Genomic DNA, 56596 nt, shown 5'->3' with positions numbered 1-56596 from the left:
ACCCATGGCCGGCTCGCCGATGAATTTCGGCACGCGGTCGAGCATGTCGTCGGTCCGCAAGACGCCTTCGAGACGATCTCGATCGGTCCCGAGGATGACATGGAGCAGCGCCGCGTCGATATCGTCGAGGCCGTCGCTCGCGCCGAACGGGGTGACGGGGTGATCATCCTCACCGACATGTTCGGCGGCACCCCTTCCAATCTCGCCATCTCGGTGATGGATGGCACCCATGTCGACGTGCTCGCGGGGGTCAATTTGCCAATGCTGATCAAGCTGGCGAGCGTGCGGGAGGAAAAGCCGCTCGCCGAGGCGCTGGTCGCCGCCCAGGAGGCCGGCCGCAAATACATCAATGTCGCGAGCCGCGTGCTCAGCGGAAAATGATGACGCGGCGCTTCCACGACACCGACCCGCGCGGGGCGCCGCAGGCCGGGACCGTGCCGGACACTCCGGCCGCCGAGGTCGCGCCGTCTTGCGCCAAGGACGCCGAAGGGCCGCCGCCGCGGATCCTGACGATCGTCAACCGGCGCGGCCTGCACGCCCGCGCCTCCGCCCGCTTCGTCCAGACAGCCGAGGCCTTCGACGCCGAGTTGACGATCTCGCGCGACGGCTTGATCGTGGGCGGTCAGTCGATCATGGGACTGATGATGCTGGCCGCCAGCCAGGGAACCGTTATCGAGGTGGCCGCGCGGGGCCCGGAAGCCGAAGCCGCGCTCGATGCGATCGAAGCGCTGGTCGCCGACCGTTTCGGCGAGTCCGCCTGAGCGGCGTCGCATGGTTCAATCGGCGGGACCGGGGGTCTCCGTCGGTCCGGGGCCATCGCTTGCTTCGGGCGTGTCCCGCGCCGCGGCGTCAGCGGGAAGTCGCGGTGAACCGTCGGACGCTCCGGTTTCGGAGCGGCTCGCGCCAGGTATCTGTTGCGCCCGAGGCGATGTTTGCGGCGTCGCCTCCGGCGGTGCCGCCCCGGCGTCCGCGCCACGGCCTCCAGACGGCGCGTCCGAGACGATCAACCGCCACAGATCGTCGGTCGCCTTGCGCGCCCGCTCCATCGGCAACACCATCCTGCCCTCGCTGACAGCCGCCGTCAGATCATCTCGCAGGCCGGCGGCGAGCCGGTCGCCCCCGGCGGCGGCGATCGACGCCCAGCCATAGGCGCGCATCAGGTTGCGCGGCATCGTCGCGCCTTCGTAATAGGCAAAGGCCAGGCGACGGATCGTCGGCCAATCACGCGCCTCGAAGGCACCGATTTCGATCTGGCGCTGGGATTCCCCGATCTTGGTCCGCCGCCAGCGCTGCAAGGCCTCGTCCTCCGCCGCCGCAAGTTCCTCGGGGCTCAGCCGGCGGCGGAGCGCATCAAGACTGCCGTCAGCGACGGACAATTTGTCGGCCTTGGCCAACAGCAGCGCGGCATAGGCACCGCGCAACTGATCCTGGGCGATCGCGACGCCGGGATCGAGCGCCAGCGCGCGGGCGAGAAGGCCGATCGCCGCCCGGTTGTCGGAGCGCGCCGTGGGAAGCACAAGGGTCACGCCGCGGGCGATATCCTGCGGAACGCCCCGACCCTCGACGAGGGCTTCGGCGGCCGGCAGAACCGCTTCGATCGGGCCGTCCGGGGCGAGCGCGATCGTCGTCGGATCGACAAGGGCGACCCTCCGCGACCGTCCCGCCACGACCGTCGGATTGAGCGCCAGAATATCCTCCGCGCCGACGGTTCCACGCGTCAGGCGGGCCAGATCGAGGGGCGACGCCGGATCAAGCGAGACCTCCAGCCGATCCGGCTGGATCAGAAACGACTGGATCGTCGCCGACCAACTACGCGCCATCTCCTGAAGACGCGGGCTCCGCCCCCCCGGGAGCTCGGAAAACAGCGCCGTGACACCAATCCCGGCCATCATCGACGCCGTGCCGCGTGCCTGTTCGGCCGTCATGCCCTGCTGCCCGCCCAAGACCTCGTAAAGCGCCGAAGCGAGACCGGCATCGGCGAATGCGATCCGCGCCGAGCGCAGCCGGCCGGCGAATTTCGGGGTAGCGTCCGCATCGATGCCGTCGAAACCCTCGATCGGTGCGAGAATGTGAAAGCCTTCGAGTTCAGCGGTGATCTCCAGCGTGCCGGCGCCGTCGATTCCGAGCGACGCGCTCAGGTCGTAATCAGCCGCCGCCGCATCCATCCGACCGGTCACCGCCACGTCGCCCGTCACGGTCTCCCGATCCAGTTTGCGCAGGATAGCCCGTGTCGTCGGATCGAGCGGCAGGGCCCGCGTGTCGACGGCGACGTTCTCATACACGGCCTCGTCGACGGACACGCGGAGCTGGCCGATGCTCGCCTGGAACGCGGCGCGGCGAATCTCAAGGTCGGTCACCACCAGCGAGCGCGTCACCGGATCGTAACGGCGCGTCCCGTAGGTGATCTCGGCGACACTGCGGCCCGCATGGACGACGAGGTCGAACAGATAGGGAGAGTAGGGAAGCGCAAAGGCCATGAGCCCGTCCGGCCATTTGGCGTCCGCCGTTGCCGCCGGTCGCTTCGCCGGAACGATCTGGGCAGGGACGGTCTGGGCACCGGCAGTCGCGACGCTCGCGCCCCCTATGGCCGCCGTCACCGCAGCCAGCACAGCCGTCCTCACTCGCATGCGGCCGTCCTCCCCGACGATATCCCAGCGGGCCAAGCTACCGCGAAACGCCACGGGGTCAAAACGCCGCAACCCATCAAGACATAAGCAAATGTTTATATCCTCTTGCCGCAGTCTTCCCTACCTGCTATGGCGTCGCCAGAAACGCCGAAATTCCGTTTTCGGCACGATATCCTTTTCCAGCACGAATGGACGCAACATGGCTGACGCCAACGACTACGTCGTCAAGGATCTCTCGCTCGCGGACTGGGGCCGCAAGGAGATCGACATCGCCGAAACGGAAATGCCGGGCCTGATGGCCTGCCGCGAGGAATTCGGCGCCGACAAGCCGCTCAAGGGCGCGCGGATCACCGGATCGCTGCACATGACGATCCAGACGGCAGTGCTCATCGAAACGCTGCAGGCGCTTGGCGCCGAGGTGCGCTGGGCGTCCTGCAACATCTTCTCGACCCAGGACCAGGCCGCCGCGGCGATCGCCGCCACCGGCACACCGGTCTATGCGGTGAAAGGCGAAAGCCTCGAGGACTACTGGACCTTTACCGACAAGATCTTCCAGTGGCCGGACGGTGAGCCCACCAACATGATCCTAGACGATGGCGGCGACGCCACGATGTACATTCTCACCGGCGCGCGCGCCGAGGCCGGCGAGGACGTTCTGTCCGATCCCGGCAACGAGGAAGAGGAGATCCTCTTCGCGCAGATCAAGAAGCGCATGGCCGAGACGCCCGGCTTCTTCGCCCGCCAGCGCGACGCGATCAAAGGCGTCACCGAGGAGACGACAACAGGCGTCAACCGGCTCTACCAGTTGCAGAAGAAGGGGCTGCTGCCGTTCCCGGCGATCAACGTCAATGACAGCGTCACCAAGTCGAAATTCGACAACAAATATGGCTGCAAGGAATCCCTGGTCGACGGCATCCGCCGCGCAACCGACGTGATGATGGCCGGCAAGGTCGCCCTGGTCTGCGGCTATGGCGATGTCGGCAAGGGCTCGGCGGCCTCACTCGTCGGCGCCGGCGCCCGGGTGAAGGTCACCGAGGTCGATCCGATCTGCGCCCTGCAGGCGGCAATGGACGGCTTCGAAGTCGTGACGCTCGAGGACGCGGCGCCGACCGCCGACATCGTCATCACCACGACCGGCAACAAGGATGTCGTGCGCATCGACGACATGCGCGCCATGAAGGACATGGCGATCGTCGGCAATATCGGCCATTTCGACAACGAGATTCAGATCGACGCGCTGCGCAATCTGAAATGGACGAACATCAAGCCGCAGGTCGACATGATCACCTTCCCGGATGGCAAGCGGATACTGCTTCTGTCCGAGGGCCGGCTGCTCAATCTCGGCAATGCCACCGGCCATCCGAGCTTCGTCATGTCGGCGTCCTTCACCAATCAGACGCTGGCGCAGATCGAACTCTTCACCAAGGGTGAACAGTACAAGAACGAAGTCTATGTGCTGCCGAAGCATTTGGACGAGAAAGTTGCACGACTGCATCTCGACAAGCTCGGCGCAAGGTTGAGCGTCCTCTCCGAGGAACAGGCTGCCTATATCGGCGTGACGCCACAAGGGCCCTACAAACCCGAGCATTACCGTTACTGACACCGCCGCGTCGTCAGGCCGCCCAGAACAGCCGCCGGGACGCAAGCCGTCCCGGCGGCTTTTTTCTTTTGGCCGACCCGCTTTGTTGTGGATTGCGTAAGATTTTACACGAGCTACCATGAACGAATCGCGGGGTCCGGGGGCGGATGGCCGACGCGATCGCGTTTCCTTGAGTCATGTCTCGAAAAGCGGCGGCAACATACGGGGGCAGACAAGATGTTCGAGGGTTTCGGATCCGGGCGCGGCGGCGCTTTCCGGATGAGAATGGATTCCGATCCCATCAGACTGGCGGCGAATGACAGAGGACCGCGTGACGGCGCCATCGTCGCGGCGGCCGGCCTGGCTGTGGGGATCATCCTGACGCCGGCGGTGACCCGCGCCCAATCCTACACAATCGCCGGCGGCGTCGACGCCATGCTAAGTCCGGTCGACGTCCTCTATCTCGCGCTTCTCGCCATGCTGCTGGGTGCCGCCATGTTGAGCGCGGTCTTCCTCATCCGCCAGCGCGCGATGATCGCCGCCGAAAATGACGGTCTGCGCGCGAGCCTGGCCGAAAGCCGCGCAGAGGCCGACGCGCGAACAGCGCTGCTGACCGCCGGCGCGGAACGGCTTGTCGTCTATGCCGGAGCAGGCGAACCGGAAGTCTTCGGCACCCTTCCTGAAACCTGCGGAGCGCCGCCGGAGGAAAGGCGCTTCCTCGCCTTCTGCGACTGGATGCCACGCCAGGACGCCGAGACGCTTGCCGCGGCGATCGGCCGGCTGCGCGGCGACGGCGAATCGTTCTGGCTCGAAATCGACCTGCGGCGCGGCCGCATGATCGAGGCGACGGGCAGCACCCTGGGGGGCCTCGCGGTCGTCCGTTTCGTCCTCTTGGAAGGCGTGCGCGAACGCCTTCACGAGCTAGATGACGCCCAGCGCCGCTCGCTCGCGACGATCGAGACCATGCAGAATCTCTTCGACGCCGCGCCGCTGCCGATCTGGCTGCGCGATCGGAACGGCCGTCTGACCTGGATCAACGAGGCCTATGCGGGGGCGGTCGACGCGGCGTCGGTCGCCGACGGACTCGACCGCCAGATCGAGTTTCTCAGCGAGCAGGATCGCAGGGCGATCGCCGCGCGTCTCGGCGAGGATCGGATCTTCTCCGGCAAGCTGTCGACGGTGGTCGAGGCCGACCGGCGAAACTTTGCCGTCGTCGAGGCGTCGGGTCCGCTCGGCTCGGCCGGAATCGCCATCGACGTGTCGGAGACCGAACAGGTCCGCATGGAACTGCGTCAGACCATCGACAGCCAGTCCGAGACGCTGGACCAGTTGACGACGGCGGTCGCGCGGTTCGACGAGAAAACCCGCCTGACCTATTACAACGCGGCGCTGCAACGGCTGTTCGACCTCACCAACGCCTATCTGGAGTCCGAGCCCGATCATCTTTCGCTGCTCGACAATCTGAGGACACGCGGCATTCTGCCGACGGAAAAGCTGTTCCGCAGCGAAATCCAGGACCAGGATCTCGCCGCCTATCGGGCGACCGAGCCGACCGAGACATTGTGGCATCTGGCGGACGGCCGCACCCTCCGGGTCATCGCGACGCCGCAACCACGCGGCGGGGCCACATGGGTATTCGAGGACATCACCGAAAAGCTGGAACTGGAAAGCCAGGTCAAGTCGACCGTCCAGCTGCAGCGCGAGACCATCGACTATCTGAGCGAGGCGGTCGCCGTGTTCGGCAGCGACGGCCGGCTACGCCTGTCGAATCCGGCCTTCGCCGAGATGTTCGGATTCGATCCGGACTATCTCCTGTCGCGGCCCCGCATCCACACCTTGCCGGATCTTGCGACGGTGACGATCCCGGCGGACGGCGCCAGCGCGCAAGGCGCGGGCTGGCCTTTGTTCAGCCAGGCGGTCACCGCCTTCGACGAGGCGGGCCGCGATACGGAGACCGGCGAGCTGACGCTGTCGTCGGGCCGTACCATCGCCTACGGCATCGTGCCGCTGCCGAACGGCCAGACCATGCTGACCTTCTCCGACATTTCCGATGCCCGCGAGGCCGAGCGGATGCTGCGCGAGAAAAACGAGGCGCTGGAACAGGCCAACCAGATCAAGAACGATTTCGTCCAGCATGTGAACTACGAGCTGCGCTCGCCGCTCACCAACATCATCGGCTTCTCGGCGCTGCTGCGCTCGCGCGACACCGGCCCGCTCAACGAGCGCCAAAGCGAATATCTCGGCTACATCTCGACCTCGACGTCGTCGCTCCTGACGATCGTCAACGACATTCTGGATCTCGCGACGGTCGATGCCGGCATCATGGAACTCGATTTGTCCGAGGACGGCATCGCCGCCACCGTCGAACATGCGGTGGACGGTGTGCGCGAGCGCCTCACGGACGCCGGGGTCACGCTCGACGTCGATCTCAGCCAGGCCGGCGGGACATTTCTCGCCGATGGCCATCGCCTCACCCAGATCCTGTTCAACCTTTTGTCCAACGCGGCGAATTTCGCTCCGGCCGGCTCGGCCGTCGGCCTGACGGCACGACGCGGCGCCGGCACGATATCCTTCGGGGTGACCGACCACGGCCCCGGCATCGCGCCCGACCGGATCGACCGGATGTTCGAGCGCTTCGAGGCCAGCCCGGCCGGGGCGCGGCAGTCGGGCGCCGGCCTCGGGCTGTCGATCGTCAAGAGCTTCGTCGAACTGCACCACGGCACGACGCACATCGATTCAGGCCCCGACCGCGGCACCACCGTCACCTGTACGTTCCCGCTCGATCCGACATCGCCCGGCGAGATCACCGCCGATCAGAGGCCGTTCGAGGACGCGGCCGAATGACCGCCCTAAATGCCCCGCGCATGATCGACGACACGCACCCCGCGCCCCCGCCGCTCGCGGCGGTCGCCGACCTGACGCTCGCCGACGAAGCGGCGACGCGGCGGCTCGGCGCCGATCTGGCGCTGGCGCTTAACCCCGGTGACGTCGTCGCCCTCTGTGGTGATCTGGGCGCCGGCAAGTCCACCCTGGCGCGAGCGGCGATCCGCACGCTGGCCGACGATCCCGGCCTCGAAGTGCCGTCGCCGACCTATACGCTGGTGCAGACCTACGCGACGACGCCGCCGGTCGCCCATTTCGATCTCTACCGCCTCGCCGGCGACAATGAGCTCGACGAGCTCGGCTTCGAGGACAGCGCCCGCGATGGCATTGCTCTCGTCGAATGGCCGCAAAACGCGCCGAGCGCCCTTGCGGCGGCCACGGTCGTCGTCGAACTCGCCATGGCGCCGGGCAGCGGACGCATCGCCGCCATCAGCGCGAGCGAGATCGCCGGCGCCCGCATTCGCCGCAGCCTGGCGATCCGCGATTTCCTCGCCGCCGCGGGCCTTGCCGAGGCGCCCCGCCGCCGCTTCACCGGCGACGCCTCGACCCGCCGCTACGAGACCGTCGAGAGCAATGGCGAGACGCTCGTCCTGATGGACGCGCCGCGTCAGCCGGACGGGCCACCGGTCCAGAGCGGCCTCCCCTACAGCCGCATCGCCCATCTGGCCGAGGATGTCGCCCCCTTCGTCGCCGTCGCGCAAAGCCTTGTCGCGGCCGGTTTCGCCGCCCCGGCGATCCGCAAGGCAGATCTCGACAACGGCTTCTTACTGATCGACCATCTGGGCGCGGACACGCTGCTCGACACGGCCGGCCGGCCGGTGCCCGAGCGCTACCAAGCCGCGATCGCCTGTCTCGCCGAACTGCACGCGACACCATGGCCGAGCGAGATGCCGGTCGCGGACGGGATCGTCCACACGGTGCCGGCCTTCGATCGCGGTGCGATGCGGATCGAGGTCGATCTGATCGTCGACTGGTATCTGCCCCGCGCCAAGGGCCGCCCCGCCACGGACAACGAGCGGGCGGACTTCGCCGCCGCCTGGAACGCGCTGTTCGAGGCTCTGGCCGCCGCCGAGACAAGCCTGACCTTGCGCGACTTCCACTCGCCCAACATCATCTGGCGGCCCGAGCAGTCCGGCCGCCAGCGCATCGGGCTGATCGATTTCCAGGACGCCGTCATCGGCCCCTCGGCCTACGACGTCGCCTCGCTCGCCCAGGACGCGCGCGTCGACATTCCGGCGGAACTCGAAGCCCGGCTGGTCGCCCATTATATCGCGCTGCGCCAGGCCGAGGGCGGCTTCGACGCCGACAGCTTCCAGCGCGCCTACGCCATCATGGCGGCGCAGCGGGCCTCGAAAATCCTCGGCATTTTCGTCCGCCTTATGGAACGGGACGCCAAGCCGCAATATCTGCGTCACATACCGCGCATAAAGGCCTATCTGCGGCGCACGCTCGGCCATCCCGCGCTCGCCGCGCTCCGCGCCCTCTACCAGGACTGGGGCGTCCTCGACGAGGACACCGCGCCCCAGGCCCTCAGACCCTCGGATACACGATCATGATCGAAAAACCCGCCGCATCCTTCAAGCCGACCACCGCCATGGTGCTGGCCGCCGGGCTCGGCAAACGGATGCGCCCGATCACCTCGACCATCCCGACGCCGCTGGTGGAAATTCGCGGGAAGGCGCTGATCGACTACGGCCTCGACGCGCTGGCCCGCAACGGCGTGAAAAAGGTCGTCGTCAACGTCCATTACCTGCCCGACCTGATGCGCGCGCATCTGCGCAAGCGCAAGGACATGGAGATCGTCATCTCCGACGAGCGGGCGGAACTGCTGGATTCGGGCGGCGGCATCGTCAAGGCGCTGCCCGAGCTCGGCACCGAGCCGTTCTACGTGATCAATTCCGACACTTTCTGGATCGACGGCTACCGCGACAATCTCGATCTTCTGGCAAGCCTGTGGGACCCCGCCCGCATGGACGTCTCGCTGCTGATCGCCGACATGCGCCAGGCGACCGGCTATGACGGGCCGGGCGATTTCGTCATGGACGCCGAGGGGCGGCTCACCCGCGTCGAGGAGCGCGACATGTCGCCCTTCATCTATGCCGGCGCGGCGATCCTCAAGCCGGAGGTGTTTTCCGGCATGCGGGAAGAAAAATTCTCGCTCAACCGCATTTTCGACGACGCCATCGACGCCGACCGCCTTTACGGCGTGCGCCTCGGCGGCCTGTGGATCACCGTCGGCACCCCCGCGGCGATCCCACTGGCGGAGGCGGCGTTCGTGGCGAGCGCGGCGGCGTAGGGGGCGTCCTGAGCGGCCATAGGCTGGCTCTGCAAATGTACCGAGCGGTTATTTGGCGGGCGAGAAGAGGCAACGCCGCCTGAACCGGCGGCGAGATCTTGCCGCCGAGCGTTTATCAAAGCGTCACTGCCGCGCCATCGGCCCGTGGATCGCTGGCGCCCTCGACGACGCCGGAAGGATGCCGGACCAGCGCGCCGGCGTGGCCGGCCGTATCGGAGAACGGTTCGATCATTTCGACGACATGGCCGCTTGCCGCCAGCGTGGCGACGAGGTCGGGCGCAAAACGATCCTCCAGCTTCAGCGACGTCGTGGCGTCACCCCAGGTGCGGCCGAGCAGCCAGCGCGGCGCGGTGATAGCAGCCTGAAGGCCCTGGCCAAACATCGCGTATCGGGAAAATATCGCCGCCTGGGTCTGCGGCTGACCTTCGCCGCCCATCGTGCCATAGGCAATGACGCGGCCGTCCTCGAGCTGGGCGAGCGCCGGGTTGAGCGTGTGGAACGGTCGGCGCAACGGCCCCAGCTGATTGGGGCCGGGGGCCAGGGAAAAGCCCGCGCCACGGTTCTGGAAGAATACGCCGGTGTCAGGACAGGTCAGGCCCGAGCCGAACTCCCAGTAGACGCTCTGGATGAAGCTCACGACCATTCCGTCGCGGTCGGCGGCGCCCATCCAGATCGTATCGCCGGGCTTGGGTTGCTGCGGCCAGGCCAATGCCGTCTGCCGATCGATCCTGGCGAACAGGGAGTCGAGCGTGGCGTCGGAGAGCCAGTCGGCGGCGGGCGGATCCATGAAGTCGGGGTCACCCAAGCCCGCATTGCGTAGAATGAAGGCCTGCTTGGTCGCCTCGATCAGCCCGTGCAGATGGTCGAAGCCTTCGGCCATCTCGACCTTCAGCCGGTCGAACAAGGCCAGAATCATCAGCGAGGAAACGCCTTGCGTCGGCGGCGGCATGTTGAAGACGGTTCCGACCGATAATTCGACCGACAGGGGCTCGACGATCTCGGCCTGAAAACGCTCGAAATCCGACAGCCGTAACGGCGATCCGGACGCTTCCAGGAACGCCGCGTGGGTCTTGGCGATACTGCCGCGATAATAGGAATCCAGCCCGTCCCGGGCGAGGGTCTCGAAGGTGTTCGCAAGCGCCAGCTGTTTCAGGACGTCGTTTTCGCGCGGCGGTGTGCCGTTCGGCATGAAGATGTCGGCGAAACCGGACACATCCTTCAGCCCGTCCATCTTGGCTTCGGTACAGGCAGCCTGACTGCCGGTCATGACCATGCCGTTGCGGGCATGGGCGATCGCGTCGGCCAGAAGGCCGTCAAGGGAAAGCCGCCGGCCGCCGTCCACCATCTCCAGCGCCTTGGCCCAGCCGGAAATCGTCCCCGGCACAGTCAGCGCGGCGTGCGCGCCGCGTGTCGGCATCTCGCTGTGACCGTGGCTGGCATACCAGTTCGGAGTCGCCAGTTCCGCCGCCCTGCCGCAGGCCGAGATGCCGACGGGCGGCTTGCCGGGCTTCTGGATGATCCAGAAGCCGTCGCCGCCGATCGAATTCATGTGAGGATAGACGACCGCGATGGTGGCGGCGGCGGCCACCATCGCCTCGATCGCGGTGCCGCCTTTGGCAAGGATATCGCGGCCGGCGAGGGCGGCGGCGGCGTGGGGCGCGGTGACGCAGCCATTGAGGCCCTTGGCGCTGTGAAGCATGTCGTTCTCACCAACCGATCGCGGCCGGCAGCCACAGCGCCGTCGCGGGAAACAGAAACACCAGAAACAGCCCGAACAGCTGGATACCAATGAATGGCACGACGCCGCGATAGATCTCGCCGGTCTTCAGTTCCGGCGGCGCGACGCCCTTCAGAAAAAACAGGGCCCAGCCGAAGGGCGGCGTCAAGAACGATGTCTGGAGATTGACAGCGACGAGGATCGCGATCCACGCCAGATCGACGCCGGAGGCGGCAAGGACCGGGAGGAACAGCGGCAGCGCGATGTAGGAAATCTCGATCCATTCCAGAAAGAAGCCGAGGATGAACAGAAGCAGCATCAGGAACAGTATCTGACCGTTGAGCCCGCCGGGGACGAAGGCGAAGGCGTCCTGCACCAGCCGCTCGCCGCCGAGCCCCCGGAAGGCGAGCGAGAACACCTGCGCGAAGATCAGAATGAAGAACACCATCGCGCTGGTCTTGAAGGCACCGCGAACCACCTCGGTCATCACGCCGAGGTTGAGCCGGCCCGAAAACAGGGCCAGAAGGATGCTGCCGACGGCGCCCATCGCGGCGGCCTCCGTCGGCGCCGCCACGCCGCCGATGATCGAGCCGAGAACGAGGAAGATCAGGACCAGCGGCGGCACCACGACCTTGAGCAGCTTGCCCGCCAGATCCTTGCCCGACACCGCCTGACGCTCGGCAAGCGGAATCGCCGGCACCTTGTGCGGCAGCACGATGCCGAGGCCGATCACATAGACGACGAAGAGCCCCGCCAGGATCAGGCCTGGGATCAGCGCGGCCGCGAACAGGGTGCCGACCGATTCGCCCATGATGTCGGCCAGGAGGATGAGGACGAGGCTCGGCGGGATGATCTGCCCGAGCGTGCCGGAGGCGCAGATGACACCGGCGGCGACGCCCTTGTCGTAGCCGCGCGCGATCAGCGGCCGGAGCGCAATCAGCCCCATGGTGACCACGGTGGCTCCGACGACGCCCGACGCCGCGCCCATCAGGACGCCAACGAGGATGATCGCGAGCGCCATGCCGCCGCGCAATCCTCCCATCGCGAGGCCAATGACCTCCAGAAGATCCTCGGCGATCTTCGATCGCTCCAGCATGATCCCCATGAAGATGAACAAGGGCAGCGCCAGCAGTGTGTAGTTGGTGACAACGCCGAAGATGCGGGCGGGCAGGAGCCCGAACAGCAGCGAGCCAAAGCCGAGATAGCCGAACACGAAACCGCAGACGGCGAGACAGATCGGCACCGGCAAGCCGCCGAGCAGCAACAGGAAGAACGCGCCGATCATCGTCAGCGCGAGGATTTCGTTCACTGGCATGGATCAGCTTTCGGAGGTGGGGCGGCGCGAGTTTGCGAAGTCGGGGTTGAGGAGGCCGGCGCCCAACACGATAAGGTTCGACAGGGCCTGCAAGGCCAAGAGTAGAAAGGCCGCCGGAATGGAGGCTTTCAGCACCCAGCGGAGCGGCAGGCCACCCGGGTCCGCCGAGCCTTCGCCGAGCGAATAGCTTTGCAGGACGAAGCCGATCGACAGGGTGGCGACGGCCACCGAAGTCAGGAAGAGCAGCAGCGACGCGATCGTGTCGACGACGCGCTTGGTGCGCGGCGAGTAACCGCCATAGAGAACGTCGACGCGCACTTCCTCGCCCTGGTTCAGACCGTAGGACATGCCGAAGAGCGCGCCGACCGCCAAAAGGTGCCATTCCGCTTCCTGCAGCGCCACGGACCCATAGGAAAACAGGTATCGGGCAAGGACGTTGAAGCCGATCAGCAGAACCATGACGAGGCCGGTCCATGCCGCCGCCTCACCGACGACGCGGACGAGGCGATCGGCCCCGTCCGCGAAACCTATCAACGACCTCATGCCTTGTAGAGTACCGGCAGCAGAGGCTCGTCTGCGGTTGTTGCCCAACCACCGTACTGGTCCTTGAAGGCCATGTAGGCGTCATGGATCTTTCTGGTCTTCGGATCGGCCGCCGCGCCTTCTTTCAGAACCTCTTGCGTCACCTCGCGCAGTTTGGCGACGACGTCGTCCGGAAGCGGCTTGGCGATCACGTCGAAATTGTCGACGAGATCCTTCATCGCCTCGGCGTTGGTGGCGTCGCACCAGGCGTTGCTCTCGACATTGCAGGCGAAGGCCGCAGTCTTGACGATCTCCTGAAGATCCGCCGGTAGGCTGTCCCAGGCGGCCTTGCCGATCAGAAGCTCGGTGACGTTGTTCGGCTCGTGCCAGCCGGTCGTATAGTAGTATTTCGCCGCCTTCTGCAGCCCCAACCGGCGGTCCTGGTAGGGGCCGACGAATTCCGCCGCGTCGATAACGCCGCGCTCGAGCGCGGGAAAGATTTCACCGCCCGGCAGCAGCTGAACGTTGACGCCGAGCTTGGCATAGACTTTTCCGGCGAGGCCCGGAATGCGCATCTTGAGCCCGGAAAAATCCTCGACCGAATTGATCTCCTTGCTGAACCAGCCGGTCATCTGAACCCCGGTATTGCCCATCGGAAAGGCAAGCATTCCGAGCGGCTCGTAAAGCTCGTGCCACAAATCGATACCGCCGCCGTGGTAGAGCCAGGCGTTGGTGCCCTTGACGTCCATGCCGAAGGGGACGGTGGTGAAATACTGCGCGGCCGGCAGCTTGCCCGCCCAGAAATAGGCGTTCGCGGCATTCATCTCGACGATGCCGTTCTGCACCGCATCGAAGCCTTCGAGCGCCGGGATCAGCTCGCCCGCCGCAAAATGCTGGATGGTCAACCGACCGTCGGACATCGCCGCGACTTTCTTGCAGAAATCGGTGGGGCTTCCCGGGCCTTCCACGTAGTAGGGCGAGCCGGGGCCGTAAGCGTTCGTCATCTTCCAACTGAAGGTCTCCTGCGCCCGGGCGATGCCCGGGGCAGCGAGAGTGCCGGCGGCTGCCGCAAGCCCGGTCCCTGCCAGGAAATCACGTCTTTTCATGAGAAACTCCATTCGCTTTGGTGTGGAGGGTTCGCACCCGATCGCGGCGCTTGAGTCACCAAAAGCAGGAGTCGTGCCATTTGCCGATTCGGCGGCTTGGCAAGCATTGGGAAGTCCGGTCAATCCTTAGTAGCGGCTCGATTCCCTATAATTTTGCACAATTTTTGTTCGTCTATAATGCTTGCGTGCTTATTAATCAGACATGCCGCCTCCTCACCCCCTCACGAATCATCCCCATCCCCGCTAGTCTGCCGCGATGAACGCGCGCATCCTTTCGATCCCGCCGGGCCGGCCCTTCCTGACCACGCTGGCCGAGGCGCTGCTTTCCGGCCGGCTGGTGCCGTCGTTCCGCCATGACGGCGATCCCCTGGGGCTGGCGGACGTCACCATCTACGTTCCCACCCGCCGCGCGGCGCGGGCGCTGGCGTCCGAATTCGCGACGATCGGCGCGCGGGGGTCAGCAGGAGACGCGGCGGGTTCGCCGGAGGGGATCAGCGCGGGGGCGCGGGTTGGGGCCGGCGGCAGCGCCATCCTGCCGGTCATCCGGCCGATCGGCGAGGGCGACGACACCGGACTGTTTTCGCCCGCCGGGCCGAGCCTGGAGCCGGCGATGGGGGCGCTGGAACGCCGGCTCCATCTCGCCCGCCTCGCCCGGCATTGGCGCGCCATGACCGACCGGGGCGCCTTTCAGGCGCTGATCGGCGAAGACGCGGTGCTGCCCGCCTCGGCCGCCGACGCGCTGTGGCTGGCGGGCGATCTCGGCGCGCTTCTCGACGAGGTCGAGACCGAGGGCCCCTCGCTCTCCCTACTGGCGACGCTCGCGCCCGACGCCCTCGCCGACTGGTGGCGGCTGACGCTGACCTTCCTGTCGATCGTCACCGAGGCCTGGCCGAAGGCGCTGGCCGCCACCGGCCAGGTCAGCGAGGCGGCGACGAAGAACGCCTGGCTTCGCGCCGAAGCCGAGCGGCTGCGCGGCGGCGGGGCGCGCGGCCCGGTGATTCTCGCCGGCTCCACCGCCACCGCGCCGGCAACGCTCGACCTGATGCACGCCATCGCGCATCTGCCGGATGGCGCGCTGGTGCTGCCCGGCCTCGACCGGCATCTGGAGCCGGAGACCTTCGCGGCGATCTCGCGCGCCGCCTCGGTCGCCGCGCCGGGCCATCCGCAATACGGGCTGAAGACTATCCTGACGCGCTTTTCGTTGGCGCCGGAGAGCGTCGATCATCTCGGGGACGGGCTCGATCCTTCGCTTGCGGCGCGCGAAGCCTTTCTCGCCGACGCGCTGCGCCCGGCCGAGACCACCGATGTGTGGAGCGGCGCGGCGGCACGGCACGGCCCCGAGGCGCTGGCCGGCCTCGCCTTGATCGAGGCGGACGATGCCCGCGAGGAGGCGCTGGCGCTCGCCGTCGCCATGCGCGACGCCCTCGCCGACCCGAAGGCGACGGCGGCGCTGATCACCCCCGACCGCAATCTTGCCCGCCGCGTTGTCGCCGAGCTGTCGCGCTTCGGCATCGCGGCGAATGATTCCGCCGGCAGCCCGCTCGCCGCGACGGCGCCCGGGACGCTGCTCGCGACGGCGATCTCCGTCGCGCTGTCGCCGGGCGATCCGATCGCCCTCGTCTCGCTGCTCAAGCATCCGCTCACCCGGCTCGGCCTCGGCGGCGGCGAGGCGCGGCGCGCGGCGCGGGCGATCGAGATGATCGCGCTGCGCGGCTCGGTCGGGGTGGCCGACGGGGCGCGACTCGGCGCGATCATGCGCGAGCGGCGGGCCGCGGTCGAGGAAGACAGCCATGTGGCGCGGCCGGTGAAAAATCTGCCCGAGGCGGAACGCGATCTGGCGCAGACGATGGCCGATCATCTGGAACGCGCGCTCGAACCGCTGACGGCGCTGCGCGGCGGCGAGGAGCGCGAGATCGCCGCCTATGCGGTGGCGCTGACCCGATGTCTGGAAGCGCTCGCCGCCGACGGGGACGGCGACGCCTCCGAGCTCTATGCGGAAGAGGCCGGCCGCGCGCTGACCGATTTCCTCGCCGATCTGGTGCAGGCGCCACAGACCGGCTTCGGCTTCGCGCCGGGCGAGTTCGGCGACGTCATGGCGGCGTTGATCGCCGGTCAGACGGTGCAACCGCGCGGCGGGCTTTCCGCCAGGGCCTTCGTCTGGGGCACGCTGGAAGCGCGGCTGCAGAGCGTCGACACGGCGCTGCTCGGCGGCCTCAACGAGGGCAACTGGCCGGCGGGGGCAAAAAGCGGCGCCTTCCTGTCGCGGCTGATGCGCCGAGAGATCGAATTGGACCCGCCAGAACGGCGCATCGGCCTCGCCGCCCATGATTTCTGGATGGCGTTGGGGGCGAAGCGCGTCGTCCTGTCGCGATCCCGGCGCTCCGGCGGCGCCCCGGCAATCGCCTCGCGCTGGCTGCAGCGCATCCTGACGCTCGCGGGAGACGAGGGCGCCGCGCGGCTGCGGGACGCGGGCGCGCCGTTCCTCGCCCATGCGCGCAAGCTCGACGTGGCGGCGCCGGTGCCGCGCGCGAGCCGTCCGGAGCCGAGGCCGCCGCTCGCCGACCGCCCGACGCGCTATTCGGTCACCGATGTCGAAACGCTGATCCGCGACCCTTACGCGATCCACGCGCGCAAGATCCTCAAACTGGAGCCGCTGCCCGATCTGATGCGCGACCCGCACGCGGCCGAGCGCGGCAGCCTTTATCACGAGATTCTCGCCCGCTTCGTCATCGACGGCAACGATCCCGAGGCCGAGGACGCGGTGGCGCGGCTGCTGGCGATCGCCCGCGTGCGCTTCGACGCCGAGGCGCTGCCGGCCGACATCGATGCGGTGTGGTGGCCGCGAATGCAGACGTTGGCGGAGAACTACATCGCCTGGGAGCGCGAGCGCGCCGACCGCGTCGTGTCCCGCCACGCGGAGGCCGGCGGGCGCTTCGACTTCACCGATCTGTCGACGCGGCTGACCGGTTTCGCCGACCGTATCGATCGCCTCACCGACGGCTCGATCGAGATTCTGGATTTCAAGACCGGAGCCAATCCGTCCGTGTCCCAGGCGCGCGCCCTGCTCGCCCCGCAATTGCCGCTGGAAGGCGCGATGGCCAAGCTCGGTGCCTTCGCGGACGCCGGAAAGGCATCGCGGATTTCCGATCTCGTCTATGTCCGCCTGCGCGAACGGGCGCTCAGCGAGGACCGGCTCGCCACCGATGGCGGGCGCAATGGCGAGCCGGTCGACCCGGACGCGCTTTCGGACGAGGCGCTGGCGAAGTTCCGCGCGTTGGTCGCCGCCTTCCGCGACGAGGCCAAGCCCTTCACGTCGCGGACGCGGCCGTTCCTCGCGGGCGACTTTTCCGGCTCCTACGACCATCTGGCGCGGGCGCAGGAATGGTCGATCGGGGCGGACGAGACCGGCGAGGGACCCGCATGAGCCAGTTTGTCGGCATTGCCGAGACCAGCCGGCTGCAGCAGATCGCTGCCGATCCGAGCCGCTCGGTCTTCGTGTCGGCCAATGCCGGTTCGGGCAAGACCCACGTTTTGACCGAGCGGGTGGTGCGGCTGTTGCTCGCAGGCGCGGAGCCGTCGAAGATCTTATGCCTCACCTACACCAAGGCGGCGGCCGCCGAGATGTCGACACGGGTGTTCGGCCGGCTGGCCAAGTGGGCGACGGCTGAGGACGCCGCGCTGCATGCGGAACTGGCCAAGCTCGACGGCACACCGCCGTCAGACGCCCGGCTTCGTGCTGCCCGCCGCTTGTTCGCAGAGGCCCTGGAGACGCCGGGTGGGCTGAAGATTCAAACCATTCACGCCTTTTGCGAATCGATCCTGCATCAGTTCCCGCTGGAAGCGAATGTTCCCGGCCATTTCGAGGTGCTCGACGATTCCGGCAGCGAGGCGCTGCTTGGCGAGGCCCGCCGTCGGCTGATTACCGGCGCCAGCCGGACCGAGGGCGACGCCGATGAGGCGCTCCCGCTCGCCGAGGCCTTCGCCACCGCTTTGTCGCTGGCCGGCGAATGGGGCCTCGATCAGCTGATCGGCGAGATCGTCCGCAAGCGCGACGCGATCCGCCGGCACATCGACGCGGCCGGCGGCCTCGACGGCGCCCTCGCCCTGTTGCGGTCGGGGCTCGGACTTGCGACGGACGAGGACGAAGCGGCGATCCTGGCCGACGCATGGCCGGCTCCGGGCTTCGACGAAACGTTTTGCCGCGAAGTCCTGACGGTCACCGAAACCAGTCCGAAAGCCACCGACAAGAAGCTGGTCGATCGGCTGAATGCGCTGCTCGATCCCGGCACCGATGCGGCGCGCTTCGAGGCACTGCGCACGCTTTGCCTCAAGAAGGACGGCGGGCCCTACAAGCCGGGAAGCGTCGCGACGAAATGGGTCACCGATTTCTTCGAGGATTTCGCCGACCGCCTTCAGCAGCTCGCGGACCATGTCCTCTCCATGGAAGACCGGCTCGCCTCGGTTCGGCTGTTCCGGGCGAGCGCGGCGGCGCTGGTTATCGCCGACGAATTCCAGCGCGACTACGCCATCCTCAAGCGCCGGCGCGGCAAGCTGGATTTCGAGGATCTGATCGTCCGGACCGCCGATCTCCTGACCCGTGCCGAGGCCTCGGCCTGGGTCCACTACAAGCTCGACCAGGGCATTGACCATGTGCTGATCGACGAGGCACAGGACACCAGCCCGCGCCAGTGGCAGGTGATGCGTCAGCTGGTCGACGAGTTCTTCGCCGGCGAAGGCAGCCGCGAGGTCGTGCGGACGGTCTTTGCCGTCGGCGACGAGAAGCAGTCGATCTATTCCTTCCAGGGTGCCTCGCCGCGCATGTTCGCCGAGGAGCAGCGGACGGTGGAAGCACGGGCGGTCGCGGCAACCGCGCGCTTCGAGACGGTGCGGCTGACCCAATCCTTCCGGACGGCGAGCGACGTGTTGACCGCCGTCGACAAGGTGTTCGCCGACGCGGACAATCGGCAGGGACTGTCTTCCGACGACCTTCCTCCGACGCACCAGACAGCGCGCGACGACGGACCGGGGCTGGTCGAGATCTGGCCGGTCTATCAGGCCGAAAAGCGCGAGGAGCCACGCGATTGGCTGAAGCCGGTCGACGAGGAGCCGGAAAATTCGCCGGCCAACCGGCTGGCGCGGCGGATCGCCGGGCAGATCGGCGAATGGCTCGGCGACCCGATCGTCCACAAGGGCAAGCGGCGGGCGCTGACGGCGGGCGACATCATCATTCTGGTGCGCAAGCGCTCCGGCTTCGTCGAGGCAATGGCGAAAGCCCTGCGGGATGGCGGCATTCCCGTCGCCGGGGCCGACCGGCTGGTGATCACCGACCATATCGCCGTCAAGGATCTGATGGCGCTCGGCCGCGCGGTGGTCAATTTCGATGACGATCTGTCGCTCGCCGAAGTGCTCAAGAGCCCGTTCTTCGAGTTTTCCGACGACGAATTGATGGCGCTCGCGCTGTCGCGGGAGCCGCGCGAGCCCTTGTCGCTCGGGCTGCGGCGCCTGTGCGGCGAGACCGGCACGGCGCGCCTGCCGGACCTCGTGCCGAAGGAAACGGCGGCCGCCTTCATGGCCAAGGCGCGAGCGGCGCTGGCGCAGCTGGAGGAATTGCGCGACCGCGCCGGCTTCGAGACGGTCTTTGCCTTCTATGCGCGCCTTCTCGGTCCCGAGGGCGGACGGGCGCGACTGACCGCGCGGCTCGGCGCCGACGCGGGCGAGGTCATCGACGCGTTTCTCGACCTCACGCTGGCCTCGGAGGAGGCGGGCGAAACCGGCCTCGACGCGTTTCTCGCGACCCTTGCCGCCGACCCGCCGCAGATCAAGCGCGAGATGGAGCAGGGCCGCGGCGAGGTCCGGATCATGACGACCCACGCCTCCAAGGGTCTGGAAGCGCCGGTAATCTTCCTGGTCGATCCGGGCTCGGCGCCGTTCTCGCACGCTCACGGGGCGCGGCTGATGGAATGGCCGGGCATGGCGGGGCTTTATCCCGGCCAAGCGCCGGGATTTTTATGGCGCGCCGCGAAGGAGCTCGAAAACGATGCGATCGCCACGCTGAAGGATGCGGAAAAGCTTCGCGCCGAGGAGGAATACCGGCGGCTCCTCTATGTCGGCATGACGCGGGCGGCGGACCGTCTCGTGGTTTGCGGCGTCGCCGGCGTGCGCGGTCCGAACGAGCACTCCTGGCTGCAGCGGGTCCAGGCGGCGCTTCGGGAGGAGTGCGAGGAAGTCATGGACGCCGAAGGCGCGGTCTCCGCCTGGCGTTTCGGCTCGCGCGGCGCCGGCGACAAGCTGACGGTCGCGAGCGCCGACCGGGAGGCAGCGCGGCGGCAGATCGACCTTGCACCGCTGCCGCCGGAAATCCTGCCGCCACGTCCGCTCTCGCCCTCCTCGGCCGGCGATGCGGCAGAGCTGGTTTCCGACGAACTGGCGGCCGGCGAAATGCCCGCCTTCGTCTCGCCGGTTCTGGGCGAGGGGGCCGGCCGTGCGGGGGAGCCGTCCTTGGCGATCCGTCGCGGCCTTATCGTCCACAAGCTCTTGCAGGTGCTGCCCGACATCGCGCCCGACCAACGCGAGGCCGCGGCCCGCCGCTATGTGATACTCGGCGCCCCCGAGATGAGCCCGCGCGATCACGATCAGCTGATCGGCTCGGCGCTTGGCGTGATGGCGGAGCCGGAATTCGCCCCGATCTTCGCGGCCGGCAGCCGGGCCGAAATCTCGGTCGCGGGCGACATCTCCCTCGGTGGCCGAACCTATCGCGTCAACGGCACCATCGACCGGCTGGCGGTGACGGACACCAAAGTCCTGATCGTCGACTACAAAACCAATCGCCCGCCGCCCCGGACTTTGGACGCCGTCGCGCCGGCCTATATCCTGCAGCTGGCGCTTTATCGCGAACTACTGAAACCGCTCTATCCGGCCCATGCGATCGAGGCCGCGCTCGTGTTCACCGAGGCGCCGCTGCTTATCGTGCTCGCGCCGAACCTCATGGACGCGGTCATCGCGCGGCGCAGCGCCGTCGCCACGACCGCGACTGACCGTCAAGAGGATGCACCGCCGGCTTGATTTGGCGGACCACCCCTTCTACCTGTGTCTCGAACAAGGATTTTGGGAGCCGCCTGATGGCCACGACGAAGATCGACACCAACAATTTCAAGACCGACGTTCTGGAGAGCGACAAGCCCGTCGTCGTCGACTTCTGGGCGGAGTGGTGCGGCCCCTGCAAGATGATCGCGCCGAGCCTCGAGGAAATCTCCAACGAGATGGACAATGTCCGGATCGCCAAGGTCAATATCGACGAGAACCCGGACATCGCGGCGCAGTTCGGTGTCCGCTCGATCCCGACCCTGATGCTGTTCAAGAACGGCGAACCGGCCTCCGTGCAGGTCGGCGCCCAGTCGAAGTCGAAGCTCGTCGACTGGATCAAGGCCTCCGCCTGAGCGCCCCGAGCCTCGCGCGTTTCACGTGAATCAGCAAAAAGCCCGGGCGGATCGTCCGGGCTTTTTGATTCACATGAAACAATCCGACCGAGTCCGCGGCGGCGTCAGGCTTTTGCGTATTCCGCTTCGCTGACATGCTCCAGCCAGTCGACGGCGACGCCATCCTTCGCCTCCTGCATGGCGATGTGGGTCATTATCGTTTCCGGCCCGGCGCCATGCCAGTGCTTCTCGCCGGGCGGAATCCAGATCACGTCGCCCGCGCCGATCGTCTGGATCGGTTCGCCGAATGTTTGGAACCGGCCCGTTCCCGCGGTGACATAAAGGGTCTGCCCCAGCGGGTGGGTGTGCCACGCCGTGCGCGCGCCCGGTTCGAACATCACCACGACCGCCCGCAGACGCGCCGGCTCCGGTGCCTCGATGATCGGGTCCTGCCAGACCGTGCCGGTAAAATAGCTGGCCGGCACCCGCCGGGTCGGGACAGTCCCGCGACGCTTGATCTCCATTGCCTTCTCCCTGCCTTTTCCACGATCGACCGAGCCGCCGCGTCATCCGGGGCGACCATGCTTCCAGGGCGGTGCCCGTGGGGCGCCGACAGGTCGCAGTCCCTCAGCGCGGCGCCAGACCGCTCTGCGCCAGCACGTCCCCGACCAGATAGAGCGAGCCGCAGATCAGGAAGCGCGGCGCTCGATCGCTGTCCCATGCCGAGGAAACCAAGCGGATGGCTTCCTCCACGGACGCGCAGGGTTCGGCATCGAGCCCTGCCTCGATCGCCGCCTCGGCCAGCTCGTTCGGGTCGATGCCCGCGTGGGATGCCTCGACCGGAACCGTGAACACATGCCTGGCGATCCCCGCGAAGGACGCGAAAAAGCCCATCGGGTCCTTGGTGTTGATCATTCCGGCAATGAGGAACAACGGCCGTGAAACCCGTTCCTCCATGTCGGCAAGGGTCTCGGCGATCGCCGCCCCCGCGCCGGGATTGTGGCCGCCGTCGAGCCACAGTTCGGAGCCGGGAAAGGCGGCGCGATAGAGCGGACCCGAGCCGATCTGCTGCATGCGGCCCGGCCATTCCACATTCGCCAGGCCCTTCTCGATGGCCTGATCGCAGGGTCCGAAGCCGGCATGACGGAGCGTCGCGATCGCCGTCGCGGCGTTGATCAGCTGATGACGGCCCGGCAGCCGCGGCATCGGCAGGTCGAGAAGCCCCGTATCGTCCTGATAGACCAGCCGGCCATGCTCCTCATAGGCAAAGAAGTCCTGGCCGTAGACCAGCAGCGGCGCGTTGGCCCGGTCGGCCATGGCGGTGAGCACGTCCAGCGCCACCGTCTCGCTCTGCTGGCCGACGATGACCGGCACGCCCGGCTTGATGATGCCGCCTTTTTCCGCCGCGATCAGCTCCACCCGATCGCCGAGATAGGACTGGTGGTCGAGCGAGATCGAGGTGATCACGGTCGCGGCGGGCTTTTCAAGGACATTGGTCGCATCGAAACGTCCGCCGAGGCCGACCTCGATCAGCGCCACATCGGCCGGCTGCTCGGAAAACAGCAGGAAGGTGACGGCCGTCAGAATCTCGAAGACGGTGATCATTTTCCCGCCATTGGCGGCGGCCGCCCTCATCACGGCATCGGCCAGCAACCGATCGTCGACCAGTGCGCCAGGCCGGCCGGAGCGGCCGATCCGATAGCGCTCATGCCAGTTGACCAGATGCGGGGAGGTGTGGACGTGGGCCGCCCGGCTGTCGGCTTCCAGTATCGCCCGGCAAAAGGCCGTGACCGAGCCCTTGCCGTTCGTGCCCGCAATGTGGATCTGCGGCGGCAGACGGTGTTGCGGGTCGCCGAGATCGGCGAGCAGCCGGCTAATCCGGTCGAGCGACAGGTCAAACCCCTTCGGATGCTTCAGCATCAGGGATTCGATCTCTGTGGTGGCCAGCGAGGTCGTTGTCATGGACGAGAATTACGCGAGAGCATGAGCGGATGCAAAACCGATTCAGGCCGCCGGCTGCGGCTCGGACGGCGTGATCGCGGTCGCGGGCGCCGGTTCAGGCTCATCCTCGGTGCGGGCGGCTATATCCACGGGCGTCTTGGTCAACAGCTTGGTCAAATTCGCGATCGTCGCCTTCAGCTCGTGCCGGTGGACGACCATGTCGACCATGCCGTGGGCCATGAGATATTCGGCGCGTTGGAACCCTTCGGGCAGCTTTTCGCGGATCGTCTGCTCGATGACCCGGGCGCCGGCAAAGCCGATCACCGCGCCCGGCTCGGCGATATGGACGTCGCCCAGCATCGCATAGGAGGCCGACACGCCGCCGGCCGTCGGGTTGGTGAGGACGACGATATAGGGAAGCCCGGCCTCCTTCAGCATCTCCACCGCGACGGTGGTGCGCGGCAACTGCATCAGCGACAGGATGCCCTCCTGCATCCGGGCGCCACCGGACGCGGCGAAAAGCACGAGCGGCCGGTTTTCGGCAATGGCGGTCTCGAAGCCCTTGATGATCGCCTCGCCCGCCGCCATCCCCAGCGAGCCGCCCATGAAGGCGAAATCCTGGACAATCGCCATGATCGGCAAGCCGTCGATCGAACCGCGCGCCGCGATCACGGCGTCATCCATCTCGGCCTTCGCCTTGTACTCCTTGAGGCGATCCACATAGCGCTTGGAGTCGCGGAATTTCAGCGGATCGACCGCCACTTTCGGCAGTTCGATCGTCTCGTAGGCGCCGTCGTCGAAAAACGCCTTCAGCCTGTCCCGGCCGCGAATCCGCATGTGGAAGTCGGAGGATGGGATCACCCATTGATTGGCCTCCAGATCCTTGTGGAAGACCATCTCGCCGGTCTCCGGACACTTGATCCAAAGGTTTTCCGGCACCTCGCGATTGGCGAGGAGGCTGGAGATCTTGGGGCGGACGTAGTTGGTGATCCAGTTCACGGCGCGGCTGTTCCGATTGACAAGGGTTGTTTGCAGATGGTCGCGCGGTCAGGCATCCGCAAGACGGGCGGCGCGAACGCCGCCAGCGAGATCGCGCACCAGATCGGTGACCGCCGTCACCGTGCCGGCTCCCGGACGGCCGTCGGTCAGCGACGCTTCTATGGCGTTGATCAGCGCCGAACCGACGACGACGCCGTCGGCCGCACGGCCGATCTCGCGCGCCTGTTCGGCGCTGCGCACGCCAAAGCCGACGCAGACCGGCAGGTTCGTGTGGCCCTTGATGCGTCCGACCGCGGCGGCGACCTTGCCCGCGTCGGGCGCGGCCGAGCCGGTGATGCCGGTGATCGACACGTAATAGACGAAGCCGGAGGTGTTCTTCAGAACCGCCGGCAGGCGCTTGTCGTCGGTCGTCGGCGTCGCGAGGCGAATGAAGTTGAGCCCCTTGTCCAGGGCCGGCAGGCAAAGTTCGTCGTCCATTTCGGGCGGCAGATCGACGACGATCAGACCATCGACCCCGGCGGCCAGCGCATCCCGGACGAAGCGCTCGACGCCGTAGACGTAGATCGGATTGAAATAGCCCATCAGGATCAGCGGCGTCGTCGTGTCGCTTTCGCGAAAAGCGCCGACCATCGCCAGGGTCTTCTTGAGGCTTGCGCCGGCCTCCAGGGCGCGCAAGCCCGCCTTCTGGATAGCCGGACCATCGGCCATTGGATCGGAAAACGGCATGCCGAGCTCGATGATATCCGCACCGGCACCAGGCAGCGCTCTGACAATATCGAGCGCCGTGTCGTGGTCCGGATCGCCCGCCATGACGAAGGTGACAAGGGCGGGACGGTTCTCTTCGGACAGCGCCCGGAACCGGTCTTCAATGCGTGTGGTCATGTCAGGCTTTCGTCACTTCGGCGATCCACTCGGCGGTCGCCGCATCCACATGGTCGACGGCAAAACCGACGATCGCGGGCGTCTCGTACGGATGATGTTTGCGGATCGCCTCGCAGCAGGTATCGAACAAATCGGCACGGGTCTTGATCGTCAACGGCCATTCGTCGTGCCGCTCCTTCTTGCCCTGCCACAAATAGCGGCTGTCCACCTCCTTGCCGATATGGCAACAGGCAGCATAGCGGCCGTCGAGCAGCCCATGGGACAGTTCGCGCGCACCCTCGAGCGTCGGGCAGGTCACGTGGATTTCGACGATGTCGGTCATGGCACCCTCGGCTGGTCCATAGAGGATGCGGCCGGCTGTTGGACGAAAGCTTCAATGCGGGATTGGAAAGCGATCAAGCCAGTGATTATGGCAAGGGCCAAGATCACGACAGAAACGATGAAGCCTTTTCCTGGCAGATGCGACACTCGCTCCTCAAGTTTGGCGAGCCGGTCGCGTACGTCCCGCATATCGGTGCGCAACTCCGTAACGTCGCGTTCGATATGAGCAACACCGGCTTCGAGTTTGGCTACGCGTGGCTCCATGCCATCACCTCCCGAACCACCATCGCTGCCTCCACGATTAAAATGTGCTTCAACACGCTTTAGGAGCACCTTGGCATCGTCACGCGTATCGTTATCAGCAAAGACCTGCCTGATTTTCTGGGGTACATCACTCATCAGACCTGGTCCCCGCTAATTCTTCGACGAAATAGTCGAAGGCGGCTGTCGATTGCTCCGCAGACGCAATCAACTGTTCGATTTCTTTCGGAGAAATTTCTCCAAGTGCCATCGCCCCAAGAGCCGTAATCGTACGCTGCTGAAATGCTGCATTGGCGCTGAGATAGGCTAATAAGCCTATGATTTGGTTGGATTTAAGTGATATTTCGTCTTGATTTTCTAGGGCAGCCAACGCCTCGCGATGACGTTGCAGCCGCGTCGGTTCCTCATTCACACTACAGCTCCACGCCCAGATGCTTGGCCGCCGTGAACACGTCCTTGTCGCCGCGACCGCACAGATTCATCAGGATGATCTGGTCCTTGCCCATTTTCGGCGCGCGCTTGATGACTTCCGCCAGCGCATGGGCCGGCTCCAACGCCGGGATGATGCCCTCGACGCGGGTCAGCATCTGGAAGGCGTCCAGCGCCTCGGTGTCCATGATCGGGACATATTCGACCCGGCCGGAATCCTTCAGCCAGGAATGCTCCGGCCCGATGCCCGGATAGTCGAGGCCTGCCGAGATCGAGTGACCCTCCTTGATCTGGCCGTCCTCGTTCTGCAAGAGATAGGTGCGGTTGCCGTGCAGGACGCCGGGCGAGCCCGCCGTCAGCGAGGCGCAATGCTCCTCGCCGTCGAGCCCCTTGCCGCCCGCCTCGACGCCGACCATCGCCACGTCCTTGTCGTCGAGGAAGGGGTGGAACAGGCCGATGGCGTTGGAGCCGCCGCCGACGGCGGCGACCAGCAGGTCCGGCAGCCGGCCCTCGGCCGCCATCATCTGTTCCTTCGCCTCCCGGCCGATCACGCTCTGGAATTCTCTGACGAGTTCGGGATAGGGATGCGGGCCGGCGGCGGTGCCGATCAGGTAATAGGTGGAATCGACATTGGTCACCCAGTCGCGCAGTGCCTCGTTCATGGCGTCCTTGAGCGTGCCGTGGCCGGAGGTGACGGGAACCACTTCCGCTCCCAGCAGCTTCATGCGGAATACGTTGGGCGACTGCCGCTCGACATCGGTCGCGCCCATGTAGACGACGCAGGGAAAGCCGAAGCGGGCGCAGACCGTCGCCGTCGCGACGCCGTGCTGGCCGGCCCCGGTCTCGGCGATGATCCGCGTCTTGCCCATCTTCTTGGCGAGCAGGATCTGGCCGAGGCAGTTGTTGATCTTGTGCGAGCCGGTGTGGTTCAGCTCGTCGCGCTTGAAATAGATCTTGGCGCCACCGAGCTTTTCGGTCAGCCGCTCGGCGAAATACAGCGGCGACGGCCGGCCGGTATAATGGGTGTTGAGATTGTCGAGCTCGGCCTTGAACGCCGGATCAGCTTTCGCCGCCTTCCAGGCGTCCTCCAGATCGAGGATCAGCGGCATCAGCGTCTCGGCGACGAAACGCCCGCCGAAATGACCGAAGCGGCCGTCCTCGTCGGGACCGGCGCGAAACGAATTCGGGGTCAGCGGCTGGTTCACGAGGCACGGGCCTTTCTCGCCGGCTCCTCCATACGGAGACGATCCAGCGCGTCGAAGAATGAATGAATGCGACCGACATCCTTGACGCCGGGCGCGCTCTCGACACCGGACGACACGTCGATGCCCGACGGCCGCGCGCTGCGGATGGCATCAACGACATTGTCGGCGTCGATGCCACCGGAAAGCATGTAGGGCGGAGCCGGGTCAAGGCCGGCAAGAATCCGCCAGTCAAAAGCGACGCCGTTGCCGCCGGGAAGGTTGGAGCCCTTCGGCCGCCTGGAATCCAGCAGCAGACGGTCGGCGACATTTAGATAATCCGCGATCGCGGCAAGGTCGGCGGCCTCGGCGATGGGCAGCGCCTTCATGATCTTCAGACCGGTGGACGCCTTGATCGCGGCGACCCGCTCCGGGCTCTCCTTGCCGTGCAATTGCAGCCAGTCCGGACGTATCTCGGTCGCGAAACGCGTCACCAGATCATCGTCCGGATCGACGGTGACGATGACCGTCTCGGCGCGCCCCGCCACGGAGCCGACGTGGTCCGCCATCGCGGCGACGTCGAGATGGCGCGGGCTCTTGGCGAAATGCACGAAGCCGACATGGCTGGCGCCACGCGCCAACGCCGCCGCAAGCGTCTCGGGCGTCGACAGGCCGCAGATCTTGACGTCGAGTTTCATGCCATTTCCAAGTGATTGACGGTCTCTCGATCCCGCTTTGTGATCGTATCGATATCTGAAGCTCCGGTCACGAATGCAAGCGAAAGGAATGACAATGAAGGATTTGCGCGGATTTCGAGAGCGCCTGGAGCCGCTGTTATCCGAAAAGAATTCGAGACCCTTCGTATGCAAGGGATCGCCGCTGGCGTGCCGATCATTTGTCGTAGGCCTCAATGCTGCGACCGAATTGCCGCATGATTTCTTTTCATACTGGTCCGATGAGGACGGCTTTCTCTACAAGGAATTCTCAGAGGATTACGACAAGACCCGGAAGAGAGGTGGCAACCGTCCACGGATCGAGAGGATTTCAGCAGGGCTGGGTTCATGCCTTGAAACCAATCTGTATGCGATGCCGACGAGGAAAGCCGCCCTCCTCAAGGCGAAAGATCGCAAAGCGCCTTTGATCGAATTTTTATTTGACGAAATTCATCCGGCTTTGATTTTCGTGCATAGTGGTGAGCCGATTAAATTCTTCGAGCGGATGACCGGTTTGCGTGCCGGACCAGATCCGGCCAGGGCGAAATGGCTCGACCATGAATTCATCTTGGTCGGCCGATCAGGTCCTTTGTACACCTTGGGTTTGACGGATGCGGATCAGTTGGGAGATCGCCTTTCGAGCTTGATCTGACATGAGGCGCCTCACCCAAACTCAATCGCATGCAGCCCAGCGCCGTGTCGCTTCAGCCAGGTCTTGCCGTGGTCCATGCCGGGGCAAAGCTCGCGGCAGTGCGCCCAGAAGGCGGGTCCGTGGTTCATCTGACGGAAATGCGCCACCTCATGGGCGACGAGATAGTCCAGCACCGCCGGCGGGGCCATGACGATCCGCCAGGAAAAGGCCAGCCGCCGGTCGATGGTGCAGGAGCCCCAGCGGCTTTTCGTGTCCTTCAGCGCCATGGCCCGTGGACGCAGACCCACCGTAGCCGCGTGGCGGTCGACGCAAGCTTGCAGATCATGCCGCGCCTCACGCTTCAGCGCCTCGACGACGCGGCGGGAAAAATGCTCGGGCTCGCCGCCGACGAAGAGATGCGTCTCTCCGTCGACCGTCTCGAACCGGCTGGCGCGGCGCTCGGAAGCCTGGACCAGCCGCAATTGGCCGCCCCGAAACGGGATCAAGGCGCCGTCGGCCGCGACGATCCGGTCGGGCGCCCGCGCGACGCGCTCCTCGACCCAGCCGCGATGCCGCTCGAGAAATTCCGCAATCGCCCGCGCCGGCACCTTTTGCGGCGCCGTGACGACGATTCCGGTTCCGCCAGGGGCCAGCCGCAGGATCAGCCGCCTGGCGCGCGGATTGCGCCGCACGGTGACCGGGACCGGGCCGGCGGCAAGGTCCAGACGCTCGGGAATTGCGGGCGTATTCGCGTTCCGCCGGGAAAAGAAAAGCGACATCGGCAAGACGAACCGTTCCTCGAAGCAGCCCATCGCCGCGATTCGATCCCCACCCTATAACGGAGGCCGCCGGAACGCGACAAAAAGACGGCGGCGTCCCGAAGGACACCGCCGTTGCATCATGCGCTATGCCTGACCGGTCATAGGTCAGGCGGGCTGACCGTCGATGGTCTGGCCCGACGCGCGGTTCTGGCGGTCAGCCATGAAGCGGTCGAACTCCTGCTGGTCCTTGGCCCGGCGCAACTCGCGGGCATAGGATTCGAACTCGGCCGCCGCCTCGTTCAGCCGGCGCCGCTCCTGGTCGAGGCGGGACAGCTCCTTTTCGCGCCACTCGTCGAAGGCGACGTTGCCCGTACGGGTCTCGGCAAAGGGATTGGCCACGCCGGTGCGCTTCAATCCGCCGAAGAAACGGTCGGTCGAGCGGTTGACGTCCCGCCGGAAGCTCTCCAAACGATCACCCCAGAGAATGTAGGCGAGCATCGCCAGGCCGAGGGGCCAGTAAATCATGAAACCGACCACCATCAATGCTATGGTCGCGGGCGTCCAGGCCGGACGGATCAAGGCTTGCGAAGTCATCGCTGACGCTTCCTTTCGAGAATGGCCGCGATGCTCAAGCATCGCGGGGGCTTCGACAATTCGACACGGTAGTATTCAGATGGTGAGGATGGTTCGCCCGTTCAATTGCCTGCAAGCGAAAATCGGCATCGAGCGCGGCGCTCTCGGGCGCGAGGAGGCCCCGCCGGCGATGTCTTCCGAGCATCCAGGCCCCTGGACGGCGGGCGTTCCGGCGTTTGCACCGGCTGCGCAAAGCGCCCGGTCTTGAGCGTCCTTGCGGCCTGTTTCGGTCTGTTCTGGGGCGCTTTCCTGGCCGCGACCATCCTGCCCGGCGCGTCCGAGCTCCTGCTCATCGGGCTGATCGCGGAAGGCATCGCCGACCCATGGCTGCTGGTGCTTGTGGCGGGCACCGGCAACACGCTTGGCTCGGTGGTGAACTGGCTCTGCGGCCGGTTCCTGCTGCGCTTTCAAGACCGGCGCTGGTTTCCGGTCAGGCCGAAGCAACTTGAAGCGTCGACCCGCTTCTTCCATCGCTACGGCATCTGGACTCTGTTGTTCGCCTGGTCGCCGCTCGGCGGCGACGCGCTGACCGTGATCGCCGGCGTCTTGAGGGTCCCGCTCCTACCGTTCACGATCCTCGTCGCCGTCGGCAAATTCGCGCGCTATGTCGTCGTCGCGGGCGCGACGCTCGCCTGGCCGGGGCTTTGATCGCGGCCGGCGAGCGCATCGCACACACTATGCTGGCACAGTCCCACCCGGAAGGGCATTCTTCGCCTCATGGACCTGACGATACCCATCGACGCCTATTGCGAGCGGATCGGCACGGGCTTTTGGGCCGAACCGCTCAACGCATCCTCGAATATCGCCTTCCTCGCCGCGGCGGCACTGGGTCTGTGGTATTGGCGGCGCGCGCCAACCCGAGATCAGCCGAGCCTCTTTCTGATCGGGCTCGTTGCCATCGTGGGAACCGGCTCGTTCCTGTTCCACACCTTCGCGAACCGCTGGTCGATTCTCGCCGACGTCATTCCGATCGCGATCTTCATCTATGCCTATTTCGGCCTCGCACTCCGCCGCTTCGTGGGGATATCCAGGAGGGCGGCGTTCGCCGGCACGCTCGGCTTCCTCGCCGTCTCCCTGACGGCCGAGCCGCTGCTCGCCCCGCGTCTTGGATCATCGGCCGGTTACGTCCCGGCGCTTTTCGCGCTGTATGCCATCGGCGCCTATCTCGTCGCGCGGGCCCATCCGCAGGGCTGGCTGGTGTTCGCCGCCGGCGCGGTCTTCACCGTGTCGCTGGCGTTGCGCATGGCCGACCTGCCGCTCTGCCCACAATGGCCGCGCGGCACCCATGTCTTCTGGCACATTCTGAACGCCGCGACGCTGGGGCTTCTGCTCGTGGCGGCGGTGCGCGGCGCGCCGCCCGAGCCACGCTGATGGATGGGCGCCCGCCCGCCGCCAATGAAAGGCCTTGTTAAGCCGAGCGCCTTGAAACCTGGCGCGCGCAAAAAAATGGCCGGACGCCTCCCCCGAAGCACCCGGCCGTGGCGGTCCCCCGCCTTGCAAAACCGTCTCGCCGCGATCGTGCGGCTTGGTCAGGCGCCGGCGTAACCCGCCGCCATCCGCTCCTTGCCCTGCCTCACCACAACCCGGGCATCCATGGGGACGCGCTCATAGAGATCGAGAATGTCCTGATTCATCAGACGGATACAGCCAGACGACGCGGCTGTGCCGATCGTCCACCATTCCGGCGTACCGTGCAGACGGAACAACGTGTCCTTGCCGCCCTGATAGAGGTAGAGCGCGCGGGCTCCCAGCGGGTTGCTCAGGCCCGGGTCCATGCCTTCGCGATAAGGCTCGAGCTCCGGTTTGCGGTCGATCATCTCGGCCGGCGGAAACCATTTCGGCCAGGAGCGCTTGGCGCGAATGTTCGCTTCACCCGACCAGGAAAAGCCGGCACGCCCGACACCGATGCCGTAGCGCATCGCCATGCCGTCGGCCTCGACGACATAGAGGAACCGGTTCGGCGTATCGACCACGACCGTTCCCGGCTCGTATTTGCGGCCTTCCTCGAAGGACACCCGCTGACGCAGGTATTGCGGATCGATCTTGTCGGTCGGAATGGCGGGCAGGGCAAAGCCCTCGTCGACCACGGCCCCATAACCCAGCTTCGTCGTCGCGCCGGCGCTGCCGTCCATTGGCAGGGAATCGGGCGCCGTGTAGGCGGCAACCTGCGTAGTGCCAGACGGCGTCAGCGACGCGCGCTCGGATGTCGCGCACCCCGCCATCGTCGCGACCGACAGCAGAGCAGCGCCTGCGAGGATAATCTGTCTCATCTTCATAACGAATGCCAAGTTGGGTGCGATGGATGAAGCGGCCGCTCTGCGGACCGCGCGGGTCTGATTGCCGACCATCTGAAGCCGTCACTTCGATAAGCCGCACAATATGTTGAAGCAATGACCCTTTGTGGCACACGGATGGTTAATAAGCGCTTTGTTGCGGCCGGGTGACAGTTGACGGAGCCGGTGGACGCGACATCTCCTTCCCGTCGAGATGATCGAAGCCACCAACGAGGACGTCTCATGAATATCGGGGAAGCATCCCGGTTGTCGGGTCTGCCGCCGAAGACGGTCCGCTATTATGAGGAAGTAGGGCTGATAAAGCCGGCCCGGGCATCCAACGGCTATCGCTGCTACCGCGACCGGGACGTGCACATGCTGCGTTTCCTGCAGCGCTCGCGCTCGCTCGGCTTTACCATAGACGAAGCGCGGCGGTTGTTGTCGCTCTACGAGGATTCCAACCGCAAGAGCGAGGATGTCAAACGCCTCGCCAGTTCGCGGATTGCGGAGATCGACCGCAAGATCGCGGAACTGAAGTCGCTGAAGCGCGCGCTCGCGGACCTCTCCGAGCAATGCCATGGCGGTCATGCACCGGACTGTCCCATCCTCGACGAGATCGCGGGAAAGATCCGGGAGGAGGCGTAGATTCTCGCCCTTGCGCGTGGAATGCCGGTGACGTGCGCCGGCTCGGCGTCTGTTTCTGGTTTGTTTCCGTTTTTCGCTTGCCGGCCAGCGTCCGTCCGGACTATCGATGACGAATGCCGCTCGTCTCTCCCTTCCCCGTCGATCCGCTTGTCGACGGACGCCAGTCGGAGCGCGCCCTGCTGGTGCGCCGCGGCGTGCAGCGGCTGATGACCGCGCGGCGGGTGGCGCTGCTTCCCGAAATGCCGCTGGCCTCCGGTCGGCGAGCCGACCTGATTTGCCTTTCGGAGAAGGGCGAATTTTCGATCGTGGAGATCAAGACCTCAATCGAGGATTTTCGCGTCGACAAAAAATGGCCGGACTATCGGCAGCATTGCGACCGGCTGTATTTCGCCACCCACCCGGGCGTGCCCGCCGAGATTTTCCCGCCGACCTGCGGGCTCATCGTGTCGGACGGCTATGCGGCTGAAATCCTGCGGGACGCACCGGAAGAAAAGCTGGCGGCCGCAACCCGCAAGGCCCTGATGCTGCGCTTTGCGCGATTGTCCGCCGATCGCCTGCTGCAGGCGGAATGGGCGGCCAACCCCTTCATGACCAGTCCTCAGACCGAACTTTGACCGGACCGGCGAGCGGCGCGTCAGCGCGGCGCGCGCTTGGCGAGGATGCGCTGCAATGTCCGCCGGTGCATGGACAGCCGCCGGGCCGTCTCCGAGACGTTGCGGTCGCATAGCTCGAAGACCCGTTGAATGTGCTCCCAGCGCACGCGATCGGCCGACATCGGATTTTCCGGGGGCTCGGCGCGCGCCTCGCCATCGCATGCAAGCGCGGCCACGATGTCCTCGACTTCCGCGGGCTTGGTCAGATAGTCGACAGCGCCGAGCTTCACGGCGCTCACCGCCGTCGCGATGTTGCCATAGCCGGTCAGAACAATCGCGCGCACGTCCTGGCGCGCCTGCCGCAGGGCCGCAATGAGGTCGAGCCCGCTGCCATCGCCGAGCCGGAGATCGACCACCGCGCAAGCCGGCGGGTCCAATCGTAGCCGCTCCAGCCCGTCCGCCAGGCCGTCGGCGGTCACGACATCGAAACCGCGTTGTTCGAGCTCCCGGCTCATGCGCAAGAGAAACGTTCTGTCATCGTCGACGAGAAGCAGCGACTGGGTCCCATCCCGGGTCCGGCAGCCATGCGGGGCGACATCTCCCCCTTCTCTCGGCATCGCGCTTTCCTTCGTTTCTCGTGTCATGGCGTCGGGTCGTCTTCGCTACGAATTCAAAAATGCGCTCGGCTCCGCGCGCGCGGGAAGCTTCCGCGGGCCGCCCCGCATGATACCGTACGCGTCCGGTCGCAAAGCGGATCACCCGACCGATGGAACTTCGTGACCTGTCGCCCGCTTAGCCTTCATCCCATCGACGAAGGAATCGACCCATGACACTCGCCAATCTCAACGACATCTATCTCGACCAGCTTCAGGACGTTCACAGCGCGGACTCGCAGGCGGCGAAGGTGACGCGCGAGCTCGCCGACGCCGCGCATGACGACGACCTCAAGAAGGCGCTCCAGGCAGGCGTCCACGGCATCGAGGACGGTCTGAAGACGCTGACGGACATCATCGCGGCGCATGGCGCCAAGCCGGGCAAGGAATTCTGCAAGGGGATGGAAGGTCTGGTGAAAGAAGCTCGCGCCCACGGAATCGAGGAGGACATCACCGACCCCGACGCGCGAGACGCGATGATCATCAGCCAGTATCAACGCATGGCGCACTACGCGATCGCCGGCTATGGCTGCCTCGCCGCCTTCGCCAAGCGCCTCGACCTGCGAGATGACGCCGACAAGCTCCAGAAATGCCTCGACGCGACCTATCATGGCGACCGCACGATGACGAAGCTCGCCGAGGGCGGCATCAACAAGGCGGCCATGAGCTAAGCGGCCGGGCTATTTTCGCGGCTTGGCCCGCGCCGTCGGGGCGGCGCCGGCGGGGTCCTCAGGCCAGACGTGCTTGGGATAGCGGCCGCGCAAGTCCGCCCGCACATCTGCCCAGGACCCGGACCAGAAGCCCGGCAGATCGCGGGTGATCTGGATCGGCCGGTGGGCCGGTGACAGCAGCTCGATGGTCAGAAGCAGCCGTCCGTCGGCGATTGCCGGATGGCGCGTCAGACCGAACAGTTCCTGTACCCGGATCGCGAGAACCGGCTGGTCTTCGTCGTAGCGGATCGGCACGCGCGAGCCGGTCGGCGCCTCGAAATGCGACGGTGCGAGCTCATCCAGCCGGCCGCGCAATTCGTCCGGGATCAACCCACGCAGCGCCTCCGACAGTGCGCCGGGGGTGATTTGCGCCAGGCTCGTCACCCCCGGAAGATACGGCAGCAGCCAGTCGTCGAGACCGGCGAGCAGCGCCGCGTCGGACAGATCCGGCCAGGGCGGGCCATAGGCCTTGGCCAGAAACCGCAAGCGCCGCAACAGCCGCTCGCCCTCCTTGCCCAAGGGCAGCGCCGCAAGGCCGAGGCGGCGAATGCCCTCGGCAAGTGCCCGGCCGGTCGCTTCGCCGGACGGCGCGGGCAGCGGCGCCTCCGACAGCGTCGCGCGGCCCAGACGCCGGATGTTGCGCGCCCGCACCGCGCGCGCCGTTCCATCGAAGGCAACGACCAATTCGCTGACGGCCCGTTCGGCGGCGATCCGCTCCATCGCCGCCTCGCTGAGCGCGGTGGCCGACAGGATACGGCCGGCGCGCGCCTGGCCCTGCAAGTCGGCGACGACCAGGAATTTTTCGCGGGCCAGCGCTGTCGTCTCGTCGAGGACGCCGCCGCGCCCACTGGTGAGGACGAAATGACCGCGGGCACCACGGGCGACCGCGATCCGGTCGGGATAGGCGAGCGCCAGCAGCGCCCCCGCTTCGTCCGGCGCGTCCTCGCCGGAAGCGGATGCGGCCTCGCGCGCCGTCGCGGCGATCCGCCGTGCCAGGCCGTGCGCCGCCTTGGCGCGCGGGCCGCGATCGGCGCGAAACCGGCGCAGGCGCTCGGAAAGATCGGTATCGGTGCCGCCGAGGCCGCGTTCGGTGAGGAGAAGGGCGAGCATCGCCGCCTCGAGCCGGGCCCCGTCACCGGCCGAAACGACCATCCGGGCCAGCCGCGGCGGCAAGGCGAGAGCCCGCATCGCCTTGCCCGTCGCCGTGAGCCGGCCGGTTTCGTCGAGCGCCCCGAGGTCCGCAAGCAGTGCCCTCGCCTCGGCAATGGCGGGCGCCGGTGGAGGATCGAGGAAGATGAGATCCGACGGCTCTGCGACGCCCCAGGCCGCGCAGTCGAGAACGAGACCGGACAGGTCGGTCGCGAGAATCTCCGGCCGGTCGAAGGCGTCCAGCGCGGCCGTCTGCTCGGCGCGCCACAGCCGGATCGCGGTTCCGGGCGCGGTGCGTCCGGCGCGGCCCGCCCGCTGGTCGGCCGAAGCGCGCGACACGCGCACCGTCTCCAGGCGCGACAGGCCGGTGGCCGGCTCGAACACCGGCTGCCGCCTCAGTCCTGAATCGATGACGACAGAGACCCCGTCGATGGTCAGCGACGTCTCGGCGATAGCGGTGGCGAGGACGATCTTGCGGGTGCCGACGGGCGCCGGGCGAACGGCACGATCCTGCGCCGCGCCATCCATGGCGCCGAACAGCGGCGCGACAACGACATTTTCGGGGACGATGGTACCCAGCCGCTCGGCGACCCGCTCGATCTCGCGCTGGCCCGGCAGGAAGACCAGAAGGCTGCCCGCCTCCTCGGCCAGCGCCGCCCGCGCGGCGGCGACGACCGCGTCCTCCACCGGCTCGGTGCCGGGCCGGTCGCGGTAGCGGACCGTCACGGGAAAGGCACGCCCGGCGCTCTCGATCACCGGGGCGTCGCCAAGCAGCGCGGCGACGCGGGCGCCGTCGAGGGTCGCCGACATGACCAGAATCCGCAGATCCTCGCGCAGCGCCGAGGCGACGTCCAGCGCCAGCGCCAGGCCGAAATCGCCATCCAGCGAGCGCTCGTGGAATTCGTCGAAGAGAACGGCCGCGACGCCCTTGAGCTCGGGGTCCGACAGGACCATGCGGGTGAAGACACCTTCGGTGACGATCTCGATCCGGGTCTTCGCCGAGACCCTGGTGTCGAGCCGCATGCGCCAGCCGACGGTCTCGCCCACCGCTTCGCCGATGATCTCAGCCATCCGCCGCGCCGCGGCGCGGGCGGCGAGCCGGCGCGGCTCGACGAGGAGTATCTTGCCACTGGCCATGAAGGCTTCGCCCAAGCGGTGCAGCGGCACCAGCGTCGTCTTGCCAGCGCCGGGCGGGGCGACGAGCACGGCGCGGCCAGCGTCGGTCAGGGCGGCGGCGACGTCGGAAAGGACCGCCGAGACCGGCAGTTCGGGAAGCGCTAGCCGCGTCACGGCTCCCCCGCCGCCGGCAGTTCCACCATTGGCCCGCCCGCCGCTTCTGCGTCCTCGCGGTCATGGGTAACCAGCAACGCGGGTATGTCGCGCTCCGCGACGAGGCCGAAGACAAGGCGCCGGATCGTTTCGCGCAATTCGGCATCGAGACCCGAGAAGGGCTCGTCGAGAAGCAGCGCCTTCGGTTCGGCCAGGAGCGTGCGCGCCAGCGCGACGCGGGCGGCTTGACCGCCGGACAGGGTCGCGGGATCGCGGGCGAAATGGTCTCCAAGGCCGACCTTGTCCAGCATCGTCTCCGCCGCCCGACGGCGGGCATGGCGGCCCTTGATGGCGGATGGCAGGGCGAACAGAAGGTTCTCGCCGACCGACATGTGGGGAAGCAGCAAAGCGTCCTGGAAGAGCAGGCCGATGCGACGGCGCTCCGGCGGCAGCCCGGTCAGGTCGCGGCCATCCAGCTCGACGCGTCCGCTTGCCTGGAAGGCCGGATCGAGAAAGCCGGCGATCAGCGCGAAGAGCGTCGATTTGCCGGACCCGGACGGCCCCATGACACTCAACGTCTCTCCGGGTGCGATGCGTGTGTTCAGCGCCAGCAGCCGGCGCTCGCCGAGCCGGATCTCTACGTCGTCGAGCCGAAGTCCCCTGTCATCCATCATCATCCGGCCCTCATGCCGCGCCGGTGACGCCAGAGCAAGATCGGAACGAGACCGGACGCGGCGAAGGCGAGGAACGGCAGCAGCGTCTGCAGCAGCGCATAGGCGCCGATGATCCGGCGATTGCCGCCCGAAGCCAGCGCCACCGCTTCGGTCGTGATGGTCGGCAGCCGTCCGGCGCCGACGAGAACGGTCGGCAGATATTGTCCGACCGAGACGGCGAGGCCGATCGCCAGCGCGGTCAGCACCGGCGCGGTCAGCATCGGCAGACGCACCCATGTGAACACGGACATGCGCGAGCGGCCGAGGCTTGCCACGACCCGCTCGTAGCGGGGATCGAGGGCGAACCAGGGATCGGCGAGGGCCAGCGCCGCATAGGGCGCGACGAAGACGAGATGGACGGCGACGAGCAGCGGGATCGACGGGGTCAGGCCGACGACCAGAATCAGCACCTGCAGGCCGAAGACGAAGGAGATCTGCGGCACGATCAGCGGCAGATACAGCAACCCGGCGATCGCCCGGGGCAATCGCACCGCGCCGCCGCGCGCCGCCGGAAACCGGCGGCGATGGCCTTCGAGCAGCGCCATGACGAGGACCAGCGCCAGCAAGGCGGCGGCCAGCGCGACGACGAAGGTCGTCCAGAGCGGGCCGGACGCCCCGACGAGCGCCCGGCGCCAAGTGGTCAGGTCGAAGCTACGCGGCAACAGGTCGGGAAAGCCCCAGAGGCCCGCCACCGACCAGATCAGCAGCATCGCGAGCCCGAGAAAAACCGCGATCCCCGACAACGCGACCGGCACCGCGGCGAGATCGCGCGCCAGCCGATCGTGGGCGAAGCGCCGACCGGTGTGGGCGAAGCCTCGGCAGGCCCAGCCCATCACGCGCTCGCCGGCCAGCCAGACCAGAATGACGAACAGGGTCGCGCCAAGCTGCAAGATCGCCCCCGCGGAAGCCTGAAAGCGCATGGCCAGATCCGGATCGCCCATCCAGCCGAGCAACCGCACCGCGAGCGGCGCCGGCGTCGAGGGTCCGAGGATCAGCGCCACATCGACGACAGAGGAAGCAAAGGCCGCGACCGCGATGACCGGCAGACGGATCTGCCGGTAGACCGAGGGCCAGATCGCCAGCATGAAACCGGCGATCCGGCCATAGCCGAGCGAGCGGGCCAGCCGCATCCGCCGCTCGGGATCGGCCTGCGGCAGCGCGGCGAAGGCCACAAGCAGCAGGAACGGCATTTCCTTGGCGACCAGCGCGGCCATCATCGAAAGGGCAAGCGGATCACCGACGACCAAAAGATCCGGCGGGCGGTCGAAGCCGAGCGCGGCGGCGGCAAGGCGGAAGACCAGCCCGGACGGGGCGATCAGGAAGAGAAGGCCGAAGGCCGCGGCGGCATGGGGCACGGCCAACAGCGGCGCGAGACCTTGGCGGGCGAGGCGGAATGTGCGCGTGCCGAAGAAGGCGGCCAGAAAGATCGCTACGCCCACCACCGAGACGAAGGTCGTCAGCAGCCCGGACGCGACGCTCAACGCAACCGATGTACCGATGCCCGGCTCATTCAGGAGATCGCGAAACGGTTGCAGCGAGACCGTGTCCCCGCCAAGCGCCGGCAGATAGCCGAAGGCTGGGAGGATCGCGCCGGCGAGGCCAACAGCGACTGGAGCGGCGAGGAGGAGCGCGATCAGGTATGGGTTAATGAACAGACCGGAGGAGCGTGGTTGCCTATCGTTGCGCTCGCGTTGCGGCTGGGCTGATAGAGGTAACTGGTCCAAAGTCAGATCTATCGCCCGTAGTGCAGACGACACGCCGCAATTTCCAGTGTCTGGTTTGTCCCGCTTCCGGTCACCCGATAGACCAGCCGGTGTTCTCGGGTGATACGGCGGGACCACCAACCCTGGAGCCGCCCCTGCAAGGGTTCCGGCTTACCGATGCCGGAAAATGGTGATCGCATAGTGTCTTTGATCAACGCATTCAGGCGGCTGAGGCCGGTGCGACCGGTTTCTAGCCAGTATTGATATTCGGTCCAGGCGTCGGAGGAGAAGACAAGCTTCACTCCTCCGACAAGTCGTGGACCTCTCCCTTACCCGAATCAAGCTCGGAAATCGACCGTAACAGGCGCTCGGCATTGGTCGGAGAACTCAGGAGATGGAGCGTTTCGCGCATCCCCTCCCACTCCGATAGAGCCATAACGACCAGCGGCTCGTGGTTCTGCCGCGTGACCACCAGTTCGGTGCGGTCCGCTTCGACCCGATCGAAATAGGAGGCCATGTTGGCCCGAAGTTCCGAGAAATTCACGTACGACATGGGCCATCTCCTTGTGTACTTACTTATGTACAAATGAGCAATTCTGTCAATTTTCCCAGTCCCCGTCGCAACCGCCTATCCGACAATGCCCCCGATAACGTTGGCCAATCGGGGGCCCCTCAGCTCCCGTATCGCTTTTTCCACTCGGCCTCTATCCGCGTCATCCAGGAGGCGTGCGGCTCCGCCAGTACCGGGCCGAGTTCGGTCGGAGCCAGTGTCGCGACGCCGCGATCCAGATTGGCGAAGGCCTTTCGATCCTCTTCGGGCAGCTTGTCCATGGCCAGCACGGTCGGGTCGCCCCAATATTGCGGGTCTTCCTTGCGCAGTTGCGCTTCCGGCGAGAGCAGGAAATTGGCGACGACCATCGCCGCCGCCTTGCTTCCGGAATTATAGGGGATCGCGACGAAATGCGTGTTGCCGAGCGTGCCTCCCGGAAAGGTGAAGGAGCGCACCGTGTCCGGCAGTTCGCCGGCCGCGATCGCCGCCGACGCCTCGGCCGGGTTGAAGGCGAAGATGATGCCGAGTTCGCCGTCGGCGAGAAGCTGCTTCATCGCCGGATAGTTCTGCGGATAATCCCGGCCGCCGCGCCACAGCGCCGGACGGAGCGCGTCGAGCCAGGCCCAGAGCGGCGCCGTCACCGCCGCGAACGTCGCCTCGTCGACCGGTTTCGCGAGCACGGACGGGTCGTCCGCCTGTTCGATCAGCACCTGCTTCAGGAAGCTCGAGCCGATGAAGTCCGGCGGCGCCGGATAGGAGAATTGGCCCGGATTGGCCTTTGCCCATTCCAGCAGCGCGTCGGTGTCCTTTGGCATGTCGGCGACTGGGCCCGAGCGGGCGGTGTCGGTGAAGAACACCATCTTCGCCCCGCCCCAGGGCGATTCCTGGCCCTTGGTCGGGACGGTGGAATCGACGGTGACGCTGGGATTGGCCGTATCGACATAGCGCCAGTTCGGCAGCTGGGTCGCGAACCCCTCCGCCAGAAGGCCTTTCTCCTGCATCGAGACGAAATTCTCGCCATTGATCCAGACGAGGTCGACCGAACCGTCCGCGTCCTTGCCGGCGGTCTTTTCGGCAACGACCGCGGCGACGGCGTTCGCGGTGTCGTCGAGCTTGACATGCGTCAAAGTGACGCCGAACCGGTCCTTAACCTCGCCGGCCACCCACTGGATGTAATCGTTGATGTTCTGCGAGCCGCCCCAGGCGTTGAAATAGACGCTCTGGCCCTTCGCCTCCGCCAGAACCGCCTCCCAGTCGGATGGTTCAGGCTCGGCGGCACTGGCGGACACCCCAGCCAACACGGCGGAAGCGAGCGCGGCCGCCCCGACAATCCATGCCCTCATGATCGGTCCTCGTGATTTTCGCGCCGGCGCCATCAACTTTTCCGCGCCGGCGTCCCACATGCGCGCTAGATGACGCAGCGAACATGCTAAAAGCAACCGAATGCCGCTGTCGCCGGGCGACGTTGACTGCAACGTGATCGCCCGTGACGATCGGACATCATCGGTGGAGAAGGACCGAACCATGTCGGAGACCATGCGCGATGAGCGCAAGACACTGGTGCTGACCGGCGCCTCCCGGGGGATCGGCCATGCGACGGTGAAGCGCTTTTCGCGCGAGGGCTGGCGGGTGATCACCTGCTCGCGTCAGGATTTCGCCGACAACTGCCCCTGGCCGGCCGGCCCGGAGGACCACATCCGGGTCGATCTGTCGGATCAGGAGGACGTCGGCTTTGCCGTGTCGGAGATCCGCCGCCGGCTCGAAACCAACGGGTCGGAGCTGCATGCCCTGGTCAACAACGCCGCGATCTCGCCGAAGGGCGACGGCGGCGCGCGACTGGACTCGATCGGCACGACGATGCACGCCTGGCGCGACGTCTTCCAGGTGAATTTCTTCGCGCCGATCATGCTCGCCCGCGGCCTGTTCAAGGAATTGTCCAAGGCCAAGGGCTCGATCGTCAACATCACCTCCATCGCCGGCGGACGCGTGCATCCCTTCGCCGGCACCGCCTATGCCACCTCGAAGGCCGCGCTCAACTCGCTGACACGCGAGATGGCACATGATTTCGGTCCGGCGGGAATCCGGGTCAATGCGATCGCGCCCGGCGAGATCGAAACGGCGATCCTGTCGCCGGGCACCGAGAAGATGATCGAGGACATCCCGCTGCGCCGCCTCGGCCAGACCTCGGAAGTGGCGGACGTCATCTATTTCCTGTGCTCGGAGCAGGCCTCCTACGTCACCGGCTCCGAACTCCACATCAATGGCGGCCAGCACGTGTGATCGCGGGCCGAGCCCAGGCAGCCTCGCCGCTCAGTCCCCCGCCACCTCGTCGAGAACCTTGTCCAGATCGGCCTTGACGAGCGCCGTCAACAGGGCGGGAAACCGCTGCCTCTCGACGAGGCGAGCCAGGCTCCGCGCGTCGTCTCCCAGACCGAGCTTGGCGGCGGCCTGGAGCGCCCGGCTGTCGGCGAAGGGATAGAGCTCCTCCCAGACGGCCTGCACCTCGCGAAAGAAGATGTCGGCCCCGACATCGCCGATTCCCTTGAATTCCTTCAAGAGACGCCGCTCCTCCTGCGGATCGCGCTTAGCCCGTTCGCGCAGCTTGCGCAGGTCGCCGCCATATTCGGCGAGGCAGCGGTCGGCCATGTCCTGCAGAAAGCGCGAGGTCTTCTCGTCGTAGCGTGCGTAGCCGTTGCGGTTCAGGATCGTCACCCGTTCCTCCCACGTCGCCCTGGCCATGTGGTCGGCACTGGTCAGTCCCGCATCCTTCAGCGCCTTGACGGCTCGCAACGCTTGCTCGGCCGAAATCCGGGCGGAGAACAGATTGGCGGCGACCAGCCAAAGAAAGAGCGGCATCGGGGTGTTGCGGCCGAGGTCGAGGCCGATCTCCGCGGCATAGGTCGACCCGCCGCTATGCTTCAGGAGGCGGTCGACGACCGCTGAATTCCTCGCTGTCACGGCTCGGGCCTCCCTGCGGACGTTTTCAGCGCGCTCCCGTCCGTCCGGCGATCAACCGTGCCGGCCGAGACTGCGGGACGTGTCGAGCAGCCTGTCGACCAGCGCTTCCAGCGACGTTCGAGCGACGTCGTCGCTGAGCCGGCCATCGTCGTCGAAACCGCTGGCTGCGTTGGCCACGCTGCATTGCTGGGTGATGACGTCGGCGCCGAGCGCCCGCATCACCGTGCGCAGCGCCTCCAGTCCCCGCATGCCGCCGAAGCGACCGGGAGAGGCGGAGGCGAGCCCGACCACCAGCCCCTTGAAGGGCTGGATCGGACGCCCGTTCACCTTGCGCACCCGGCTCACCCAGTCGATGGTGTTTTTCATGAGCGGCACCAGCGAATGATTGTATTCCGGGCTCACCAGAAGCAACCCATCCTGCGCCGCGATCCTTTGCGCCAAGAGATTGGCGTTCTCGGGCACGCCAGCCTCGGCCTCATGGTCCCCGTCATAGATCGGCAGCGGATAGTCGGCCAGATCGACCAGGGTCACCACCGCGTCGGTCAGAGCCAGCATGCGAGACGCCTCGGCCGCGAGCCTGCGATTGTGGGAGGCCAGCCGCAGCGAGCCCGGAATGACGAGAATCCTGGCACTCAAGAGTCGACCGCTCCGGTCTGGCCCGCGCGGTCCTGCGAATAGATCCAGACACGCGCCGGCGGGATGTTCCGCCAGACCCTTGGCGAGGCCGACACGGAAAATACCCCCGGCACCGCCTCCACCGGTGGCTTGAGGAGATAGGAGAGCTGGGTGACGTTGCCCCCGGGAAGAAGCCGGGAAAAATAATCGCGAAACAGCGCCTGGCGCTCCGCCTGCCCGAGATTCGCGATCGGAATGGCGAACAGTATCGCGGCGAATTTTTCCGCGCGCCGTGGCCCCAGCGTCTTGTCGAGATCGAAGCCGTCGCCCTGGATCACATTCACCCGGGGAAACCGTTGGCGCAGCATCCGGGCGAAATCCGGGTCATATTCGATCGAGGTGATGCGCTCCGGCGCAATGCCGTGGTCGAGCAACGCGCGCGTCACCACGCCAAGACCTGGGCCAAGCTCGAGGATCGGGCCATCGAGCTCGGTCGTCGCGTGTCGTACCATCATGTTGCAATAGGCGCGGCTGGACGGCGCGACAGCGCCCATCTTGATCGGATGCCGCGCCCAACTGGCTAGAAATCGCGCCCAGTCGGTCGCGCTGCTACCCGTGCCACTTTCCGGCGTATTCAAATCCCCGTCTCCGGCCATGGACGCTTCCGTCCCGATTCCACCCAACGCGCCCGTCGCCACTAGGCGGAGCGATAGACCAACACTCTTGCCGGCGGCAGGTTCCGTTTGATCCACGGGCTGGTCTCAAGTCGCGCGCCGATCCGTCGCGGCTTCACCGGCACGGTGAGAGCGTAGGAAAACTGGATGAACGGGGCGCCCGGCTGCATCCGGGCCAATGCGCCGCCGACGACGCGTTCGCGTTTTTCGTCCGGCTTGGTGAACAGCGGCAAGCCGGAAACCACGGCCTCCAGACGCCGGCCGGCAAGCGCCTTGTCGACGGCGTGACTGGGCGCATAGGCGTCGCCCTGAATGATGTGCGCGGCCGGGAAACGAGCCCGCAACAGGACACAGAACTCCGGCGAGAACTCGACCAGGACCAGAGCGGCTTCCGGCACGCCCCGGTCGATCAGGCACTGCGTCACCACGCCGGTGCCGGGGCCGAGTTCGAGGATCCTTGAGTGGTCGTCGAACCGGGCCGGATCGGGAACGGCCGCCGCCATGGACATGCCGAGCGCGCGCGAGGAAGGCGAAACGGCGCCCATGACCAACGGTCTCTGCAACCAGCCCCTGAAAAACCGAGCCTCGTCACTGACCTTCAGACGTGGCCTGTCGCGCAGTGCTTTGAGCCGCTCGCGCGCGCGATGGGGAGGACGCGGTTCCAGGGTTCCCAACACTCGCAAACACTCCCGTCCCTTCGCAGCCGTGGCTTCGACATGAACCCGCTGCCCGGTTCATTTACGAGTTCGCGATGCAAAGGTCGACTAATTGATTTGACCTTCGCTCCCCCGGCGCCGCTCAGGTCTCGCTCAGATGCTCGAAAAACTCCTTCATCCGGGAGAAGAATCCGGTCGACTGCGGCGAATTTTCCGAAGAGGAGATCTCTTCGAACTCCTCCAGAAGCTCCCGCTGGCGACGCGAGAGTTTCTGCGGCGTCTCGATCGTCACCTGGATAAAGAGATCGCCGATCTGCGGCGAACGCAGCACCGGCATGCCCTTGCCCCGCACCCGGAACTGCTTGCCGGTCTGGGTGCCGTCCGGGATCTTCACGCGGGTCGTGTTGCCGTCCAGCGTGGAGACGTCGAAATGCCCGCCAAGCGCCGCGGTGGTCATCGACACCGGCACCTGGCAGAACAGATCGGCGCCGTCGCGCTGGAAGAATTCGTGCGGCTTCACCGACAGGAAGATGTAGAGGTCGCCGGCCGGGCCGCCGCGTAGGCCGGCCTCCCCCTCGCCCGCCAGCCGGATGCGCGTTCCGTCCTCGATGCCGGCCGGAATGTTGACCGACAGTTTACGCTCCTCGGGCAGGCGGCCATCGCCTCCGCATTTGCCGCAGGGGTCGGCGATGACCTGGCCGCGGCCCTGACAGGTCGGGCAGCTTCGCTCGATCGAAAAGAAGCCCTGCGCGGCCCGCACGCGGCCGATGCCGCCGCAGGTCGAACAGGTTTTCGGGCTGGAGCCGGGACGGGCGCCGGTGCCAGTGCATTCGTCGCACTGGATCGTCGTCGGCACGCCGATCTCGGCGGTCTTGCCGGCGAAGGCCTCCTCCAGGCTGATTTCCATGTTGTAGCGAAGATCGGAGCCGCGCTCGCGGCCACCGCTCGGCTGGCGCCCGCGCGAGCGGCCGCCCATCATCTCGCCGAAGATGTCGTCGAAGATGTCCGCCATGGACGAGGAAAAGTCGCCGCGGAAACCGCCGCCGCCATTGCCGTTCTGGAATGCCGCGTGACCGAAGCGATCGTAGGCCGAGCGCTTCTGCTGGTCTTTCAGCACCTCGTAAGCTTCACCGAGTTCCTTGAACTTTCCCTCCGCCTCGGCGTCGCCGGGATTGCGGTCGGGATGATATTGCATCGCGAGCTTGCGAAATGCGACCTTCAGTCCCTTCTCGTCGACGTCCCGGGAGACGCCAAGCATTTCGTAGTAATCGGCCTTCATTCACGCTTCCATCGGTTCTTCGGCGGGCGGATCGGGGCAAACGTCACCGGCGCCTGGCATCGGGGCGCCGCGATAACGAACCTTCGATGTAGGAACGGATGGCTTGCGATACCATAGCGGCAGGTCGGATGAAAAGCGCCGCCATGTCCTTGTCCGCAGTCAGACAAAGTCGGCTCAGGCCGAGGCCACGCCCGCAGGCTTTGCGGAGGATGCGCGCCGCGGCCCGGCGATCAGATTGCCGAAGCGCCGCTCCAGATAGCGATCGGACAGCATGGCGATCGCCACGGTCGCGGCCATCGGCACCGTCCAGTAGACGTAGAATTCCACGCTATCGAGTGGCTCCAGCCAGCGATCCCAGACGATTGTCAGGAATAGGAATTCCATGACGGGGTGCCAGAGATAGATGCCGAAGGCGACACGCGTGAACGGCATGAGCCGGGCGAGCGCGCCGGTCGAAGTCGGCCGGGCGGTCTCGGCGAGCGCCGTTGCCGTCAGCGACGCGGCGAGCAGCGCGAGCGTCAGATAGGGGGTGGTCTGGCCGATCATCGTCGCGAGCGCGGCGGCAAACAGCATCAGGCCAGGCCAATGCGATCGGATATCGACCGACCGGCGCGCGACCAGGACGGCGATGATCGCTCCCATGACGAAATCGGCGAAGGCGCGGTAGGCCCCGAGCGTGTCGGCGCTCGTCCAGTGCCCGGACGGAAAGACGCCGCGCGAGGAGGCATATTCCAGCCCCGCCACCCAGACCGCCAGCATCAGCAGAAGGCCGCCCAGGCCCTTCCAGCGAAACATGACCAGGATCAGCGGAAACAGGGCGTAGGAAAAGAACTCGGCGCTGACCGACCAGGAAACGTAGTTCAGCGCGAGATCGCGAGTCGTGCCGAGCGCGTGCAAGGCAAGAAGGTGCTCGGGCAGCGCCGCAAGTTCCCGCGCGAAAGGATAGTGGTCGGCACCCGCCAGCCAGGCGGCGAGCGCGACAGCGGCGAAGAACATGGTGACGATGAAATGCAGCGGGTAGAGGCGGGCGACGCGCCGGCGCATGAAATCGCGATAGTCGGCGGCCGAGCGGATCAGACCAGCGTAGCGCGTGGCGATGAAGAACCCCGAAATCATGAAGAACATGTCGAGGAGCGGTAAAAGCCGGCGCAGGAAGTCCGTGCCCGTCTCCGCGCCATAGGGCGCCGAATACAGGAAATGATAGGCCATCACCAGCATCGCGGCGATGAACCGCCAGCAGTCGAACACGCGGTAGTACACGGCCAAGCTCCCGCACGCATCGTCAGCTTACCGACAGGCGCCGTGGCGACGGCCCCTGCGTTCAACCCTCGATAGGCACGCAGAGGCTCGACACTGCAAGCCAAGCCTTGAGAACTGGTTAACCCGCGCCCGGGCTTCGCCCCCGAACGCCGATAGCCCCGGCGCGGGCGCCGGGGCTATCGATCATGACGAAACGGCCCCCTGCGGGAAACCGCCGACCTAAGGCATCAGGCCGATTTCTTCTGGTCCTCTTCGCCGTCGACTTCCTCGAAGTCGGCGTCGACCACATCGTCCTTGGCGGCCGCCTCGGCCTCACCCGCCTCGCCGGCCGGCTGTTCGGCCTGGGCGGCCTCGTACATGGCCTGACCGAGCTTCATCGACACTTCGGCAAGACGATCGCTCTTGGTCTTGATCGTCTCGGCGTCGGCCTCTTCCTTCTGGAGTTCGGCCTTCAGATCGTCGATCGCCGAGCGGATCGCGACGCGATCCTCCTCGGAGACCTTGTCGCCATAGTCCTCAAGCGACTTCTCGGCCGAATGCACCAGGCTTTCGCCCTGGTTCTTCGCCTCGACGGCCGCCCGCCGCTTCTTGTCTTCCTCGGCGTGGCTCTCGGCATCCTTGACCATCTGCTCGATGTCGGCGTCGCTGAGGCCGCCGGAGGCCTGGATGGTGATACGCTGTTCCTTGTTGGTGCCTTTGTCCTTGGCCGAGACATTGACGATGCCGTTGGCGTCGATGTCGAAGGTCACCTCGCTCTGCGGTATGCCGCGCGGTGCCGGCGGAATGCCCTCGAGATTGAAGCGTCCCAGCGACTTGTTGTCGGCCGCCATCTCGCGCTCGCCCTGATAGACCTGGATGGTCACCGCGTTCTGGTTGTCCTCGGCAGTGGAGAAGACCTGGCTCTTCTTGGTGGGGATCGTGGTGTTGCGGTCGATCAGGCGCGTGAACACGCCACCCAGCGTCTCGATGCCGAGCGACAGCGGCGTCACGTCAAGCAACAGCACATCCTTGACGTCGCCCTGGAGAACGCCGGCCTGGATCGCCGCACCCATGGCCACGACCTCGTCCGGGTTGACGCCCTTGTGAGGCTCCTTGCCAAAGAAGGTCTTCACCGTCTCCTGGATCTTCGGCATGCGCGTCATGCCGCCGACCAGCACGACCTCGTCGATGTCCGCGGCCGTCAGACCGGCATCCTTGAGGGCCGCCTTGCAGGGGCCGACGGTGCGCTGGACCAGATCGTCGACGAGGCTCTCGTATTTGGAGCGCGTCAGCTTCATCGTCAGGTGCTTCGGACCCGACTTGTCGGCGGTGATAAACGGCAGGTTGACCTCGGTCTGGCTGGCCGAGGAGAGCTCGATCTTGGCTTTTTCCGCGGCCTCCTTGAGGCGCTGCAGGGCAAGCTTGTCGCCCTTCAGATCGATGCCCTGATCCTTCTTGAACTCGGCCGCGAAATAGTCGACGAGGCGCATGTCGAAATCCTCGCCGCCGAGGAAAGTATCGCCATTGGTCGACTTCACCTCGAAGACCCCGTCGCCGATCTCCAGGATCGACACGTCGAAGGTGCCGCCGCCGAGATCGTAGACCGCGATGGTCTTGCCGTCGTTCTTGTCGAGGCCGTAGGCGAGCGCCGCCGCGGTCGGCTCGTTGATGATGCGCAGCACGTCGAGACCGGCGATCTTGCCGGCGTCCTTGGTGGCCTGACGCTGAGCATCGTTGAAATAGGCCGGGACGGTGATGACGGCCTTCTCGACCTTTTCGCCGAGATAGGCTTCGGCGGTTTCCTTCATCTTCTGAAGGATCATCGCCGAAATCTGCGACGGCGAATATTTCTCGCCATTGGCCTCGACCCAGGCATCGCCATTGGATCCCTGGACGATGGCGAAAGGCACCATCTTCTTGTCCTTGGCCACGGTCGGATCTTCGTAGCGGCGACCGATCAGACGCTTGACCGCGAACAAGGTGTCCTCGGGATTGGTTACCGCCTGGCGCTTGGCCGGCTGGCCCACCAGACGCTCGCCATCATCGGTGAACGCCACCATGGAGGGCGTCGTGCGCGCGCCTTCGGCGTTCTCGATGACCTTGGCGTTCTTGCCGTCCATGACGGCGACGCAGGAATTGGTGGTGCCAAGGTCGATACCGATTACCTTCGCCATGAATATTCTCCTTCTTGAGCGAGCCGCCCGGGACCCTCGATGAGGCATTCCGGCAAGGGCAGCCCCCGAAATTCTTGGAAGTACCGCCGAGCCGAAACGTCAGGACAGTCGGCTCTGCGGGGCTGGCGGCTATATATGAAGTGCGGTTTGGGGGTGCAAGTCGACCGGTGGCGGTTTCCGCGACCTGGCCCCCGCGGAGGTCGGGCAAAGCTGGAAACGGCAAGTCGCGGTGGCGGCCCGATCCCGGAGCCCTAATTGCCCTCTTCATAGCCTTGCGAGCGATTCCAAGGCGCCGCCAGGGAGCCATCGCCATGAACGGTATCATCTATCTTGTCGGACTCGTGGTCGTCGTCGCCGTGATCCTGTCTTTCCTCGGCGTGTTCTAGGAGCCGGAGCCAGGGTCAGGCGGATCTTCCGCGGCCTTGGGTCAACGCGAAACGCGGTGCGCGGACTTGCTTGCGAGAGCCAGCGGGATCGGTTAGGGAGAGATCGTCCGTTCGCCGATGTCCCTCGCGGAACGTCGCCCGCGATCGGGGCACCCGTAGCTCAGCTGGATAGAGCGCTGCCCTCCGAAGGCTGATGTCAAGGGGTTGGCAGAACGTAAGGAGACGAAAAGAAGTAGTAAGAACAAGGATTTGCGAGGCCCTCGTTCTTGTCTGTAAACTCTCGAAAAGTTCGCGTAAGCACTGCGTAAGCAGTTGCGACCCCGTAAGCACCCATAGCTCAGCTGGATAGAGCGTCGCCCTCCGAAGGCGAAGGTCTCAGGTTCGAATCCTGATGGGTGCGCCATTTTCCATTTAAAAACAATGACCTGCGCCGACGCTGGCTGACACATCAGCGTGCTATTAGCCCGAAAACCATCGCGGCAATCTGCCTCGGCATACTTCTCGGTTTCGGGCACCATCTGCCTTTCAGAACAGCACAACGTCCGCTGGAATGCGCCTGAAACTGCAGGCAGGTGCATATCAGGAGGGCGCGCTCATTATAACTTGCCGCCGGATGGCCGACCCATGGGGCCGGCCGACGTTGGCGAGGTTGCCAAGCTAGGAAAGGTGGTTGCGGGGGCTGGATCTGATCATAACTTGCGCTCCGAGCAAGCAAAGATGGTTGCGGGGAGGTGCACCCGCAATAACTTACCCTCAGCAGACGGCCGCCCGATGAGGCAGGCCGACCTTGGGGAGGTAGCCGAGAAAATAAGGGTCGTTGTGGGGATGTGCACCCGCCTCAACTTGCTTTTCCAAACGGCCGGATAGCCTATCAAGGTTTTTCGTCAACTCGGGCTTGATCTGCCATTCGCATGCTGCTTCGCGAGAAGGTCAGGAAGTTGGTGGCTGACCTGGCCAGACCTTTCCAGCGCACGGGCAGATGAAGCTCAAGCAGATCGAGATCGACCGTCTGCGTTGGAAGATCATCGAGCTTAAAGGGGAGTGTGACATCCTAAACAAGGGCCGTAGCCTCCATCCGACGTTCGACGCTACGGCGTCGCGAGAATCTCGGTGGCACGAAAGAGGGTCGCCCGCCGTCCCAGGGACAGGCTGTTGCCGGTCTGGTGGCGAGCGTCGAGATAGCCGACCACTCGGGCCTTCGGCACTGTAAGAGGGCGTACCTCTCGGGCGTCTGTCTCATTCAGCACCAGTCGTTCATCGCGGGACGTAGCTCGTGGTGGAAGGCGCCCGAAGCGCCAGAATGTCGTGTCCGTCCTGCACCGATTGCGATTCCGATGCTGCTTGCCGCCCTGACACCGCTGATTGCCGTCTTCGGGCTCCTGGTAATCCTGCGGCTGCCGGCGGCCACGGCCATGCCGTTGAGCCTGGTGCTCACGGCCGGCGTGAGCACCATCGTCTGGAAGGTTCCGGTCCGGCAGGTACTCGCGGCATCGATCGAGGGCATGGTCATCGCGGCGTCGATCCTGTGGATCGTGTTCGGCGCCATCCTCCTCTTGAAAGTCCTGACCGAAGGCGGCGCGATGGCGGCGATCCGCAGCGGGTTCATGCGCATCACGCCGGATCCGCGCGCGCAGATCATCCTGATTGCCTGGCTGTTCGGCGCCTTCCTCGAAGGCGCGGCCGGCTTCGGGACGCCGGCGGCGATCACCGCGCCTCTGTTGGTGGCGCTGGGCTTCACGCCGATGGCGGCCGTCGTCCTCGCCCTGATCGCGGACAGCAGCCCTGTCTCCTTCGGCGCCATCGGCACGCCGGTCGTGGTCGGTCTCGCCCAGGGCCTGCAGGAGGGCAGCGACCACGCGCCGGCCGTCGTTGCTGCACTCGGCGACGTGCCCGCGGCCGACTTCCTTCAGGGCGTCGCCGTGCAAGCGGTCATGATCGACCTGTTTGTCGGAACAACGATACCGTTAATCATGGTCGTTGTGCTCGCCCGCTTCTTCGACCCCGGGCGGAACTGGAGGGACGGCTTGCGCGCCTGGCGCTTCGCTCTGTTCGCCGGCCTCGCCTTCACCGGGCCGGCCCTGGGTGTCGCGGTTCTGCTCGGCCCCGAGTTCCCCTCGCTGATCGGCGCCCTCGTTGGTTTGGCGCTGGTGACCCCGGTGGCGCGCAAGGGATGGCTGCTGCCCCGGGACGGCCTGTCGCAAGGCAAGGGCGAACAGGTGAGCGGCCCGCCGGTCCCTGCGGCAATGCCGCTTGCCCGCGCCTGGACGCCCTATCTGCTGCTGGCGGCGCTGCTGGTGGCGACGCGCCTGGACGTCCTGCCGCTGAAGGGATGGCTGCAGGCGGTCAGGTTATCCTGGACGGGCATTCTGGGGACCGACATCGGCGTCTCGGTCGCACCGCTCTATCTTCCCGGGGCCGGCCTCGTCGCCGTCGCTTTGGCCGCGATCGTGTTCTTCCGGATGGGCGCCGGCCAAGCAGGCAGCGCCCTGCGCGACGCCGGCCGCGTCCTCATCGGCACCGCCTTGGCGCTCGGCGCCGCCGTGTCCATGGTGCGCGTCTTCATCCAGTCGGGCGTGAACGACGCAGGCCTCGCCAGCATGCCGATGGAGCTCGCGATCGTCGCCGCCGAATCCGCCGGGGGCGCCTGGCCGCTGGTCGCCCCCCTGGTCGGCGCCATGGGCGCCTTTCTGTCGGGCAGCGCCACCTTCAGCAACATGATGTTCGCGCTGCTCCAGTTCAGCGCCGCCGACAGGGCGGGCCTCCCGGAGACGACGGTGCTGGCCGCACAGATGCTCGGGGCGAACGCGGGCAACATGGTCTCGGTGGTCAATGTCGTCGCCGCGGCCGCCGTCGTCGGCTTGCTCCGCCAGGAGGGCGCCGTCATCCGATTCACGCTCCTGCCGATGCTCTATTACACCACCATGGCCGGGTTGCTGGCGCTTGCATTCGTGGCGGCCTCGTAGCCCATGGAGCATGCTCTTCATCTCTTGCTTCTGCTGATCGTCACGCGGCTGTTCGGCGAGCTGTCCGAACGGCTGGGGCAGCCTGCCTCGATGGGCGAGATCGTCGCCGGCGTCGCGATCGCGCTCGCCGCTGCCGCATCGCTGCCGATCCCCCTTCTCGCGAGCCTGGCAGAAAGCCCGTTCCTCGAGGTCGCCGCCGAGTTCGGCATCTTCTTCCTGCTGCTGCTTGCCGGCATCGAGATGCGCCCGCGGGAGATCGCCGAGCATTCGGGCGGTTCCCTCGCGGTCGCTCTCGGCGGCGTGCTCGTTCCGCTCGGCGCCGGATTCGCACTGGCTTGGTTTGCTTTGCCTGAGACGCCGCTGAAGTTCGCGCAGGCGCTCCTGGTCGGTGTGGCACTGTCGATCTCGGCGGTCCCCGTGGCAGTGAGCATCTTCAGGGAGCTTGGATACCTCCACACCCGCGTCGGTCGGACAGTGGTGTCGGCGGCGATCTTCGACGACGTGATCGGGCTGATGCTGCTCGCCGTGGTGACCGGGGTGATCGAGACGGGCGCCAGTCCGGATCTGGCCGCAATGTTGGCGCTGCTCGGGAGGGCCGGCCTGTTTTTCCTGATTGCCATAGCGGTGGGCCTGTTCCTCTATCCACGCCTTTCGCGGGCGGTCTCTCGCATGCGCATCCCGGCGCCGCACTTCAGCACGCTCATGGCGCTGGCGCTTGGTTTCGCCGTGTTGGCGGAGGCCCTGGGCATGGACTTCATCCTGGGCCCGTTCATGGCCGGTCTGTTCTTTGATCCGGAGACCGTCGGGGCCAAAATCTACGACGGCATCAAGCGAAGCGTCGGAGATTTTACGGACGGATTGCTGGCGCCGCTCTTCTTCGCCTCGATCGGCGTTCGGGTCGAACTCGGCGCCGTAACCGCAGTTCCGGGTTTCCTGCTCGCGCTCGTAGGCGTGGCATTTCTGGGCAAGTTGCTTGGCGCAGGACTGCCGGCACGGCTCGCTGGACTGTCGTCGCGAGAGTCGCTCGCGGTCGGCGTCGGCATGAGCGGGCGCGGCGCGGTCGAGCTGATCATTGCCAGCATCGCACTCGAAGCCGGCTTGTTCGATCAGCCCGATCCCATCGTCGCCAACCACTTCTCCGCTCTCGTGATCATGGCCGTGGTGACGACGCTGATTATGCCTTTCGGTTTGCGACGCGTCCTGCGGTGATCGACCTTGCGGTTGCAAGGGCGCCGCGTTGGTGCTCGATCTCCGGAACGAAGGTCTCAGCGTTTTCACTGTGTAATGTGCAGGCGGCGGAGCCGTCTGTGACCGTGTGGTCGCTCGCTCGAAACGCCGGACTGCAGCAAGGCAAAAGGAACGTGATCCAGATCGGCGGCGGCAGCGCGAGGCAGGCCAAACACGGAACGGACGAAGGAAGACCGATGAGCCATGCCGATCGCCAGCAGCGCACCATCGACGCCGTTATCTTCGACCTGGACGGCGTGGTGACGCGGACGGCGCGTCTGCATGCTGCGGCCTGGAAGCGGCTGTTCGACGATTATCTTGCGCAGCGCGCAGCGCAGCGGGGCGAGCCGTTCCAGCCCTTCGACGCGGATGAGGACTATCGGCGCTTCGTCGACGGCAAGCCGCGCTACGAGGGGGTGCGGAGCTTTCTCGAATCCCGCGGCATCGAGCTGCCCTGGGGCGCTCCCGGCGATCCGCCGGATCGCGAGACGGTCTGCGGCCTAGGTAACGCCAAGAACGCGCTGTTCCAGGAACTGCTGGCGCAGGGCGGCGTGGAGGTCTTCGACGGGGCGGTCGGCTTCATCCGCGCCCTGAAGGAGAACGGCAGAGAGGTGGCGCTCGTCTCCTCCAGCAAGAATACCGCGGCGGTGCTCGCCTCGGCGGGGCTTGCCGACCTTTTCGAGGTCCGGGTGGACGGGGTGGAGGCGGCGCGCCTCGGCCTCAGGGGCAAGCCGCACCCCGACACCTTCCTGGAGGCGGCGCGGCGCCTGGGCGTCGAGCCGGCGCGGGCAGCGGTTGTGGAGGACGCAATCGCCGGCGTCGCGGCCGGCCGGGCCGGCAATTTCGGCCTGGTGATCGGCGTCGTCCGGTCGGGTGACGGCACCGGGCTGCGAGCCGGCGGCGCCGATCTCGTGGTCGGGAATCTGACGGAACTCGGCGACGGGACGGCCCTGCGGGCAAGGCCCCGCCTGGATGCCGCCGCCCTCCCGAACGCGCTGGATCGCGCCGCCGAGATCCGGGCCCGCCTTGATGGCAAACGACCAGCTGTCTTCCTCGATTATGACGGCACGCTGACGCCGATCGTCGATCGGCCCGAGCTGGCGGTGCTCTCCGAAGACATGCGCGCGATAGTCCGGGGTCTCGCCGAGCGTTGCCCGGTCGCCATCGTCAGCGGCCGCGACCGTGCCGATGTCGAACGGCTGGTCGGGCTCGACGGCCTCGTCTATGCCGGCAGCCACGGCTTCGACATCGCGGGACCTGGCGGCCTGCGCAAGGAACACGAGCGCGCCGCCGCGTTTCTGCCGGCGCTCGACCGGGCCGAAGAGCGGCTGCGGCGGGAGGTCGCCGGCATCGACGGCGCGCTGGTCGAGCGCAAGAAGTTCGCCATCGCCGTCCATTACAGGCTGGTGGCCGACGATCAGGTCGCACGCGTCGAGAGTGCCGTGGCGGCGATCGCTGCCGAGATCACCGACCTCCGTCGCACCGCCGCCAAGAAGGTGTTCGCCCTGCGGCCGCGCGTTGACTGGGACAAGGGCCGGGCCGTGCTCTGGCTGCTGACGGCGCTGGGGCTCGACCGGGAAGATGTCCTGCCCCTTTATCTCGGCGATGACGACACCGACGAGGACGCGTTCGCGGCACTGAAGGGCCGCGGCCTCGGCATCCTGGTGACTGAAGCAGACCACCCCACCGCAGCCGACTACCTGCTGGCGAATACGGAGGAGGTCGGCCGGTTCCTGGGCGAACTCGTCGCCATTCTGGGAGACCCCACGCGATGACGGACTGGACGCTTTCCTATGAGGGGTTCGAGCCGGCCCAAGAGGGGCTGCGCGAGGCGCTGTGCACGCTCGGCAACGGCTATTTCGCCGCCCGCGGCGCCTCCGAGGAAGCCGAGGCCGACGATACGCATTATCCCGGGACCTCCCTCGCCGGCGGCTATAATCGCCTCGCCACCGAGG

At 66.3% G+C, this 56596-nt stretch carries 52 protein-coding genes and 1 tRNA gene (1 of these 53 cut by a window edge); 21 read left to right on the top strand and 32 right to left on the bottom strand.

Annotated features, from left to right (window positions below):
• Together MJ956_RS01885 and MJ956_RS01880 are read left to right on the top strand one after the other, a co-directional pair.
• On the top strand, window positions 1-381 hold the 3' portion of the coding sequence (locus MJ956_RS01885; protein ID WP_253962784.1) for a PTS sugar transporter subunit IIA. It extends 21 nt beyond the left edge of the window; 381 of the gene's 402 nt are visible here — the last part of the coding sequence; its start codon lies off the left edge, out of view; it ends in the stop codon at window positions 379-381.
• The gene (locus MJ956_RS01880; RefSeq protein WP_423724779.1) at window positions 381-761 is read left to right on the top strand and encodes an HPr family phosphocarrier protein; all 381 of its coding nucleotides are present in this window, start codon (window positions 381-383) and stop codon (window positions 759-761) included. The genes MJ956_RS01885 and MJ956_RS01880 overlap by 1 nt, the downstream gene beginning before the upstream one ends.
• Before the next feature lie 15 nt (window positions 762-776).
• Here the strand turns inward: MJ956_RS01880 and MJ956_RS01875 are convergent, their stop codons facing one another.
• Window positions 777-2627, bottom strand: a complete 1851-nt coding sequence (locus MJ956_RS01875; RefSeq protein WP_253962783.1) for a hypothetical protein — start codon at window positions 2625-2627, stop codon at window positions 777-779.
• Window positions 2628-2826: 199 nt separating this feature from the next.
• On the opposite strand from MJ956_RS01875, the gene ahcY reads away from it, so the two are divergent.
• The 4 genes from ahcY (at window position 2827) to MJ956_RS01855 (ending at window position 9385) form a co-directional block, all read left to right on the top strand.
• Window positions 2827-4227: an adenosylhomocysteinase gene (gene ahcY, locus MJ956_RS01870; RefSeq protein ID WP_253962782.1), complete on the top strand. Its 1401-nt coding sequence runs from the start codon at window positions 2827-2829 to the stop codon at window positions 4225-4227.
• 264 nt (window positions 4228-4491) lie between these two features.
• Entirely contained in the window at window positions 4492-7050 is a 2559-nt protein-coding gene (locus MJ956_RS01865; RefSeq protein ID WP_253962781.1) for a PAS domain-containing sensor histidine kinase, read from the top strand.
• Window positions 7047-8645, top strand: a complete 1599-nt coding sequence (tsaE, locus tag MJ956_RS01860; protein WP_423724778.1) for a tRNA (adenosine(37)-N6)-threonylcarbamoyltransferase complex ATPase subunit type 1 TsaE — start codon at window positions 7047-7049, stop codon at window positions 8643-8645. The genes MJ956_RS01865 and tsaE overlap by 4 nt, the downstream gene beginning before the upstream one ends.
• Entirely contained in the window at window positions 8642-9385 is a 744-nt protein-coding gene (locus MJ956_RS01855; RefSeq protein ID WP_253962780.1) for a nucleotidyltransferase family protein, read from the top strand. Before tsaE ends, MJ956_RS01855 begins: the two co-directional genes overlap by 4 nt.
• Window positions 9386-9500: 115 nt before the next feature.
• Here MJ956_RS01855 and MJ956_RS01850 read toward each other — a convergent pair whose 3' ends face one another.
• From MJ956_RS01850 to MJ956_RS01835, 4 genes are read right to left on the bottom strand one after another with little or no spacing between them, the layout of a single operon-like run.
• On the bottom strand, window positions 9501-11084 hold the full coding sequence (locus MJ956_RS01850) for a gamma-glutamyltransferase family protein (protein WP_253962779.1): 1584 nt from the start codon (window positions 11082-11084) through the stop codon (window positions 9501-9503).
• Window positions 11085-11091: 7 nt separating this feature from the next.
• A complete protein-coding gene (locus tag MJ956_RS01845; protein WP_253962778.1) occupies window positions 11092-12417 on the bottom strand; it encodes a TRAP transporter large permease in 1326 nt (441 codons plus the stop codon).
• 3 nt (window positions 12418-12420) lie between these two features.
• On the bottom strand, window positions 12421-12951 hold the full coding sequence (locus MJ956_RS01840) for a TRAP transporter small permease subunit (RefSeq protein WP_253962777.1): 531 nt from the start codon (window positions 12949-12951) through the stop codon (window positions 12421-12423).
• 5 nt (window positions 12952-12956) lie between these two features.
• Window positions 12957-14045, bottom strand: coding sequence for a TRAP transporter substrate-binding protein (locus MJ956_RS01835; protein WP_253962776.1), 1089 nt, complete (start codon window positions 14043-14045; stop codon window positions 12957-12959).
• 256 nt (window positions 14046-14301) lie between these two features.
• On the opposite strand from MJ956_RS01835, the gene addB reads away from it, so the two are divergent.
• The 3 genes from addB to trxA are packed head-to-tail and all read left to right on the top strand — an operon-like array spanning window position 14302 to window position 21481.
• The gene (gene addB, locus MJ956_RS01830; protein WP_253962775.1) at window positions 14302-17469 is read left to right on the top strand and encodes a double-strand break repair protein AddB; all 3168 of its coding nucleotides are present in this window, start codon (window positions 14302-14304) and stop codon (window positions 17467-17469) included.
• Window positions 17466-21107, top strand: a complete 3642-nt coding sequence (gene addA / locus MJ956_RS01825) for a double-strand break repair helicase AddA (protein WP_253962774.1) — start codon at window positions 17466-17468, stop codon at window positions 21105-21107. Before addB ends, addA begins: the two co-directional genes overlap by 4 nt.
• Window positions 21108-21163: 56 nt before the next feature.
• Window positions 21164-21481 carry a thioredoxin gene (trxA, locus tag MJ956_RS01820; protein ID WP_253962773.1) on the top strand — a complete coding sequence of 106 codons (318 nt, stop codon included), beginning with the start codon at window positions 21164-21166 and terminating at the stop codon, window positions 21479-21481.
• Window positions 21482-21585: 104 nt separating this feature from the next.
• On the opposite strand, the gene MJ956_RS01815 is transcribed toward trxA, so the two are convergent.
• The 9 genes from MJ956_RS01815 to MJ956_RS01775 form a co-directional block, all read right to left on the bottom strand.
• Complete coding sequence (locus tag MJ956_RS01815) at window positions 21586-21984, bottom strand: (R)-mandelonitrile lyase (RefSeq protein WP_253962772.1); 399 nt, start codon at window positions 21982-21984, stop codon at window positions 21586-21588.
• Between the two features lie 103 nt (window positions 21985-22087).
• Window positions 22088-23422 carry a bifunctional folylpolyglutamate synthase/dihydrofolate synthase gene (locus MJ956_RS01810; protein WP_253962771.1) on the bottom strand — a complete coding sequence of 445 codons (1335 nt, stop codon included), beginning with the start codon at window positions 23420-23422 and terminating at the stop codon, window positions 22088-22090.
• Window positions 23423-23464: 42 nt separating this feature from the next.
• Window positions 23465-24400, bottom strand: coding sequence for an acetyl-CoA carboxylase, carboxyltransferase subunit beta (gene accD / locus MJ956_RS01805; RefSeq protein ID WP_253962770.1), 936 nt, complete (start codon window positions 24398-24400; stop codon window positions 23465-23467).
• Between the two features lie 48 nt (window positions 24401-24448).
• Window positions 24449-25282: a tryptophan synthase subunit alpha gene (trpA, locus tag MJ956_RS01800; protein WP_253962769.1), complete on the bottom strand. Its 834-nt coding sequence runs from the start codon at window positions 25280-25282 to the stop codon at window positions 24449-24451.
• A 1-nt stretch (window position 25283) separates the two neighbouring features.
• On the bottom strand, window positions 25284-25604 hold the full coding sequence (gene cutA, locus MJ956_RS01795) for a divalent-cation tolerance protein CutA (RefSeq protein WP_253962768.1): 321 nt from the start codon (window positions 25602-25604) through the stop codon (window positions 25284-25286).
• Window positions 25601-26002 carry a hypothetical protein gene (locus MJ956_RS01790; protein ID WP_253962767.1) on the bottom strand — a complete coding sequence of 134 codons (402 nt, stop codon included), beginning with the start codon at window positions 26000-26002 and terminating at the stop codon, window positions 25601-25603. The genes cutA and MJ956_RS01790 overlap by 4 nt, the downstream gene beginning before the upstream one ends.
• Window positions 25995-26276: a hypothetical protein gene (locus MJ956_RS01785; protein WP_253962766.1), complete on the bottom strand. Its 282-nt coding sequence runs from the start codon at window positions 26274-26276 to the stop codon at window positions 25995-25997. Before MJ956_RS01785 ends, MJ956_RS01790 begins: the two co-directional genes overlap by 8 nt.
• Window position 26277: 1 nt before the next feature.
• Window positions 26278-27498 (bottom strand): tryptophan synthase subunit beta, encoded by a 1221-nt coding sequence (trpB, locus tag MJ956_RS01780; protein ID WP_253962765.1) that lies wholly within the window; start codon window positions 27496-27498, stop codon window positions 26278-26280.
• Entirely contained in the window at window positions 27495-28172 is a 678-nt protein-coding gene (locus MJ956_RS01775) for a phosphoribosylanthranilate isomerase (protein ID WP_253962764.1), read from the bottom strand. The genes trpB and MJ956_RS01775 overlap by 4 nt, the downstream gene beginning before the upstream one ends.
• Before the next feature lie 94 nt (window positions 28173-28266).
• Between MJ956_RS01775 and MJ956_RS01770 the strand changes: the two genes are divergently transcribed.
• The gene (locus MJ956_RS01770; RefSeq protein WP_253962763.1) at window positions 28267-28839 is read left to right on the top strand and encodes a hypothetical protein; all 573 of its coding nucleotides are present in this window, start codon (window positions 28267-28269) and stop codon (window positions 28837-28839) included.
• A gap of 11 nt (window positions 28840-28850) precedes the next feature.
• On the opposite strand, the gene MJ956_RS01765 is transcribed toward MJ956_RS01770, so the two are convergent.
• Together MJ956_RS01765 and MJ956_RS01760 are read right to left on the bottom strand one after the other, a co-directional pair.
• Window positions 28851-29597 carry a M48 family metallopeptidase gene (locus tag MJ956_RS01765; RefSeq protein WP_253962822.1) on the bottom strand — a complete coding sequence of 249 codons (747 nt, stop codon included), beginning with the start codon at window positions 29595-29597 and terminating at the stop codon, window positions 28851-28853.
• 147 nt (window positions 29598-29744) lie between these two features.
• A complete protein-coding gene (locus tag MJ956_RS01760; RefSeq protein WP_253962762.1) occupies window positions 29745-30173 on the bottom strand; it encodes a DUF2852 domain-containing protein in 429 nt (142 codons plus the stop codon).
• Between the two features lie 243 nt (window positions 30174-30416).
• Here MJ956_RS01760 and MJ956_RS01755 point away from each other — a divergent pair, with 243 nt between their 5' ends.
• Window positions 30417-30860, top strand: a complete 444-nt coding sequence (locus MJ956_RS01755) for a YqaA family protein (RefSeq protein WP_253962761.1) — start codon at window positions 30417-30419, stop codon at window positions 30858-30860.
• A gap of 69 nt (window positions 30861-30929) precedes the next feature.
• Window positions 30930-31583, top strand: coding sequence for a ceramidase domain-containing protein (locus MJ956_RS01750; protein WP_253962760.1), 654 nt, complete (start codon window positions 30930-30932; stop codon window positions 31581-31583).
• A 158-nt stretch (window positions 31584-31741) separates the two neighbouring features.
• Here MJ956_RS01750 and MJ956_RS01745 read toward each other — a convergent pair whose 3' ends face one another.
• Window positions 31742-32488 (bottom strand): L,D-transpeptidase, encoded by a 747-nt coding sequence (locus MJ956_RS01745; protein ID WP_423724777.1) that lies wholly within the window; start codon window positions 32486-32488, stop codon window positions 31742-31744.
• A gap of 240 nt (window positions 32489-32728) precedes the next feature.
• Here MJ956_RS01745 and cueR point away from each other — a divergent pair, with 240 nt between their 5' ends.
• Complete coding sequence (gene cueR, locus MJ956_RS01740; RefSeq protein WP_253962759.1) at window positions 32729-33130, top strand: Cu(I)-responsive transcriptional regulator; 402 nt, start codon at window positions 32729-32731, stop codon at window positions 33128-33130.
• A gap of 113 nt (window positions 33131-33243) precedes the next feature.
• Entirely contained in the window at window positions 33244-33744 is a 501-nt protein-coding gene (locus tag MJ956_RS01735) for an MmcB family DNA repair protein (protein WP_253962758.1), read from the top strand.
• 20 nt (window positions 33745-33764) lie between these two features.
• Here the strand turns inward: MJ956_RS01735 and MJ956_RS01730 are convergent, their stop codons facing one another.
• Window positions 33765-34340: an ActR/PrrA/RegA family redox response regulator transcription factor gene (locus MJ956_RS01730; RefSeq protein WP_253962757.1), complete on the bottom strand. Its 576-nt coding sequence runs from the start codon at window positions 34338-34340 to the stop codon at window positions 33765-33767.
• A gap of 209 nt (window positions 34341-34549) precedes the next feature.
• On the opposite strand from MJ956_RS01730, the gene MJ956_RS01725 reads away from it, so the two are divergent.
• Complete coding sequence (locus MJ956_RS01725; RefSeq protein ID WP_253962756.1) at window positions 34550-35047, top strand: YciE/YciF ferroxidase family protein; 498 nt, start codon at window positions 34550-34552, stop codon at window positions 35045-35047.
• A 9-nt stretch (window positions 35048-35056) separates the two neighbouring features.
• On the opposite strand, the gene hrpB is transcribed toward MJ956_RS01725, so the two are convergent.
• The 6 genes from hrpB to MJ956_RS01695 all read right to left on the bottom strand — a co-directional run bounded on the left by hrpB (window position 35057) and on the right by MJ956_RS01695 (window position 41813).
• The gene (gene hrpB, locus MJ956_RS01720) at window positions 35057-37525 is read right to left on the bottom strand and encodes an ATP-dependent helicase HrpB (protein WP_253962755.1); all 2469 of its coding nucleotides are present in this window, start codon (window positions 37523-37525) and stop codon (window positions 35057-35059) included.
• The gene (locus MJ956_RS01715; RefSeq protein ID WP_408628678.1) at window positions 37522-38175 is read right to left on the bottom strand and encodes an ATP-binding cassette domain-containing protein; all 654 of its coding nucleotides are present in this window, start codon (window positions 38173-38175) and stop codon (window positions 37522-37524) included. The genes hrpB and MJ956_RS01715 overlap by 4 nt, the downstream gene beginning before the upstream one ends.
• Before the next feature lie 2 nt (window positions 38176-38177).
• Window positions 38178-39941 (bottom strand): ABC transporter permease, encoded by a 1764-nt coding sequence (locus MJ956_RS01710; protein WP_341482685.1) that lies wholly within the window; start codon window positions 39939-39941, stop codon window positions 38178-38180.
• Window positions 39942-39949: 8 nt separating this feature from the next.
• Window positions 39950-40222 (bottom strand): Txe/YoeB family addiction module toxin, encoded by a 273-nt coding sequence (locus MJ956_RS01705; protein ID WP_253962754.1) that lies wholly within the window; start codon window positions 40220-40222, stop codon window positions 39950-39952.
• Complete coding sequence (locus MJ956_RS01700) at window positions 40219-40473, bottom strand: type II toxin-antitoxin system Phd/YefM family antitoxin (RefSeq protein ID WP_253962753.1); 255 nt, start codon at window positions 40471-40473, stop codon at window positions 40219-40221. Before MJ956_RS01700 ends, MJ956_RS01705 begins: the two co-directional genes overlap by 4 nt.
• A 119-nt stretch (window positions 40474-40592) precedes the next feature.
• The gene (locus MJ956_RS01695; protein ID WP_253962752.1) at window positions 40593-41813 is read right to left on the bottom strand and encodes an ABC transporter substrate-binding protein; all 1221 of its coding nucleotides are present in this window, start codon (window positions 41811-41813) and stop codon (window positions 40593-40595) included.
• Between the two features lie 181 nt (window positions 41814-41994).
• Between MJ956_RS01695 and MJ956_RS01690 the strand changes: the two genes are divergently transcribed.
• A complete protein-coding gene (locus tag MJ956_RS01690; protein WP_206453799.1) occupies window positions 41995-42750 on the top strand; it encodes an SDR family NAD(P)-dependent oxidoreductase in 756 nt (251 codons plus the stop codon).
• A 30-nt stretch (window positions 42751-42780) separates the two neighbouring features.
• Here the strand turns inward: MJ956_RS01690 and MJ956_RS01685 are convergent, their stop codons facing one another.
• The 7 genes from MJ956_RS01685 to dnaK form a co-directional block, all read right to left on the bottom strand.
• Window positions 42781-43428 (bottom strand): hypothetical protein, encoded by a 648-nt coding sequence (locus tag MJ956_RS01685; RefSeq protein ID WP_253962751.1) that lies wholly within the window; start codon window positions 43426-43428, stop codon window positions 42781-42783.
• A 51-nt stretch (window positions 43429-43479) separates the two neighbouring features.
• Window positions 43480-44064 (bottom strand): NADPH-dependent FMN reductase, encoded by a 585-nt coding sequence (locus MJ956_RS01680; RefSeq protein ID WP_253962750.1) that lies wholly within the window; start codon window positions 44062-44064, stop codon window positions 43480-43482.
• A complete protein-coding gene (locus MJ956_RS01675; RefSeq protein WP_253962749.1) occupies window positions 44061-44699 on the bottom strand; it encodes a class I SAM-dependent methyltransferase in 639 nt (212 codons plus the stop codon). Before MJ956_RS01675 ends, MJ956_RS01680 begins: the two co-directional genes overlap by 4 nt.
• A 41-nt stretch (window positions 44700-44740) precedes the next feature.
• Window positions 44741-45262 (bottom strand): class I SAM-dependent methyltransferase, encoded by a 522-nt coding sequence (locus MJ956_RS01670; RefSeq protein ID WP_253962748.1) that lies wholly within the window; start codon window positions 45260-45262, stop codon window positions 44741-44743.
• Between the two features lie 253 nt (window positions 45263-45515).
• The gene (gene dnaJ / locus MJ956_RS01665) at window positions 45516-46652 is read right to left on the bottom strand and encodes a molecular chaperone DnaJ (RefSeq protein WP_253962747.1); all 1137 of its coding nucleotides are present in this window, start codon (window positions 46650-46652) and stop codon (window positions 45516-45518) included.
• A 174-nt stretch (window positions 46653-46826) separates the two neighbouring features.
• Window positions 46827-47912, bottom strand: coding sequence for an acyltransferase family protein (locus MJ956_RS01660; protein WP_253962746.1), 1086 nt, complete (start codon window positions 47910-47912; stop codon window positions 46827-46829).
• A 227-nt stretch (window positions 47913-48139) separates the two neighbouring features.
• Window positions 48140-50113, bottom strand: coding sequence for a molecular chaperone DnaK (gene dnaK / locus MJ956_RS01655; protein WP_256477694.1), 1974 nt, complete (start codon window positions 50111-50113; stop codon window positions 48140-48142).
• 664 nt (window positions 50114-50777) lie between these two features.
• On the opposite strand from dnaK, the gene MJ956_RS01650 reads away from it, so the two are divergent.
• Window positions 50778-50854 (top strand) — tRNA-Arg (locus tag MJ956_RS01650).
• Window positions 50855-51539: 685 nt separating this feature from the next.
• Here MJ956_RS01650 and MJ956_RS01645 read toward each other — a convergent pair.
• Window positions 51540-51698, bottom strand: coding sequence for a hypothetical protein (locus MJ956_RS01645; protein WP_253962744.1), 159 nt, complete (start codon window positions 51696-51698; stop codon window positions 51540-51542).
• A gap of 87 nt (window positions 51699-51785) precedes the next feature.
• Here MJ956_RS01645 and MJ956_RS01640 point away from each other — a divergent pair, with 87 nt between their 5' ends.
• The 4 genes from MJ956_RS01640 to MJ956_RS01625 all read left to right on the top strand — a co-directional run.
• On the top strand, window positions 51786-53414 hold the full coding sequence (locus MJ956_RS01640; RefSeq protein ID WP_253962743.1) for an L-lactate permease: 1629 nt from the start codon (window positions 51786-51788) through the stop codon (window positions 53412-53414).
• 3 nt (window positions 53415-53417) lie between these two features.
• Window positions 53418-54623 carry a cation:proton antiporter gene (locus MJ956_RS01635; RefSeq protein ID WP_253962742.1) on the top strand — a complete coding sequence of 402 codons (1206 nt, stop codon included), beginning with the start codon at window positions 53418-53420 and terminating at the stop codon, window positions 54621-54623.
• A gap of 215 nt (window positions 54624-54838) precedes the next feature.
• On the top strand, window positions 54839-56416 hold the full coding sequence (gene otsB / locus MJ956_RS01630) for a trehalose-phosphatase (RefSeq protein WP_253962741.1): 1578 nt from the start codon (window positions 54839-54841) through the stop codon (window positions 56414-56416).
• Window positions 56413-56596, top strand: a 184-nt coding sequence (locus MJ956_RS01625) for a hypothetical protein (protein ID WP_253962740.1), incomplete at its 3' end; no start/stop codon positions are given. The genes otsB and MJ956_RS01625, both read left to right, overlap by 4 nt.

Origin of the sequence: Aurantimonas marianensis (assembly GCF_024195285.1) — a bacterium.
Classification (GTDB): Bacteria; Pseudomonadota; Alphaproteobacteria; order Rhizobiales; family Rhizobiaceae; genus Aurantimonas; species Aurantimonas marianensis.
Note: the sequence above shows the minus strand (reverse complement) of the source record. Positions and strands in the feature narration are given on the sequence as shown.

What these genes read in the sequence shown, in the direction of transcription:
- MJ956_RS01670 (WP_253962748.1), bottom strand. Translation starts at nt 45,262, where the DNA reads ATGGGCGCCGTTTCGCCTTCCTCGCGCGCGCTCGGCATGTCCATGGCG.
- MJ956_RS01770 (WP_253962763.1), top strand. Translation starts at nt 28,267, where the DNA reads ATGAAGGATTTGCGCGGATTTCGAGAGCGCCTGGAGCCGCTGTTATCC.
- MJ956_RS01735 (WP_253962758.1), top strand. Translation starts at nt 33,244, where the DNA reads ATGCCGCTCGTCTCTCCCTTCCCCGTCGATCCGCTTGTCGACGGACGC.
- MJ956_RS01855 (WP_253962780.1), top strand. Translation starts at nt 8,642, where the DNA reads ATGATCGAAAAACCCGCCGCATCCTTCAAGCCGACCACCGCCATGGTG.
- MJ956_RS01730 (WP_253962757.1), bottom strand. Translation starts at nt 34,340, where the DNA reads ATGCCGAGAGAAGGGGGAGATGTCGCCCCGCATGGCTGCCGGACCCGG.
- MJ956_RS01850 (WP_253962779.1), bottom strand. Translation starts at nt 11,084, where the DNA reads ATGCTTCACAGCGCCAAGGGCCTCAATGGCTGCGTCACCGCGCCCCAC.
- MJ956_RS01875 (WP_253962783.1), bottom strand. Translation starts at nt 2,627, where the DNA reads ATGCGAGTGAGGACGGCTGTGCTGGCTGCGGTGACGGCGGCCATAGGG.
- MJ956_RS01715 (WP_408628678.1), bottom strand. Translation starts at nt 38,175, where the DNA reads ATGGATGACAGGGGACTTCGGCTCGACGACGTAGAGATCCGGCTCGGC.
- dnaK (WP_256477694.1), bottom strand. Translation starts at nt 50,113, where the DNA reads ATGCCTCATCGAGGGTCCCGGGCGGCTCGCTCAAGAAGGAGAATATTC.
- cutA (WP_253962768.1), bottom strand. Translation starts at nt 25,604, where the DNA reads ATGACCGACATCGTCGAAATCCACGTGACCTGCCCGACGCTCGAGGGT.
- MJ956_RS01675 (WP_253962749.1), bottom strand. Translation starts at nt 44,699, where the DNA reads ATGGCCGGAGACGGGGATTTGAATACGCCGGAAAGTGGCACGGGTAGC.
- MJ956_RS01790 (WP_253962767.1), bottom strand. Translation starts at nt 26,002, where the DNA reads ATGAGTGATGTACCCCAGAAAATCAGGCAGGTCTTTGCTGATAACGAT.
- MJ956_RS01745 (WP_423724777.1), bottom strand. Translation starts at nt 32,488, where the DNA reads ATGAAGATGAGACAGATTATCCTCGCAGGCGCTGCTCTGCTGTCGGTC.
- MJ956_RS01775 (WP_253962764.1), bottom strand. Translation starts at nt 28,172, where the DNA reads ATGAAACTCGACGTCAAGATCTGCGGCCTGTCGACGCCCGAGACGCTT.
- MJ956_RS01880 (WP_423724779.1), top strand. Translation starts at nt 381, where the DNA reads ATGACGCGGCGCTTCCACGACACCGACCCGCGCGGGGCGCCGCAGGCC.
- MJ956_RS01635 (WP_253962742.1), top strand. Translation starts at nt 53,418, where the DNA reads ATGGAGCATGCTCTTCATCTCTTGCTTCTGCTGATCGTCACGCGGCTG.
- trpA (WP_253962769.1), bottom strand. Translation starts at nt 25,282, where the DNA reads ATGACCACACGCATTGAAGACCGGTTCCGGGCGCTGTCCGAAGAGAAC.
- addB (WP_253962775.1), top strand. Translation starts at nt 14,302, where the DNA reads ATGAACGCGCGCATCCTTTCGATCCCGCCGGGCCGGCCCTTCCTGACC.
- MJ956_RS01815 (WP_253962772.1), bottom strand. Translation starts at nt 21,984, where the DNA reads ATGGAGATCAAGCGTCGCGGGACTGTCCCGACCCGGCGGGTGCCGGCC.
- cueR (WP_253962759.1), top strand. Translation starts at nt 32,729, where the DNA reads ATGAATATCGGGGAAGCATCCCGGTTGTCGGGTCTGCCGCCGAAGACG.
- MJ956_RS01750 (WP_253962760.1), top strand. Translation starts at nt 30,930, where the DNA reads ATGGACCTGACGATACCCATCGACGCCTATTGCGAGCGGATCGGCACG.
- dnaJ (WP_253962747.1), bottom strand. Translation starts at nt 46,652, where the DNA reads ATGAAGGCCGATTACTACGAAATGCTTGGCGTCTCCCGGGACGTCGAC.
- MJ956_RS01845 (WP_253962778.1), bottom strand. Translation starts at nt 12,417, where the DNA reads ATGCCAGTGAACGAAATCCTCGCGCTGACGATGATCGGCGCGTTCTTC.
- tsaE (WP_423724778.1), top strand. Translation starts at nt 7,047, where the DNA reads ATGACCGCCCTAAATGCCCCGCGCATGATCGACGACACGCACCCCGCG.
- trxA (WP_253962773.1), top strand. Translation starts at nt 21,164, where the DNA reads ATGGCCACGACGAAGATCGACACCAACAATTTCAAGACCGACGTTCTG.
- MJ956_RS01765 (WP_253962822.1), bottom strand. Translation starts at nt 29,597, where the DNA reads ATGTCGCTTTTCTTTTCCCGGCGGAACGCGAATACGCCCGCAATTCCC.
- MJ956_RS01695 (WP_253962752.1), bottom strand. Translation starts at nt 41,813, where the DNA reads ATGAGGGCATGGATTGTCGGGGCGGCCGCGCTCGCTTCCGCCGTGTTG.
- addA (WP_253962774.1), top strand. Translation starts at nt 17,466, where the DNA reads ATGAGCCAGTTTGTCGGCATTGCCGAGACCAGCCGGCTGCAGCAGATC.
- MJ956_RS01690 (WP_206453799.1), top strand. Translation starts at nt 41,995, where the DNA reads ATGTCGGAGACCATGCGCGATGAGCGCAAGACACTGGTGCTGACCGGC.
- MJ956_RS01725 (WP_253962756.1), top strand. Translation starts at nt 34,550, where the DNA reads ATGACACTCGCCAATCTCAACGACATCTATCTCGACCAGCTTCAGGAC.
- MJ956_RS01640 (WP_253962743.1), top strand. Translation starts at nt 51,786, where the DNA reads ATGCTGCTTGCCGCCCTGACACCGCTGATTGCCGTCTTCGGGCTCCTG.
- MJ956_RS01835 (WP_253962776.1), bottom strand. Translation starts at nt 14,045, where the DNA reads ATGAAAAGACGTGATTTCCTGGCAGGGACCGGGCTTGCGGCAGCCGCC.
- MJ956_RS01700 (WP_253962753.1), bottom strand. Translation starts at nt 40,473, where the DNA reads ATGTCGTACGTGAATTTCTCGGAACTTCGGGCCAACATGGCCTCCTAT.
- MJ956_RS01865 (WP_253962781.1), top strand. Translation starts at nt 4,492, where the DNA reads ATGGATTCCGATCCCATCAGACTGGCGGCGAATGACAGAGGACCGCGT.
- otsB (WP_253962741.1), top strand. Translation starts at nt 54,839, where the DNA reads ATGAGCCATGCCGATCGCCAGCAGCGCACCATCGACGCCGTTATCTTC.
- MJ956_RS01810 (WP_253962771.1), bottom strand. Translation starts at nt 23,422, where the DNA reads ATGACAACGACCTCGCTGGCCACCACAGAGATCGAATCCCTGATGCTG.
- MJ956_RS01760 (WP_253962762.1), bottom strand. Translation starts at nt 30,173, where the DNA reads ATGACTTCGCAAGCCTTGATCCGTCCGGCCTGGACGCCCGCGACCATA.
- ahcY (WP_253962782.1), top strand. Translation starts at nt 2,827, where the DNA reads ATGGCTGACGCCAACGACTACGTCGTCAAGGATCTCTCGCTCGCGGAC.